Below are 55122 nucleotides of genomic sequence, written 5' to 3'. Positions count from 1 at the left end.
GACCGCCGTCGAACTCGCCGGGATCACCAAGCGCTTCCCCGGCGTCGTGGCCAACCACGACATCCACCTCAGCGTCCGCAAGGGCACCGTCCACGCCCTCGTCGGCGAGAACGGCGCCGGCAAGTCGACGCTGATGAAGATCCTCTACGGCATGCAGAAGCCGGACGAGGGCACCATCGCCGTCAACGGCGAGCAGGTCGCCTTCTCGTCGCCGGCCGACGCCATCGTCCGCGGCATCGGCATGGTCCACCAGCACTTCATGCTCGCCGACAACCTCACGGTCCTCGAGAACGTGGTGCTCGGCAGCGAGAAGCTCCACGGCATCGGCGCCAGGGCCCGCCGCAAGATCAAGGAGCTCTCCGAGCGCTACGGCCTCGGCGTCAAGCCCGACCTGCTGGTCGAGGAGCTCGGCGTCGCCGCCCGCCAGCGCGTGGAGATCCTCAAGGTCCTCTACCGCGGCGCGACCACGCTGATCCTCGACGAGCCCACGGCCGTCCTGGTGCCGCAGGAGGTCGACGCCCTCTTCGCCAACCTGCGCGAACTGAAGTCCGAGGGCCTGTCGGTCATCTTCATCTCGCACAAGCTCGGCGAGGTGCTCTCCGTCGCCGACGAGATCACCGTCATCCGCCGCGGCACCACCGTCGGCACGGCCGTCCCCGCCGAGACCACCCCGCGCCAGCTCGCCGAGATGATGGTGGGCAGCGAACTGCCCACGCCCGAGACGGCCGAGTCCACGGTCACCGACCGCCCGGTCATCACCGTCGACAAGCTCCGCCTGGAGGCCCCCGGCGGCAAGGCCCTGCTCGACGACATCACCCTCACCATCCACGCGGGCGAGGTCCTCGGCATCGCCGGTGTCGAGGGCAACGGCCAGACCGAACTGGTCGACGCGATCATCGGCCTGAAGCACGCCGACTCCGGCACGATCACCCTCGTCGAGGAGGAGATCACCGCCTGGCCCACCCGCAGGCGCCGCGAGCAGGGCATCGGCTACATCCCCGAGGACCGCCACCGCCACGGCCTGCTCCTGGAGGCTCCCCTCTGGGAGAACCGCATCCTCGGCCACGTCACCGAGAAGCCCCTCGCCAAGGGCGTCTGGCTGGACCCGAAGGCCGCCCAGGAGGACACCCGCCGGATCGTCACGGAGTACGACGTCCGCACCCCCGGCATCGACGTCACCGCCGCCTCCCTCTCCGGCGGCAACCAGCAAAAGCTCATCGTCGGCAGGGAGATGAGCCACAAGCCCCGCTTCCTCATCGCCGCCCACCCCACCCGGGGCGTGGACGTCGGCGCCCAGGCCGCCATCTGGGACCACATCCGCGAGGCCCGCCGCGAGGGCCTGGCCGTGCTGCTGATCTCCGCCGACCTGGACGAGCTGATCGGCCTGTCCGACACCCTGCGCGTGATCTACAACGGCCGGCTGGTCGCGGACGCCGACCCGGCCACCATCACCCCCGAGGAGCTCGGCTCGGCCATGACCGGTGCCGCGACCGGACACCTCGAGCACGAAGAGACCCCCGAGATCTCGAAGGCCGACGCCCCCGAGTCTCCGGAAGACGAGGCCCGCTGATGAAGAAGTTCGACAAGGAGCGCGTGCTCCTCGCGGTGGCCGGGCCGGTCATCGCGCTCGCCGTGGCCTTCGTCCTGATCGCGATCGTGCTGGTCGCGTCGGGCAAGAACCCGATCGAGCCGTTCGCCCTGATGTTTGAGCAGCTCGGCTTCTCCGACATCCAGGTGCTGATCATCAACCAGGCGTCGATGTACTACATCGCGGCGCTCGCGGTGGCCATCGGCTTCCGGATGAACCTGTTCAACATCGGTGTCGACGGCCAGTACCAGCTCGCCGCCATGATGGCCGCCATCGTCGGCGCCCACGCCAGCCTGCCGGCCCCCCTCCAGGTCCCGCTGCTGCTCCTGACCGCCGTCCTCACCGGCGCCTTCTGGTCCGGCATCGCCGGTGTCCTCAAGGTCACCCGCGGCGTCAGCGAGGTCGTCGCCACGATCATGCTCAACGCGATCGCCACCTCCGTGATCGCCTACCTGTGGCTGCCGGACGTCTTCGGCGTCAAGATCGGCAACAACAACACCACCGGCGAGATGCACGAGTCCGGCTGGATCCCCGGCATCGGCATGGGCGCGGCCGGCGAGATCTACGGTCTGGTCGTGCTCGCCGCACTGCTCGGCATCGGCTACTGGGTCGTCCTCAACCGCACCCGCTTCGGCTTCGACCTGCGCGCCTCCGGCGCCTCGTCGACCGCCGCCGCGGCCAGCGGTGTCGACCCCAAGCGCATGGTGCTGACCGCCATGCTGCTCTCCGGCGGCCTCGCGGGCCTGGCCGGTCTGCCGATCCTGCTCGGCGACACCCACACCTACAGCCTGAACTTCCCCACCGGCATCGGCTTCCTCGGCATCGGCATCGCCCTGCTCGGCCGCAACAGCCCCGTCGGCATCGCCTTCGCCGCCCTGCTGTGGGCCTGGCTCGACAAGGCCTCGCCCGAACTGGACTTCCACGGCTACGACAAGGAGATCGCGGTCATCATGCAGGGCCTGATCGTGCTCTCGGTCGTCGTCTCCTACGAGGCCGTCCGCGAATGGGGCCTGCGCCGCCAGCAGCGCCGGGTCGGCGCCGAACTGGCCGCCGGTCACGTCCTCGGCACCACCACCCACAACGCCACGAAGGAGGTGGCTGGCCGATGACCACCGTGACCGACCTCAACCAGCCCACGCTGCAGCCCGCGGCGCCCACCGGCCGCCGCCTGTCGTGGCCCGTCCTGCTGCTGGTCATCGCCGGCGGCCTGGCGCTGACCTCGATCGTCCGCATCATCACCGGCGCCGATGGCATCACCAACGTCAGCCAGATGTCCACCGCGCTCCAGCTCGCCGTGCCGATCGGCCTCGCCGGTCTCGGCGGCCTCTGGGCCGAGCGCGCGGGCGTCGTCAACATCGGCCTCGAGGGCATGATGATCCTCGGCACCTGGTTCGGCGCCTGGGCCGGATTCCAGTGGGGCCCGTGGACCGGTGTCCTGGTGGGCATCGCGGGCGGCGCGATCGGCGGCCTGCTGCACGCCTTCGTCACCGTCACCTTCAACGTCAACCACATCGTCTCCGGTGTGGCCATCAACATCCTCGCCCTCGGCGCCACCCGCTACCTCGCGCCCCTCGCCTTCGAGGGCCACACGGGCGGCTCCGCCAAGCAGTCCCCGGCGATCGACTCCCTCGGCAACTTCACGGTGCCGGGCCTCTCCGACGCCCTGCGCGACCTCAACGCCCACGGCTGGTTCCTGATCTCGGACATCGCCGGCCTGCTCGGCGGCCTGGTCACCAACGTCTCCTGGCTGACCCTGATCGCCATCGCGCTGATCCCCGCCACCTGGTGGATCCTGTGGCGCACCGCCTTCGGCCTGCGGCTGCGCTCCTGCGGCGAGAACCCGGTCGCCGCCGAGTCCCTCGGCGTCAACGTCTACAAGTACAAGTACATCGCCGTGATCATCTCCGGCGGTCTGGCCGGCCTCGGCGGTGCCTTCCTGTCCATCGTGGCCAACCCCTTCTACCTGGAGGGACAGGTCAGCGGGCGCGGCTACATCGGCCTCGCCGCGATGATCTTCGGCAACTGGATGCCCGGCGGCCTCGCCATCGGCGCGGGCCTGTTCGGCTACACCGACAGCCTCAACCTGCGCGGCGGCTCGGCCAACGTCCACGCCCTGCTGCTGCTCGGCGCGCTCCTGCTGCTCATCGGCGCCATCTGGCTGGTGGTCCGCAAGAAGTACGTCCACGCCGTGATCACCCTGGTCGTCGGCGGCCTGGTCTTCGCCTGGTACGCGACCACCGACGAGGTCCCGAACCAGGTCGTCTCCGCCACGCCGTACGTCATCACCCTGGTGGTGCTCGCCCTGTCCGCGCAGCGCCTTCGGATGCCGAAGGCGGACGGCATGCCGTACCGGAAGGGACAGGGCAAGTGACCGGCACCGGCCCGGCCGTCGACTGGGAGAGGCTGCGTGCGGTGGCCCGGGACGCCATGTCCCGGGCGTACGCCCCGTACTCCGGCTACCCGGTGGGCGTGGCCGCCCTGGTCGACGACGGCCGGATCATCTCCGGCTGCAACGTCGAGAACGCCTCGTACGGGCTCTCCCTGTGCGCCGAGTGCGGTCTGGTGTCGGAGCTGCACAACACCGGCGGCGGCCGGCTGACGCACTTCACCTGCGTCGACCGCGACGGCGACCCGCTCGTCCCGTGCGGCCGCTGCCGCCAGCTGCTGCACGAGTTCGGCGGCCCGGACCTGCTGCTGGAGACCCCGGAGGGCATCCTGCCGCTGTCGGCGATGCTGCCCCAGGCCTTCGGCCCCGGCCACCTCAGCAAGTAGTCATCTCCCGTACGGCCCCTCCGAGTCGCTCGCGCGACCGGCTCGGAGGGGCCGTACGGCTTCTGGAAATCCTCGGAAGGAAGCCCAAGCCATGGCCATGGACGCCATCTCCGTCATCCGCACCAAGCGGGACCGCGGCGAGCTCAGCGACGGACAGATCGACTGGGTCATCGACGCGTACACCCGCGGGGAGGTGGCCGACGAGCAGATGTCGGCCCTCGCGATGGCCATCCTGCTCAACGGCATGAACCGCCGTGAGATCGCCCGCTGGACCGCCGCGATGATCGCCTCCGGCGAGCGCATGGACTTCTCGTCCCTGTCCCGCCCGACGGCCGACAAGCACTCCACGGGCGGCGTCGGCGACAAGATCACGCTGCCGCTGGCCCCCCTGGTCGCCGCCTGCGGGGCCGCCGTACCCCAGCTCTCGGGCCGCGGCCTCGGCCACACCGGCGGCACGCTGGACAAGCTGGAGTCCATCCCCGGCTGGCGGGCCCTGCTCTCCAACGAGCAGATGCTGAACGTCCTCGACACCACCGGCGCGGTGATCTGCGCGGCGGGCGACGGCCTGGCCCCCGCGGACAAGAAGCTCTACGCCCTGCGCGACGTCACCGGCACGGTCGAGGCGATCCCGCTGATCGCCTCCTCGATCATGTCGAAGAAGATCGCCGAGGGCACGGGCTCGCTCGTCCTCGACGTCAAGGTCGGCACGGGCGCCTTCATGAAGACCATCGAGGACGCACGCGAACTGGCCTCCACGATGGTCGGCCTGGGCACGGACCACGGCGTGAAGACGGTCGCCCTCCTGACGGACATGTCGACCCCGCTGGGCCTGACGGCCGGCAACGCCCTGGAGGTCCGCGAGTCGGTGGAGGTCCTGGCGGGCGGCGGCCCCGCGGACGTCGTGGAACTGACCCTGGCCCTGGCCCGCGAGATGCTGGACGCGGCGGGCATCCGGGACGCCGACCCGGCGAAGGCCCTGGCCGACGGCTCCGCGATGGACGTCTGGCGCCGCATGATCGCGGCCCAGGGCGGCGACCCGGACGCGGAGCTGCCGGTGGCCCGCGAGCAGCACGTGATCAAGGCCCCGGCCTCGGGCGTCCTCACCCGCCTCGACGCCTACGACATCGGCGTCGCGGCCTGGCGCCTCGGCGCGGGGCGTGCCCGCAAGGAGGACCCGGTCCAGGCAGGCGCGGGCGTGGAACTCCACGCCAAGCCGGGCGACACGGTGAAGGAGGGCCAGCCCCTCCTCACCCTCCACACGGACACCCCCGAGCGCTTCGACTACGCACTCGAGTCGGTCGAGGGCTCCTACGACATCGCCGCGCCGGGGACTGACTTCACAGCGTCGCCGGTGGTGCTGGAACGAATCGCCTGAGCTGCGGTTTCCTCCTTCGGGTGAACGGGATCGGTGGACCCTCGCCGGTCCCGTTCGGCTTGTTGGATGACGCCATGAGCGTGCTGCACAGCGACTGCACCCCGACCGGTGACGAGTGGGACGAGCTGGTCCGGGTCCGGGAGGGGACGCGTGCCCCCAAGGACTGCAAGGTGGAGATCATCGAGGGAATCATCACTGTGGCGCCCCACTCCGCCGTCTCCCATCACCGCATCGCGGATCGCGTCCAGCGAAGCCTCTCCACAGTGATCCCCGAGCACTGGCTCATCTTCCAGTGGCTGGGCATGGCCGTTCCCGCCCGGCTCGGGTTGTATGTGCCCGACCTCGCCGTCGTCCCGGAGCTGCCGACCGAAGGCCACGACGACTTCTTGCCCGCTGCCGCCGCCCAGCTTGTCGTCGAGATCACCTCTGCGGCCACCGCCCGCTACGACCGCACGGCGAAGGCCGCGGGCTACGCCGAGGCGGGGGTGCCGCTCTATCTCCTGGTCGACGGCTGGGCGCCGGGCGGTCCGACGGTCACCCTGTACGGGGAGCCGAGGAAAGGCGTGTACCGCCACCTGCGCGCAGGCAAGTTCGGAGAACGCGTCTCGCTGCCGGAACCCTTCGGCCTCGAACTCGACACCGGCGAGTTCCCGGAGAGCCGAGTCACCCCAACAACGCCGCCACCACCACAAGCACCGGCACCGCCAGCACCGTAGACAGCAGAATCGCCTCCCTCGCCAGCACCTCGCCCACCCGGTAACTGCTCGCGTACGTGAACAGGTTCTGCGCGGCCGGCAGAGCGGACGTCACCACCACGTCGAGCAAGGACGCTCCGTGGAGGCCGAATACGCCCGCTGCCAGGGACCAGGCGATCAAGGGCTGGGCGATGGCCTTGAGGGCGACGGCGAGGAGGACGGGAGCCCGTTCCGCGCCGCGCAGCGGGAGCGTGCTGCCGCGCAGGGAGATACCGAAGGCGAGCAGGACGGCCGGGACCGACATGTTGCCGATCAGGGTGAGGGGATCCATCAGGGGACCGGGGACGTGGAGGCCGGCCGCCGATGCCGCCACCCCGGCCAGGGAGCCCAGCGCTATCGGGTTGCGGAGCGGGGTGAGCAGGCTCTGCCACAGGGGGCGCTTGTCCTCGTCCGAGACGGTCGCCAGGTCCAGGACCGTCAGCGCCACCGGTGTGACGGCGACCAGCTGGAACAGCAGCACCGGCGCGACCAGCGACGCGTCGCCCAGGACGTACACGGCGATCGGGATGCCGAGGTTCCCCGAGTTGACGTAACTGGAGCACAGGGCGCCGACCGTCGTCCGGCCCACACCCCACCCGCGCACGGCACCCACCGCCACGAAGACCCCCGCCGCGGCCGCCGTACTCATCGCCGTGACCAGCAGCCGGTCGGAGAAGATCACCGACAGGTCGGCCCGCGCGAGCGTCGTGAAGAGCAGCGCCGGGGACGCCACATGGAAGGCCAGCTTGGTCAGGACCTCGCGGCCCCCGTCCCCCAGGTAGCCGCGGCGGCCGATCAGATAGCCCACCCCGATGACCACGGCGATGACCGCGAACCCGCTCAGCACCCCCTGCACGACGCCCCCTCACCGGCGAAGAGAGCATCAGGCAGCGCGGGAGGGGCAGGTGCATGGGGCATACAGCCAACCCTCCGGGGAAGGCCATGTCCCGGTCAATGTGATCTTCGCAGCGCGCCGACAGGAAGGACCGTCGCGATGAGTTACGGCCGCCCGCCCGGTCTACCGATCGTGGACGCCATGACACCCCCCGTGCTCGTGCTGCCCGGCCCCGTCAACCGGGACGAGGTGAGAGGGCTGAGCGACGACGTACGGGCGCTGCTGCACACCAGCGGTGCCCGGGTCGTGGTGTGCGATGTCGCGGGCCTGGGGCCACCGGGCCTCGACGCCGTCGACCTGCTGGCGCGGCTCCAGCTCGCCGCCCGCCGGGCGGGAGGCCGGATCAGGCTCCGCGACCCCGACCCGGCCCTAGGCGCCCTGCTCGACCTGGTCGGTCTCGTCTTCGAGACGGAGGGGCAGGTCGAAGAGCGGGAACCAGCGCTCGGTGTCGAGGAAGCAGTGGAACCCGGTGATCCTGCCGTCTGAGATCTCCAGCACCTGGACCGCCCACGGCATGAAGCCGCCGCCCTCCGGGTCGGGCTTGTACTGGGCGAACCCCGGCAGCCCGTTGACCTCGACCGGCACCAGCCGGGAGCCCTCGCAGGGCGCGCCGAGCGTCGTCATGAAGCCGGTGATGTCGTCGGTGCCGGTCAGCCACAGGTCGAACGGCGGCATCGTCATGACCGCGTCCTCGTGCAGCAGGGCGGTCAGTGCCGTCATGTCGTAGCCCTCGAAGGCCGCCACATAGCGGTCCAGCAGCTTTTGCTGGTCCTCGTCCAGCGGGTCGGAGACGACCGCGTCGGCGCCCGGCTCCTGCCGCTCGGCCAGCGTGGCTCGGGCCCGCTGGAGGGCGCTGTTGACCGACGCCACCGAGGTGTCCAGCAGCTCGGCGACCTCGCTGGCCTTCCACGCCAGGACCTCGCGCAGGATCAGCACCACCCGCTGCTTGGCCGGCAACTGCTGCAGGGCGGCCATGAAGGCGAGCCGCACGGACTCCTTGGCGATCGCCGCCTCCGCCGGATCCTCGGTCGTGGGCAGCACGCGGGCGTCCGGCATGGGCTCCAGCCAGGTGTGGTCCGGGCGGGGGGAGAGGGCCGCCCGGGCGAGCGGGGTGGACTCGGTGAGGTCCATCGGCCGGGCGCGCTTGTTGCCCGCGGTCAGCATGTCCAGGCACACGTTCGTCGCGATGCGGTAGAGCCAGGAGCGGAGGCTGGAGCGGCCCTCGAATTTGTCGTAGCTGCGCCAGGCGCGGACCATCGTGTCCTGCACCGCGTCCTCGGCCTCGAAGGAGGAGCCGAGCATCCGGTAGCAGTACCCGGTCAGCTCGGTGCGGTGTGCCTCCAGTCTGGTGTCCAGGTCCGTCGGTGCCGCCGTGCCGTTCGTCATCGTCCACCCACCCCTGTGGAATGTCTGTCACGCGCCTTTGCGCCCAGTACTCCGGAAGCTACCGCAGCCCACTGACAACGGCCCCCCGAGCGCACGAATGCGCAGGTGGAAGGGGTCGTTTCACACGAGCTGCTTCACCGACATCAGCAGGTGCCGGTGCGATACGGCCTCCTCGCCCTCCGGCACCCCGTGCAGCAGCGCCCGCTGCCCCGCCCCCATCAGCTCCAGTCGTACCCGCGGGCTCTCGAACGACGTCAGCGCGTCCAGCAGATAGACCGGGTTGAAGGCCACCGCCACCTCGTCGGCGCCGCTCAGCGTGGCCGGCAGCCGCTGGGCCGCCACATCGTCCCCGAAGCCGGCGCGCAGCATGACGGACCCCTCGGGCGAGAAGTCCAGCCGCACCGGACTGTTCGCCTCCGCCACCACCGCGACCCGCCGCACGGCCTCCGCGAGCCCCTCGCACTCCACCTCGGCGACCGCGGCCCCCGCCATGTCGAACAGCGACTTGTACGCCGGCAGCCGTCCGTCCAGGAGCCGCAGCGCCGTCCGCGTCGGCCCGCCCTCGAAGCCGATCAGCCCGCCCCCACGGGCCGGGTCCCACCCGATCACCACGTCCCCGCAGCGCCCCAGCGTCCGCGCGACATCCAGCAGCCGCCGCGACGGCAGCAGAGCCTCCACGACCCCGTCGGCCGCCGCCCCCGGCTTCCACTCCAGCCGCCGCACCGCATACCGGTAGCGATCCGAGGCGGACAGTGTCATCTCCCCGCCGTCGAGGCGCAGTTGGACGCCCGTCAGCAGCGGCAGCGTGTCGTCCCGCCCGGCGGCGACCGCGACCTGCGCGACGGCGGTCGCGAACGCGGCCGCGTCCACCGTGCCGTACGGCGCGGGCGCCGCCGGCAGGGCCGGGTACTCGGCGAGCGGCAGCGTCGAAAGACCGAAGCGCGTACCGTCCGCCTCCACCGTGAACCGCGACGCCTCCAGCGCACAGCTCACCGGGCCGTCCGGCAGCACCCGGCACACCTCCAGCAGCCGCCGCCCCAGCACGAGCACCCGCCCGGGCACCGCGACCTCCGCTTCAGCCTCCACCCGTACCGCCGCCTCGAAGTCGAACCCCGTCACGGCCAGCCGTCCCGCGTCCGCCTCCAGCAGCAGTCCGCCCAGCACCGGCACCGGCGTCCGCGCGGGCAGCGCGCGTACCGACCGGCCCACGGCCTCCGCGAACGCCGTACGGTCGATGCGGAACTCCATGAAAAATCCCCCTGCTCGGTCCGGCGGTCAGCAGACGCGGACGTTATCCGCACCCACTGACAACCGGCCCCGACCAGGGGGATCGTCGCCAGGAATCAGGCAGCCGTGGCCAGTTGCCTCTGCTGCAGCCGAGCCGCCCGCGTCCCGAACACCGTGATCGTCACGACGCCGAGCACCGCCAGCAGTCCGACCCCGACCGTCCCGGCCCAGCCGCCCGCGTGGAAGGCGATCGCGCCGACCGTGCTGCCCGCGCTGGAGCCGATGTAGTAGGCGGACTGGTACAGCGCCGAGGCCTGCGCGCGGCCGGTCGTGGCCGTCTTGCTGACCGCCGAGGAGGCCACCGCATGGCCCGCGAAGAAGCCGCCGGTGATGAGGACCAGGCCCAGCAGGACCAGCGGCAGGGACCCGGCCAGGGACAGCAGCAGGCCCGCCGCCGTCGTACCGCCCGCCGCGTACAGCGCGCCCCGGCGGCCCATCCGGCCCACCAGCCGGCCCGCGGTCGACGCCGACACCGTACCGACCAGGTACACCAGGAAGATCGAGCCGATGATGCCCTGGGGCAGCGAGAACGGGGCCTCGGTCAGGCGGTAGCCGATGACCGTGTACACGCCGCCGAACACCGTCATGAACAGCGCGCCGATCGCGTACAGCCGGCACAGCAGCGGGTTGGACAGGTGGTCACGGACCGTGCGGGCCAGGACCCGCGGGCGCAGCGAGCCCGGCTTGAAGTGCTGGGGGGCGGGGAGCAGCGCCCGGAAGGCCACCGCGCAGGCCACGGCGATCACGCCGATGACACCGACGGCGACCCGCCAGCCCCACTCCTGCGCGACCCAGCCGGTGATGACCCGGCCGCTCATCCCGCCGACGCTGTTGCCCGCGACGAACAGGCCGATCGCGGTGACCAGCGCCTTGGGGCTGACCTCCTCCGCGAGGTACGCGGTCGCCGACGCGGGCAGCCCGGCCAGGGCCGCGCCCTGGAGCGCCCGCAGCACGACCAGCACGCCCAGTGACGGGGCGAGGGGCACCAGCAGTCCGATGGTGACGGCCACGGCCAGCGACGCCGTCATGACCGCACGCCGTCCGAAGCGCTCGGACAGGGCGCTCATCGGCAGCACGAACAGCGCCAGCCCGCCCGTCGCGGCGGCCACCGTCCAGCTCGCGTCGCTCGCCGCCACACCGAACTCGCCGGAGATCAGCGGGAGCAGAGCCTGGGTGGAGTACAGCAGCGCGAAGGTCGCGACACCCGCGAGGAAGAGGGCGAAACTCATCCGGCGGTAGCCGGGCCCGCCCGGCGACATACGGGAGTCGGAAGCAGGGACAGAGACATCGGCGCCCACGGTGGTGGACGCCCCGGTACTGGCGGGAGTCATGCCTCGAAATTACGTACGCACCCACTGATCCGTCCAATGCATGGAACGGCGATAATCGTTCCCATGGTGCATCAATCCAGTTCAGCGGCTCGCCTGTCACCATCCAGTGACACAGAAGACATGGCGGAGATGTCGAGGGTGCTGGCGCCCCGCCTCGCGTATTTCGCCGGCGTCGCCCGTACCGAGCACGTCACCCGCGCAGCGCAGGAGATGAACGTCCCGCAGTCGACCCTCTCCCGGTCCATGGCCCGCCTGGAGCAGGACCTGGGCGTCGACCTCTTCGCCCGCCACGGCCGTACGGTCTCCCTCACCCCGGCCGGCCGCACCTTCCTCACCTCCGTCGAGCGCGCCCTGGCCGAGGTCGAGCGCGCAGCCGAGGAGGTGCGGGCCGACGCCGACCCCTTCACCGGAAAGGTCGCCTTCGGCTTCCTGCACACCATGGGCGCCGAGACCGTCCCGGGCCTCCTCCAGGCCTTCCGCGCCGACCATCCCCGTGTCCGTTTCAGCCTGGTCCAGAACTACGGCGAGGCCATGCTCGAACGCCTCCGCGCCGGCGACCTCGACCTGTGCCTGACGTCCCCCGTCCCCGACGCCCCCGGCCTGGTGGCCCGCCGCCTCGACGAACAGAAACTCCGCCTGGTCGTCCCCGCCGACCACTCCCTCGCCACCCGCCGCCGCATCCGCCTCGCGGAAGCCGCCGACGAAACCTTCGTCACCCTCGAACCCGGCTACGGCCTGCGCCGCATCACCGACGACCTCTGCCAGGAGGCGGGCTTCAGGCCCCGCATCGCCTTCGAGGGAGAGGAGGCGGAAACCCTCCGAGGCCTCGTGGCAGCAGGCCTCGGAGTAGCCCTCCTGCCCCCACCGGCGGTCCCGCGCCCCGGAGTGGTCGAACTGACGGTGACGGCCCCCCGAGCGGTCCGAGAGATCGGCGTGGCCTGGCTGGAGGGCCACCCGGACACCCCGCCGGTAGCAGCCTTCAAAAGGTTCCTGCTCTCAAGAAGAGGCAGCTTGCTCCCCACCTAAGGGGCGCGGGGCTGTATCGATCTGCGGCTCCGCCGCGTGGGCGCGAGCAACCCACCACGACCCGCACCCCGAAACCCACAGCCACCCCAAACGGCGCTACCGCCGCAACGAAGAACCAAACCCCGCAGCCAACGGCATCCGCAACCCCAACGGCGGCGGCGCGGCGAACGCGTCCCGCACCGGCCGGGACACCGCCCGCCCGAACACCGCCCCCATCACGAAGTCCTCGGCCAGCGCCAGCACTTCATCCCGGTACTGATGCAACCCGTGCCCATCCGCGTGCACTTCGAACCGGCACACATCCCGATTCGCCTTCTTCACCCGCGCCGCCAGCCGGAACGACAACTCGGGATCCGTCCGCTCGTCGTTCGTGCCGTGCACGATCAGCACCTGCCGCCCCACCAGCTGCTTCACCGGTTCGGGTGGCGCCGCCACATCATCCTCCGGCAGCCAGGGGGCCAGCGCCAGCACGGAGTTGACGGCCTCGTGCCCACCCGACCGCAGCCCGGCCCGGCCGCCCATGCCGGTTCCCGCGAGGCAGACGGGAACGTCCCCGTAACGCCGTACGACCTCGTCCGCCGCCCAGGCGGCATCGGCCGCGAGATTGGCCTCGCCGCCGTTCCAGCCGCGGCAGCGGTAGTGCACCACGTGCGCGGCCAGACCCTCGTCCCGGCCCGCCCGGGCCAGCCGGCGCCCCAGGGCGCGTACGGAGGCGGTCGCCAGCATGGGCGACGGTCTGCGGCCGGAGTTCTCGTCCCCGTTGGGCAGCAGCAGCACCACGCCGCTCACCGCCGTCGGCTCCGGACCGAGTGTCCTGCCCAGCCGGGCCCTGCGAACCGGCGTCGCTTGGTGTGCCATGACAGAACAGTGTCAGAAGCGAGGGTGTATTCAACCCGTCCCCGGGGTCACCGTTACGTATCGACGAAAACGTAAAGGGGCCGAAGAGGCGCCATCTACGCGCGTAGGAGTTACAGTGCGGAAATGACGAGCCAGACCATCGCGAACACCCCGACACCGGACCAGATCCGCCGGGCGCCCAAGGTTCTGCTGCACGACCACCTCGACGGCGGCCTGCGCCCCGCCACGATCGTCGAACTCGCCCGCGAAACCGCCTACACCCAGCTCCCCGAGACCGACCCGGAGAAGCTCGGCATCTGGTTCCGCGAGGCCGCCGACTCCGGTTCCCTGGAGCGGTACCTGGAGACCTTCTCCCACACCGTCGGCGTCATGCAGACCCGCGAGGCCCTGGTCCGGGTCGCCGCCGAGTGCGCCGAGGACCTCGCCGAGGACGGCGTCGTCTACGCCGAGGTGCGCTACGCCCCCGAGCAGCACCTGGAGGGCGGGCTGAGCCTCGAAGAGGTGGTCGAGGCCGTCAACGAGGGCTTCCGGGAAGGGGAGCGGCGCGCCAGGGAGAACGGCCACCGCATCCGCGTCGGCGCCCTGCTCACCGCCATGCGGCACGCGGCCCGCGCCCTGGAGATCGCCGAACTCGCCAACCGCTACCGGGATCTGGGCGTCGCCGGGTTCGACATCGCGGGTGCCGAAGCCGGCTACCCGCCCACCCGGCACCTGGACGCCTTCGAGTACCTGAAGCGCGAGAACAACCACTTCACCATCCACGCCGGCGAGGCCTTCGGGCTCCCGTCCATCTGGCAGGCCCTCCAGTGGTGCGGCGCCGACCGGCTCGGGCACGGTGTGCGGATCATCGACGACATCCAGGTCCACGAGGACGGCCGGGTCGAACTCGGGCGGCTCGCCTCGTACGTCCGGGACAAGCGCATCCCGCTGGAGCTGTGCCCCAGCTCCAACCTCCAGACCGGGGCGGCGTCCTCGTACGCCGAACACCCCATCGGGCTGCTGCGCCGGCTGCATTTCCGCGCCACCGTAAATACGGACAATCGCCTCATGTCCTACACCAGCATGAGCCGGGAATTCGAGCACCTTGTCGAGGCGTTCGGTTACACGCTCGACGACATGCAGTGGTTCTCAGTCAATGCGATGAAATCAGCGTTCATTCCTTTCGATGAACGACTGGCCATGATCAATGACGTGATCAAGCCGGGATATGCCGAGCTGAAATCCGAATGGCTGTTCCGGCAGACCGCCTCCACCAGCGGCTCTGTGGATTCGGAGGGCTGATCCGGCGGGAAATGGCGCACAGGGAATGCGGGCGGTGTTCACAAGCCGTCCGCATTTCGATGTTTGCGGCGAGTGGTGCCGCGTGATTACGGTCGCCGCACCGCTCACACACCCCGTCATCCCATTGCGAGGACGCGTTTTCATGAAGCAGTCTGCTGCCAAGTCCCTCGGTGTCGCCGCTCTCGGTGCCGCCTTCGCCGCCACCGGTGCGGGTGCCGCGGGCGCCGCCCCGGCCGTTCCGGACGCCACCCAGGCGCTGGGGGGCGTCACCCAGGCGCTCCCGGCGGAGCAGCTCACCCAGACGCTGCCGGCGGGCTCGGGCGAGGCGGTGGGTCAGGGGCAGAGCCTGGCCGGTACCGGTCTCGCCGCCGCCCAGCCGGTCGCCGGGCAGTTGCTCGCCCAGGGCCCGAACGGCCCGGCCCCCAAGCTGATCGGCGGGCTCCCGGTGAACGGCATTCCGCTCGCCTGACCCTCCCGCCCGTGCGGACCCACACGCCGATGGGGCGCACCCCTGGATACAGGGTGCGCCCCATCGGCGTTTCCGCGGCGGGCGGTCACCAGGCCGTCTGGGCCTTGTTCCGCACCTTGTCCTCCGAGGGCAGCACGATCCACAGCGCGATGTACAGCAGGAACTGCGGGCCGGGCAGCAGACACGAGACCAGGAAGATCACCCGCATCGTCGTCGTGGAGGTGCCGAAGCGCCGGGCCAGCGCGGCGCACACTCCGCCGATCATGCGGCCGTGGGTGGGGCGGGCGAGGCGGGACATGTGCGGCTCCTTCAGCGTCGGTGTGCGAGGTCTCTCGTCCGAGTACCCCATCTGCACTCCACGCTACGGAGACGAGGGGGGCAAAGCGTCGCTCCACGGTGCGATCCCGACCCTGGGAATCGTCGGGGTCCGACCCTGAGCCTGCTCCTCCGGGAGGAGGGGCGCCCCGCCCAGGGGCGCGGTGGAGCGACGGCGCAGCCAGGAGCGGGCCGCGGGGACGAGCGCGAGGTGCGCGAGGCCCACGCCCGCGGTGTTCAGGAACAGCGAGTCGACATCCACGACCTGACCGGGCACACCGGTCTGCAACAGCTCGATGCCCATCGACAGCAGCGCACCGGCCGCGACGGCGCGCAGCAGGGACGCCAGCGGCGAGACGACCAGCCTGCCGCTCACCATCGGCAGCAGCACGCCCAGCGGGGCGAGCAGGGCCAGCTTCTCGCCGATGTGCCGGGCGGCCTCGGGCCAGCCCAGGGCGAGATCGGCCCGGATCCCGGCGAACGGCCGCAGATTGGCGGGCATCACCCAGGGCACCTCCAGGGGCCGCAGTGTGAACCAGGCGACGAACGCGAGGTGTGCGACGAGGAGGACACCTCCTGTCACACGGATGCGGAACTCGGCGCTGCCGCCGATGGGGCCTTGACGCTGCACGTCCCCCTAGACGCGGCCTCCGGCAGGATCGGTTCCGGGATGCCCCCCGGGAGGCGTGTGAGGCGTGCGCCACAGCCGGGCGGAGACCGCCCGCGGCCTCACTCGCCGGCCACGTCCTTGGACGGCGGTTCCGTGCTGCCCGGGCGGGCCCGCACCTCGTCGGTGCACTCGTAGCGGCGCGGGGACTCGGGGCCGGGACCGCCGAGGACCACGGAGCCGTCGCCCTCGGCGGCGGCGGAGTCGGAGAAGGTGCAGACGATCTGGGCCAGGGCGTACGAGGTGAGGCTGTCCGGTGCCGTGCTCAGCCGCAGCGCGTCCTCCGGGTCGCCCTTCAGGGGCCCGCCCACGGTGATGCCACCGCGTACGTCCGTGCTGTACCCGGCCTCCTTCTCGGCGGGCGACGGGGTCTCGGCCAGCTGGTCCAGCAGGCCCTGCGCCACCAGCATGCGCCGCTCGGAGTCGGCCGCGCCGTCCGGGACCCGTACGGTCCGGTCGACGGTAACCAGCGAGGACCCGCACAGCAGGAACACCTGCACCGGCAGCCCCCGCGCGGCCTGCGTCGACACATCCGGCTCAGCCAGCGAACACTGCACCCGCGAGGGCGCGGGCCCGAAGTTCGTCGGCACCTCCGTGGCCCGGATCCCGCAGCCCGCCAGCAGGACGGCGAGCACGGGCAGGCCGGCCAGCCGGGCCAGGGCGCGTGGACGTCGGGTGGTCATCAGGCATCCCCCTTCGAGTCCTCGGCTTGGCTCCGGCCGGCGTCCGGCCTGGGCTCCTCCTCGTCCCCGGCGGGCTGGTCCGCAGAGGCGGAGGTGCCGCGCGGGAGCCGCAGGGTGAACACCGCGCCCGAGTCGGCCGAGTTGGCCGCGGTGATCTCGCCACCGTGGATGTGGGCGTTCTCCAGGGCGATGGACAGGCCCAGGCCGCTGCCCTCGGAGCGCGGCCGGGAGGCGCTGGCCTTGTAGAACCGGTCGAAGACATGCGGCAGCACGTCCTCGGGGATCCCGGGCCCGTGGTCCCGCACCTCGATGACGAGCGAGTCGTCGTCCGCCCGGACGACGACCCGCACCGGGGAGCCACCGTGCTTGAGGGCGTTGCCGATGAGGTTGGCCAGGATGACGTCGAGGCGGCGCGGATCCAGGCGGGCGTGGATGCCGCGCTCGGCGTCCAGCTCGACCGCGTCCAGCCAGGCCCGGGCGTCGATGCACGCCGTGATCTGGTCGGCGATGTCGACGTCGTCCAGGACGAGCCGGGCGGTGCCCGCGTCGAAGCGGGTGACCTCCATCAGGTTCTCGACCAGGTCGTTCAGCCGCCGCGTCTCGCTGACCACCAGCCGGACGGCGGGCTCGATCATCGGGTCCATGCTCCCGGTCTCCGCCTCCAGCTCCTCCTCCAGGATCTCCGTCACGGCGGTGATCGCGGTGAGGGGAGTACGCAGCTCATGGCTCATGTCCGCGACGAACCGCCGGGACGCCTCGTCCCGCGCGGCCATGTCGGCGACCCGTTTCTCCAGCGCCTCGGCCGCGTGGTTGAACGTCCGGGACAGATCGGCGAGTTCGTCGGTGCCCGACACCCTGAGCCGGGTGTCCAGCTTGCCCTCACCGAGCCGCCGCGCGGCCGTCCCGAGCCGCTGCACGGGCTTCAGCACCGTCGTCGCGGCGGCCTGCGCGAGCAGCGCCGAGCCGATCAGCGCGAGCCCCGTGGCGATTCCCAGCGACCAGGCGAGCGAGTTCAGATCCTTCGCCTCCGGTTCCAGCGACTTGAGCATGTAGCCGGTCGGACCGCCGCCGATCACCCGCGTCCCGGCCACGAGATACGGCGTGTCGTGGTCTATGACCCGCTGCCAGTACAGGTGGTACGGGTGCTTGTTGGCCCCGTCGACCTTCTGCGTCTTGTTCACCGCCGTGCGCAGCGAGGCCGGCACGTCCCGCAGCGAGAAGCCGCTCAGTCCGCCGGAGCTGCCGTAGACGGTCCTGCCGTCGGCGTCGCCGGCGACCAGCAGCACGCTGAAGCGCTGGTCGCTGCCCGCCATCTGGCCCGCGGTGTGCTGCAACTCGTCCTGCGTCGGCCGCTCGGGCAGCGCGCCCGCCCGGTTCTGCATCTCCTGCTCGAAGTCGCGCAGCACGGCGTCCTGCGCACGGGTGAGGACCGCCTCGCGGTTGAGCCAGTACGCGATGGCGGACGCGGACACCGCGGCCGTCAGGGCCACCAGGCCGAAGACGACGACCAGCCTGAGGCGCAGGCTGGTGAAGCGCAGCCGCGACAGAACTCCCTTGCGTTCCGCGGTCCAGCCGCGGTTCCCCCCTTGGCGCGCCTGTGTCACTGAGGCGTGTCCAGCCGGTAGCCGACACCCCGCACGGTACGGATCAGCGTCGGGGACGAGGGCACGTCCTCGACCTTGGCGCGCAGCCGCTGGACACAGGCGTCCACGAGCCGCGAGTCACCCAGGTAGTCGTGCTCCCACACCAGCCGCAGCAGCTGCTGCCGGGACAGCGCCTGACCCGGCCGCCGGCTCAGCTCCAGCAGCAGGCGCAGCTCGGTCGGCGTGAGCTGGAGGTCCTCGCCGTTCTTGGTCACGGTCATCGCCGAGCGGTCGATGACGAGGCTGCCGAACGACGCCGCGTCGTTGGACTCCCGCTCGCCACGCCGCAGCACGGCCCGGATCCGGGCGTCGAGCACCCGCCCCTGCACCGGTTTGACGACATAGTCGTCGGCGCCGGACTCCAGCCCGACGACCACGTCGATGTCGTCATTGCGCGCGGTCAGCAGGATGATCGGCAACTGGTCCGTGCGCCGGATGCGCCGGCACACCTCGAACCCGTCGATGCCGGGCAGCATCACATCCAGCACGATCAGATCCGGCCGCTGCTCGCGCAGCAGCTTCAGACCGTCCTCACCACTGGCAGCGGTCGCCACGCGGTGACCCTGGCGCGTCAGTGAGAGCTCCAGGGCCGTCCGGATGGCGTCGTCGTCCTCGATCAGCAACAGGGAAGGCACGGGCTCATTCTGGCCCATGAGGGGGGCGTGGTTCGACCTGTGGGCCGAGATCGGCGCCGCGCCTACCGCCGACACCTGTGTACGAGCCGTGGCCGTCCTGTGGCCGACCCCTGTGACAGGCCTGTGACAGTCGGCGGACACGGCGATGAAAGTGCCGCGGCAAGCTTCTCGGCACAGGCAAGAAAGCCCGCCGGACCGGCGGGCCGCACACCGGAAGTCCACGACGGGGGGCGCGAGATGAACACGCTGCACGGCATCAGCACCAGCGCAGTGATCACGCGTCTGCACGACGTGCACCGGGGTTCCGAGAAGTCCGGTGCCGTGAGCGGGCGGGGGTGCGCTCGCGGCACCGGGCGTCAGCACACCGGGTTCATGACGGTGGTTGACACACCCACGGGGGAGATCAACAAGGGGGCTCACGGGGGAGCCGCGTACAGGGAGGACTCGGGGGAGCGCCGTTCGCTGTCGGAAGCGGAGTTCACCGCCTACGTCCAGGAGCGCCGCGCCTCCCTGTACGCCACCGCCTACCACCTCACCGGCGACCGCTTCGAGGCCGAGGACCTGCTGCAGAGCGCGCTGTTCTCGACCTACCGGGCGTGGGAGCGGATCAGTGACAAGGCGGCGGTCGGCGGATACCTCCGCCGCACCATGACCAACCTGCACATCAGCGCGTGGCGCCGCCGCAAGCTGAACGAGTACCCGACCGAGGAGCTGCCGGAGACCGCCGGTGACACGGACGCGATGCGCGGCACCGAGCTGCGCGCCGTCCTGTGGCAGGCGCTGGCCCGGCTGCCCGAACTCCAGCGCACCATGCTGGTCCTTCGTTACTACGAGGGCCGCACGGACCCGGAGATCGCGGAGATCCTCGACATCAGTGTCGGCACGGTGAAGTCCAGCATCTGGCGGTCGCTCCGCCGGCTGCGCGAGGACGAGGTCCTCAGCTTCGGCCGTGACGAGGAAGACGCCTTCGGCGAGCTCGTGGCCTGAAGGTTCGGGGGGGGAGCACCACAAGGGGGTCCCACGGGGGACTGCGGAGGCGCTGGGGGGCGTCTCCTCAGGAGAGTGGGGACACGGGGGGACACGGGGGAAACAAGGGGGAGGGAACGGGGGAGCACCACGGGGGAACACAAGAGCGGGACTGGAGGGCCGGGGGGTCCGTCCAGTCCCGCTTTTCCGTTCTCGCGTCCCGTGTCGTCCGTCTGACGTCGTCGCCGCTCAGGCCGCCGTACGGAGACCGGCGCACCGGCCCGCCGCGGCGGCCGCCAGCCGGCCCATCGCCTCGTCGCGGTCACAGGCGTACGCGCCCAGCGCGGTCTGGCGGTTCACGATCGAGCGCTCCTGCCGCATCAGGCGCCAGCCGCGGCGCAGCAGGAACGGCACCGACTTGCGGCCCTCCCTCAGATCCCGCAGGAAGCGGCGGCGGAACGTCTTCACCGGGCCGCGGCTCAGGCACAGCGCGTCGGCCAGGACGCCGAGTTCCCGGCAGCGCGTGACGATCTCCGCGGCGAAGATGCCCTCCGCGAGGAACAGCGGGGTCCGTCCGATCTCGACCGTCTCCTCGCCGGTGCGGGCGCTGAGCGAGAGGTCGTAGACGGGGACGGCCGTACGGCCCGTGCGGCACAGCTGGGTGATCGCGGTGACGGCCGTGTCGGCGTCCCAGGAGTCCGGATGGTCCCAGTCGATGTCCGAACTCCCCTCCACCGAGGGCAGGGTCGGGTCGTCGCCCTCCTTGTAGAAGTCGTCGAGCCGCAGCACCGGAAGGCCGGAGCGGGCCGCGAGGAGGGACTTGCCGGAGCCGGAAGGGCCGCAGAGCAGCACGACTCGCGTCGGTATGGGCAGAGGGGAACTCACGGGACACCAGTGTGAGGCATCCATCGGGGGCCGTACGACCCCGCGGGTCGCCTTTGATGCGCGCATCACATCTCAACTACCCTTCGTGTCGTTCCGATTACCCAGAGCGTCAAAAGGTGGCAGTGATGGCCCGACACGTCTCACCCAAGAAGCCGACCGTCCAGCGTGCCCTGGCCGTCCTCGCGACCGCGGGAGTGGCACTGGGGGCGGGTGCGGCGACGGCGTCGGCCGCGGCGGGCGCCGGCTCGGTCCTGGACGCGGCCCGCACCTCCCTGGGGAAGACCGACCTCCGGTCCGGCCTCCAGGCCGCCGGTGACACCCTCGCCTACACCACCGGCACGGTCACGGGCCTCAAGCCCAACCCCCTCGCCGGTACGGGAGTCGACCCGCTCGACAACGGCGTCGGCACCGAGGTCGCCGACTTCAAGCCGGTGGATTCCCAGGAGGTGACGGGCCCGGTGGCCCAGGCGCCTTCGGTCGGGGACGCCCTGGTGCTGGGCCAGGTCACCAGGCTGGTCTCGGGGTAGTTCACCGGCCGTGCAGCGGGACACCCCGACGGCATTGAGCAGCGGAGCTGATCCGGCCCGCGCACGGAGAAGCCCCGGGCCTCCTGGACGGAGGAGGGCCGGGGCTTCCGTACCGGAAGGGTGCGTCTAGTAGGAGGAACCCGACGCGCCCAGTGACCCCGTGGGGTGCCAGACCGTTTTGGTCTCCAGGAACGCCGTCATGCGGTCGGTTCCCGGGGTCTCCGTGTAATCCACAGGCTGTGGACGGAGGACGCGCTTGAGGTTGTCGGCCGCCGCGATCTCCAGTTCCTTCGCGAGGGCCTCGTCGGCGCCCGCGAGGTCGATCGCGTTGACGTCCTGGTGGGAGGCGAGCGGGGTCGCGATCTCCGCCGTGCGGCCCGAGAGGACGTTGACCACGCCGCCCGGGACGTCCGAGGTGGCCAGCACCTCGGCCAGGGACAGGGCGGGGAGAGGGGACTTCTCGCTGGCCACCACGACCGCCGTGTTGCCGGTGGCGATGACCGGGGCCACCACCGAGACCAGGCCCAGGAAGGACGACTCCTGGGGTGCCAGGACCGCGACGACGCCCGTCGGTTCGGGGGAGGACAGGTTGAAGAACGGGCCCGCCACCGGGTTGCCGCCGCCGATCACCTGGGCGATCTTGTCGGTCCAGCCCGCGTACCAGACCCAGCGGTCGATCGTCGCGTCCACGACCGCCGCCGCCTTGGACTTCGACAGGCCCTCCGCGTCGGCCACCTCACGCGTGAACTGGTCGCGGCGGCCTTCCAGCATCTCGGCGACGCGGTAGAGGACCTGGCCGCGGTTGTACGCCGTCGCGCCGGACCAGGCGCCGAACGCCTTGCGGGCCGCGACGACCGCGTCACGGGCGTCCTTGCGGGAGGAGAGGGGGGCGTTGGCCAGCCACTTGCCCTTTGAGTCCGTCACCTCGTACACCCGGCCGCTCTCGGAACGCGGGAACTTTCCGCCCACGTACAGCTTGTAGGTCTTGAGGACACTGAGTCGGTCAGACATCGAGGTACGCCTCCAGGCCGTGGCGGCCGCCCTCGCGGCCGAAGCCCGACTCCTTGTAGCCGCCGAAGGGCGAGGTGGGGTCGAACTTGTTGAACGTGTTGGACCAGACGACACCCGCACGGAGCTTGTTCGCGACCGCCAGGATGCGCGAGCCCTTCTCCGTCCAGATGCCGGCGGAGAGGCCGTACTGCGTGTTGTTGGCCTTGGCGACCGCCTCGTCCGGCGTGCGGAAGGTCAGGACCGACAGCACCGGGCCGAAGATCTCGTCGCGGGCGATCCGGTGCGCCTGGGTGACGTTCGTGAAGAGCGTCGGGGCGAACCAGTAGCCGCTCTCCGGAAGTTCGCAGGCCGGCGACCAGCGCTCGGCGCCCTCCGCCTCGCCCTGCTCGACGAGGGAGGTGATGCGCGTCAGCTGCTCCTCGGAGTTGATCGCTCCGATGTCGGTGTTCTTGTCGAGCGGGTCGCCGAGGCGGAGCGTCGACAGGCGGCGCTTGAGGGAGTCGAGCAGCTCGTCCTGGATCGACTCCTGGACCAGGAGACGGCTGCCGGCGCAGCAGACCTGGCCCTGGTTGAAGAAGATGCCGGTCACGATGCCCTCGACGGCCTGGTCGATCGGGGCGTCGTCGAAGACGATGTTGGCGCCCTTGCCGCCCAGTTCCAGCGTGAGCTTCTTGCGGGTGCCGGCGACCGTGCGCGCGATCTCCTTGCCGACGGCCGTGGAGCCGGTGAAGGCGACCTTGTTCACGTCCGGGTGGGCCACCAGCGCGGCGCCCGTGTCGCCGTAGCCGGGGAGGATGTTGACGACGCCCTTGGGCAGGCCCGCCTGGCGGCAGATGTCCGCGAAGAAGAGCGCCGAGAGGGGGGTCGTCTCGGCGGGCTTGAGGACGACCGTGTTGCCGGTCGCGAGGGCCGGGGCGATCTTCCACGCCAGCATCAGGAGCGGGAAGTTCCAGGGGATGACCTGGCCTGCCACGCCCAGGGGCTTCGGTGAAGTGCCGAAGCCCGCGTGGTCGAGCTTGTCGGCCCAGCCCGCGTAGTAGAAGAAGTGCGCGGCGACCAGGGGCAGGTCGGCGTCGCGCGTCTCCTTGATCGGCTTGCCGTTGTCGAGGGTCTCGAGGACGGCCAGCTCGCGGGAGCGCTCCTGGATGATGCGGGCGATGCGGAAGAGGTACTTCGCGCGCTCCGCGCCAGGGAGCGCCGACCACTTCTCGAAGGCCTTGCGGGCGGCCTGGACCGCGCGGTTCACGTCCGCCTCGCCCGCCTGGGCGATCTCGGAGAGGACCTCTTCGGAGGAGGGGCTGACCGTCTTGAAGACCTTGCCGTCGGCCGCCTCGGTGAACTCACCGTCGATGAACAGGCCGTAAGAGGGTGCGATGTCGACGACCGCGCGGGACTCGGGGGCCGGGGCGTAGTCGAATGCGCGTGGCACGTTTTCCATGGTCATGAGGTCTCAGTCCACCGTCACGTAGTCGGGGCCGGAGTAGCGGCCGGTGGCCAGCTTCTGGCGCTGCATCAGGAGGTCGTTCAGCAGCGAGGAGGCGCCGAAGCGGAACCAGTGGTTGTCCAGCCAGTCGTCGCCCGCGGTCTCGTTGACCAGGACGAGGAACTTGATGGCGTCCTTGGTGGTGCGGATGCCGCCGGCCGGCTTCACGCCGACCTGGATGCCGGTCTGGGCGCGGAAGTCGCGGACGGCCTCCAGCATGAGGAGGGTGTTCGCCGGGGTGGCGTTCACCGCGACCTTGCCGGTGGAGGTCTTGATGAAGTCCGCGCCCGCCAGCATCCCGAGCCAGCTCGCGCGGCGGATGTTGTCGTACGTGGACAGCTCGCCCGTCTCGAAGATGACCTTCAGGCGTACTGACGTGCCGCAGGCCTCGCGGACGGCGGTGATCTCGTCGTACACCTTCAGATACCGGCCCGCGAGGAACGCGCCGCGGTCGATGACCATGTCGATCTCGTCGGCACCCGCGGCGACGGCCTCGCGGACGTCGGCCAGCTTGATGGTGAGCGGGGCGCGGCCGGCCGGGAACGACGTGGCGACGGAGGCGACCTTCACGTCGGAGCCGGCGACGGCCTCCTTGGCCACGGCCACCATGTCGGGGTAGACGCAGACCGCGGCTGTGGCGGGCGTCGTACGGTCGGTCGGGTCGGGCTTGACCGCCTTGGCGCCGAGCGCCCGGACCTTGCCCGGGGTGTCCGCGCCTTCCAGCGTCGTCAGGTCGACCATCGAGATGGCGAGGTCGATGGCGTACGCCTTCGCGGTCGTCTTGATCGAGCGCGTACCGAGGGAGGCCGCACGTCCCTCGAGTCCGACCGCGTCGACGCCGGGGAGCCCGTGGAGGAAGCGGCGCAGCGCGCTGTCGGACGCGGCGACGTCCTTGAGGGGGTGAGCTGCGGTGAGTGCAGAACTGGGCATGGTCACCAGACGAGCATATCTACGCGCGTAGCGGCTGTACAGCCCCGGGGTTCTCTTGGGTGGAGGGTTTGGGCGGGGGCCGAGGCTTGAGCCGGGGTTGCCGGGGGTGGGGGTGTGGGCGTCCGGCAGAATCGAGACATGACGAACGAGTCCCAGTCGCCCGCGCCGCAGCCGGAGCCCGAGTTCAAGGACCGGGTCTACCGGTCGGTCCCGGGCATCGCCGGTGGTGTGCTGCTGCTCGCCATCGCCGGGTGGCTCGGCATCGACGCGCTCGTGTCGGGGGAGGGGCGCACGCAGTGGCTGGCGCTCGCGCTGCTGCTGTTCGGCGTGCCGCTCGTCGTCGCCTTCACCCTGCGGCCCGCCGTGTACGTGGGCGACGACCGGCTGCGGATCCGCAACCCCTTCCGCGTCATCGTGCTGCCCTGGGGGCGGGTGGCCGCACTGAAGTCTGCCTATTCGAACGAGGTCCTCACCGAGTCCGGCGCCAAGTACCAGCTGTGGGCCGTCCCCGTGTCGCTGCGCGCCCGCAAGAAGGCGGCACGGCATGAGATGCGGGCGACCGCGCAGGCGCGGCGGGCCATGGGGCGGGACGAGGGGCGTGGCAGTGCTCTCGGGATGCGTGCGGGACAGCGCCTCGGTGGTGGCGGTGGTCCGGAGTCCGAGGGGCCCGCGCGTGCGGAGACCGACCGGATCATGGATGAGCTGCGGGGGTTGCACGAGGCGCGGCACGGGGCGCAGACGGCGCAGGGTGAGGTGACCGTGCGGTGGGCCTATGAGGTGGTGGGGCCGGCGGTTGCCGGGGCGGTGCTTGTCGCGATTCTGCTGGCTGTGGGGTAGCGGGCCAGGGGTTTGTGCCGGGTCTGTGCCGGGTCTGTGCCGGGGTGCCCCTGGGGGCACCCCTTTTTCGTGTGGTCGGATGCCTGCTGGTTCAGATGCCTGCTGATTTCGACAGGTCGCGTTTGATCGACTCCAGGAGTGTCGTCGCCTTCGCGCGGGCCGTGGGGAGGTCGGCGTGTGACGCGACCGGGATCACGACCTCCAGGTAGCACTTCAGCTTCGGTTCCGTGCCGCTCGGGCGGACGATGACCCGGGCGCCGTCCAGCGTGTAGCGCAGGCCGTCGGTGGGCGGGAGGGTTTCCGTGCCCTGGGTGAGATCGTCGGTGCGGGTGATGGGGAGGCCGGCGAGTTCCGTCGGGGGCTGTTCGCGCAGGCGGGTCATCGCGGCGGCGATGAGGGAGAGGTCCTCTACGCGGACCGACAACTGGTCCGTGGCGTGCAGGCCGTGTTCCACGGCCAGGTCGTCGAGGAGGTCGAGGAGGGTGCGGCCTTCCGACTTGAGCCGCGAGGCCAGTTCCGTGATCAGGAGCGCGGCCGTGATGCCGTCCTTGTCGCGTACGCCGTCGGGGTCCACGCAGTAGCCGAGGGCCTCCTCGTAGCCGTAGCGCAGGCCCTCGGCGCGGGCGATCCACTTGAAGCCGGTGAGGGTCTCGACGTGGGGGAGGCCCGCCTTCTCGGCGATACGGCCCAGGAGGGAGGACGAGACGATCGACTCCGCGAAGGTGCCGGTTGCTCCGCGGTGGACCAGGTGGGCGGCCAGGAGGGCGCCTACCTCGTCGCCGCGGAGCATGCGCCAGTCGGTGTCGGCGCCGGTGTGGGCGGTGTCGTTTCCGTTGCCGTCTCGTACTGCGACGGCGCAGCGGTCCGCGTCCGGGTCGTTGGCGATGATCAGGTCGGGGGTGGTTTCGCGGGCCTTGGCGAACGCCAGGTCCATCGCGCCGGGTTCCTCCGGGTTGGGGAACGCGACGGTCGGGAAGTCCGGGTCGGGGTCGGCCTGTTCCGTGACGAGGGCCGGGGGCGGGAAGCCTGCGCGGGCGAAGGCCGCGAGGAGGACGTCCTTGCCTACGCCGTGCATCGCCGTGTACACCGTGCGGGCCGTGCGGGGGGAACCCTTGGCCAGGACGGCGTCGGTGCGGGTGAGGTAGGCGTCGAGGACGCTGTCGTCGAGGGTGTCCCAGCCGTGGGTGGGGCGGGGGACGGTGGTGAGGGACTGGATGGCGGCGATCTCTGCCGCGATGTCGATGTCGGCCGGGGGGACGATCTGGGAGCCGTCGCCCAGGTAGACCTTGTAGCCGTTGTCGCGGGGTGGGTTGTGGCTGGCGGTGACCTCCACTCCGGCGACCGCGCCGAGGTGCCGTATGGCGAAGGCGAGGACGGGGGTGGGGAGGGGGCGGGGGAGGACGGCGGCGCGGAGGCCGGCGCCGGTCATGACGGCGGCGGTGTCCTGGGCGAAGTCGTACGACTTGTGGCGGGCGTCGTAGCCGATGACGACCAGGCCGTTGTCGTGGCCCTGCTTCTTGAGGTACGCGGCGAGGCCCGCGGCGGCGCGGATGACGACCGAGCGGTTCATGCGCATGGCGCCGGCGCCGAGTTCGCCTCGGAGGCCGGCGGTGCCGAACTGGAGGGTGCCGGAGAAGCGGGCGGCGAGTTCGGTGTGGTCCTGGGCGTCGATGAGGCGGGCGAGCTCGGTGCGGGTGTCCGGGTCGGGGTCCTCGGTGAGCCACGCCTGGGCCTGTGCGATGAGTTCGTCGTGCACGGTCGGGTCTCAGCCTCTCGGTTGTCGGTGGGCGGCCTGTGGGGCTTTGGTGGGGGTGCGCGTCGCGCCTGGGGCTTCGTCGTGGGTCGGGGCCGCGTCGGGGGGTGTCCGTCCTCGGAACGTCGCGATGGGGTCGGGCGCCGACTGACTGTTCGTTGACGCGACAACCGCTGCGGGCGGACACCCCCCGACACGTCCCCTTCTCGCCGTGCGCGGGTGCGGGCGCGGCGTGGCCCACAGCCTCCGGCCTGCCGCTTGGCCGCGGGCTGTGTTGCCGTGGCTCGCGGGCTGCGGGCTGCGGGCTGCGAGTCGCGCTCGGCTTGGCTGCGGCCTGCCGCCGGGCGCCGGGCGGTGCAGGACCCCGCTTGGCTGCGGGCTTCCGCCGGCCGCCCCGGCTGCGGGCATGCGTGCCTCCCCGGTGCCTTATGGGCCTGGGACGTGCCCCGTTCCGCCGGGTTGCGGTCCCGGTCGGCTCTGGTACCGACGCCGGGTGTCCTAGAGGCGTCCCAGAACCTGTGCCAGCAGGGAGCCCATCCTCGTCGCCGAGTCGCGGCCCGCCTGCAGTACCTCTTCGTGGTTCAGCGGTTCTCCGGTCATGCCGGCCGCCAGGTTCGTCACGAGGGAGATGCCGAGAATCTCCGCACCCGCCTCCCGCGCGGCGATCGCCTCGAGGACCGTCGACATGCCCACCAGGTCCGCGCCGATGACGCGGGCCATGCGGATCTCGGCCGGAGTCTCGTAGTGCGGGCCGGGGAACTGGGCGTAGACGCCCTCCTCCAGGGTGGGGTCGATCTCCTTGCACAGGGCGCGCAGGCGCGGGGAGTAGAGGTCGGTGAGGTCGACGAAGTTGGCGCCGATGATGGGGGAGGTGGCCGTGAGGTTGATGTGGTCGCTGATCAGGACCGGCTGGCCGGGGCGCATGCCCTCGCGCAGGCCGCCGCAGCCGTTGGTGAGGACGATCGTCTTGCAGCCGGCCGCCACGGCGGTGCGGACACCGTGGGAGACGGCGGCCACGCCGCGGCCCTCGTAGTAGTGCGTGCGGCCGAGGAAGACCAGGGCGCGCTTGTCGCCGATCTTGTACGAGCGGATCTTGCCTCCGTGGCCCTCGACCGCCGGGGGCGGGAAGCCGGGCAGCTCGGTGACCTGGAACTCGGCGTCGGGGACGCCCAGGGCGTCCACGGCCGGGGCCCAGCCGGAGCCCATCACGAGGGCGACGTCGTGGGTCTCGGCGCCCGTGAGTTCGCGCAGGCGGGCGGCGGCGGCGTCGGCGGAGGCCCTGGGGTCGATCGGGGCGGCGCCCTGGATGTCGTCCGGAAGAAGAGATGCGTTCACGCCGACGAGGGTAGCCGGTGAATGCCTACGCGCGTAGATGGTGGAGCCGACGGGGTGGCGATCGTTGTCTTGTCGTTTCCGACGAGGTGGCTCAGCAGGGGCGCTTGCGGAGTTCCATCACGTAGTCGTGCGGGGCGCCCGCAGATTCGGCCGCGTCGGCGATCTCGCCCAGGTAGCGGGCGGAGGGCAGGCCGCCCTCGTAGGCGTCGAGGGCGTAGGACCAGGCCGGCTCGTCGCCCTCCAGGGTGTGCACCCGTACGCGTGTGCGCCGGTAGATCTCCAGGCCCACGCCCTCCCAGCGGTCCATCGAGTCCTCGTCCATGGGGGCGATGTCGTACAGGGAGACGAAGACCTGGGAGGTGGGGTCCTCGACGATCGTCGGCAGGGCGCCCTCCCAGCCCATGTGCTCGCCGCCGAAGGTCAGCCGCCACCCGTTCAGCCAGCCGGTGGCGCGCAGCGGCGAGTGCGGGGCGCGGCGGGACATCAGCCGCGCGTCGAGGTTGCCGGCGTACGCGGCGTAGAGCGACATGGGGGAAGGGTACGGCAGGCGGACTCGCGTCACTCGCGTAACGGAGCCGCATCGCGGCGGGCCCCCGGGCGGTGTCGTGTTGAGGGGTGCGGGACAATGGAGTACGTGACTCGGATCGTGATCATCGGTGGCGGACCCGGCGGATACGAAGCGGCGCTGGTGGCCGCTCAACTCGGCGCGGAGGTGACCGTCGTCGATTGCGACGGTCTGGGCGGGGCGTCGGTGCTCACCGACTGCGTACCGTCGAAGACTCTGATCGCGACGGCCGAGGTGATGACCACCTTCGACTCGTCGTACGAGGAGCTGGGGATCATCGTCGCCGACGACACCCCGCATGTGGAGCAGGCTGCCCGGGTGGTGGGTGTGGACCTGGGGAAGGTCAACCGGCGTGTGAAGCGGCTCGCGCTCGCCCAGTCGCACGACATCGCCGCCTCCGTGACACGTGCCGGGGCGCGTGTCATGCGCGGGCGCGGGCGGCTGGAGGGCATGCAGGCGCTCGACGGGTCGCGGAAGGTCGTGGTGCGCGCCGCTGACGGGAGTGAAGAGACCCTTACGGCGGATGCCGTGCTCATCGCCACCGGTGGGCATCCGCGTGAGCTGCCCGATGCCCTGCCCGATGGTGAGCGGATCCTGAACTGGACCCAGGTGTACGACCTGAACGAGCTCCCCGAGGAGCTGATCGTGGTCGGGTCGGGTGTGACCGGTGCCGAGTTCGCGGGTGCCTACCAGGCGCTGGGTTCGAGGGTGACGCTCGTGTCGTCGCGGGACCGTGTGCTGCCGGGCGAGGACCCGGACGCGGCCGCCGTGCTGGAGGACGTCTTCCGGCGGCGCGGCATGAACGTCATGGGGCGTACCCGGGCCCAGTCCGCCAAGCGGGTCGGGGACCGGGTCGAGGTGACCCTCAGCGACGGGCGTGTCATCACCGGGTCGCACTGTCTGATGGCCGTCGGCGCCGTGCCCAACAGCGCGGGCATGGGGCTGGAGGAAGCCGGGGTCAGGCTGCGCGAGTCCGGTCACATCTGGACCGACAAGGTGTCGCGTACGACCGCTCCGGGTGTGTATGCCGCCGGTGACGTGACCGGGGTGTTCGCCCTCGCGTCCGTGGCCGCCATGCAGGGGCGGATCGCGATGTACCACTTCCTCGGTGACGCCGTGGCCCCGCTGAACCTGAAGACCGTCTCGTCGAACGTCTTCACCGACCCGGAGATCGCCACCGTCGGCTACACCCAGGCCGACGTCGACGGCGGGAAGATCGACGCCCGGGTCGTGAAGCTGCCGCTGCTGCGCAACCCGCGCGCCAAGATGCAGGGCATCCGCGACGGTTTCGTCAAGATCTTCTGCCGTCCGGGTACCGGGATCGTCGTCGGTGGTGTCGTCGTGGCGCCGCGGGCCTCGGAGCTGATCCACCCGATCTCGATCGCGGTCGACAACAATCTGACCGTCGAGCAGATCGCGAACGCCTTCACTGTCTACCCCTCGCTGTCGGGCTCGATCGCCGAGGTGGCACGGCAGTTGCACACGCGCAAGGAGACCGGCGAGGGCTGAGGCCGAAACCGGCTCCTCCCTGGTCACGGGGAGTATTCGACCATGTGTGTGGCATAGGCGGCGCGACTAGGCTCTATACCACTTCCCGCTGGTCCGTGCGAACATCTTCTGCTATTCAGCGCAAACTGCTGAAAGCAGACGGTCGCTGGCGTTACTGTCAGTTTCGTGTTCGCTGCAGAACGTCGCCAATTGATCCTCGAAATGGTGCGAGCGAACGGGGCCGTGTCGCTCCGTGAGCTCGCCCGCGTCGTCCAGACCTCCGAAGTGACCGTACGGCGGGACGTGCGCGCGCTGGAGGCAGAAGGACTCCTCGACCGCCGGCACGGCGGTGCGGTACTGCCGGGCGGTTTCACGCGGGAGTCCGGCTTTCCGCAGAAATCCCATCTCGCGACCGCCGAGAAGACCGCCATCGCCGACCTCGCCGCGAACCTCGTGGAAGAGGGCGAGGCGATCGTGGTCGGGGCGGGTACGACGACCCAGGAGCTGGCGCGCCGGCTCGCCCGGGTGCCCGGACTGACCGTCGTCACCAACTCGCTGCTGGTGGCGCAGGCATTGGCCCACGCCAACCGGGTCGAGGTCGTGATGACCGGCGGTACGCTCCGCGGTTCGAACTACGCCCTGGTCGGCAGTGGTGCCGAGCAGTCCCTGCACGGGCTGCGGGTGTCTCGGGCCTTTCTGTCCGGGAGCGGTCTGACCGCCGAGCGTGGGCTGTCCACGTCCAACATGCTGTCGGCGTCCGTCGATCGGGCGTTGGTGCAGGCGGCCGCGGAGGTGGTGGTGCTCGCCGACCATACGAAGCTCGGGACGGACACGATGTTCCAGACCGTGCCCACGGATCTCATCACGCGCCTTGTGACCGATGAGCCGCCCGCGCATGACGATCGTGCGGGCACCGAGCTTCAGGCGCTTGCCGACCAGGGCGTGCAGATCGCTGTCGCCGGGGGGCAAGGGGGTTCCGCGGGGGCGGGCGCGGGTGGACCGGGGGGTGATTCCGTTCCGGCGCGTCAGCAGCGGCGGGATGTGCCGTTGCCTGGGCCTCGGCGTCAGGTGCCGGGGGCCGGGGGGCAGTTGCGCTCCGCTTCGATCCTGGGGGAGCAGGGGCCGGGGGCGGAGCGGGCTCGGGTGGCGGATCTGCGGCGGCGGTAGGAGCCGTCGTCGGGTGGGTCGGTCCCGTTGCGTGTGGCTGCCAGGTGCTCGGCGTTGCTGCTGGGGGCGGGTGGGTGCGCAGCTCGGCGCGGCGAGGTGCCGCTGCGCCCACCCGTGCCGCCCTTAGCGGCACGCATGCCCGCAGCTGGGCGGCACGCATGTCCGCAGCGGGGGCAGCCAAGCGAGGGGACATCCCACGGCGCGGCCCCGGGTCGGGGCCGCGCCGTGGGCGTGCGGGTGCTTAGCCGCCTCAGTCCTTGATTTCGCAGATCGCCGCGCCGGATGTGACCGACGCGCCGATTTCCGCGCTCAGGCCCTTGATCGTGCCCGATCGGTGGGCGTTGAGGGGCTGTTCCATCTTCATCGCCTCCAGGACGACGACCAGGTCGCCCTCCTTGACCTCCTGGCCCTCCTCGACGGCCACCTTGACGATGGTGCCCTGCATGGGAGAGGCGAGGGTGTCGCCGGAGGCGACGGGGCCCGACTTCTTCGCCGCGCGGCGCTTGGGCTTGGCGCCCGCCGCCAGGCCCGTGCGGGCCAGGGACATGCCCAGCGAGGCCGGGAGGGAGACCTCCAGGCGCTTGCCGCCTACCTCGACGACGACCGTCTCGCGGTCCAGCTCCTCCTCCGCCTCGGCGTCGGCCGGTGCGGCGAAGGGCTTGATCTCGTTGACGAACTCCGTCTCGATCCAGCGGGTGTGGACCGTGAACGGGTCGGACGAGCCGGTGAGCTCGGGAGCGAACGCCGGGTCCTTCACCACCGTGCGGTGGAACGGGATCGCCGTGGCCATGCCCTCGACCTGGAACTCCTCCAGCGCGCGGGAGGCCCGCTCCAGGGCCTCCTTGCGCGTGCGGCCGGTGACGATCAGCTTGGCCAGCAGGGAGTCCCACGCCGGGCCGATGACCGAGCCGGACTCCACGCCCGCGTCCAGGCGGATACCGGGGCCGGCCGGCGGGTCGAACTTCGTGACCGTGCCGGGAGCCGGGAGGAAGTTGCGGCCCGGGTCCTCGCCGTTGATGCGGAACTCGAAGGAGTGGCCGCGCAGCGCCGGGTCGTCGTAGCCGAGGACCTCGCCGTCGGCGATGCGGAACATCTCGCGGACGAGGTCGATGCCGGCGACCTCCTCGGTGACCGGGTGCTCCACCTGGAGACGGGTGTTGACCTCCAGGAAGGAGATCGTGCCGTCGAGACCGACGAGGAACTCGACCGTCCCGGCGCCGACGTAGCCGGCCTCCTTCAGGATCGCCTTGGAGGACGAGTACAGCTCCTCCACCTGCGCGTCGGACAGGAAGGGGGCGGGGGCCTCCTCCACCAGCTTCTGGTGCCGGCGCTGGAGCGAGCAGTCACGGGTGGAGACCACGACGACGTTGCCGTGCTGGTCGGCCAGGCACTGGGTCTCCACGTGCCGCGGCTTGTCCAGGTAGCGCTCGACGAAGCACTCGCCACGCCCGAAGGCCGCGACCGCCTCACGCACCGCCGAGTCGTACAGCTCGGGCACCTCTTCGAGCGTGCGCGCGACCTTCAGGCCGCGACCGCCGCCGCCGAAGGCCGCCTTGATGGCGATCGGCAGACCGTGCTGCTCGGCGAAGGCGACGACCTCGTCCGAACCGGAGACCGGGTCGGGCGTGCCCGCCACCAGCGGGGCGCCCGCGCGCTGCGCGATGTGCCGGGCTGCGACCTTGTCGCCGAGGTCGCGGATCGCCTGCGGGGGCGGGCCGATCCAGATCAGGTCCGCGTCCAGCACGGCCTGCGCGAAGTCCGCGTTCTCGGAGAGAAAGCCGTAGCCGGGGTGGATGGCGTCCGCGCCCGACTCCCGCGCGGCATTCAGCACCTTCTCGATGTCGAGGTAGCTGGTGCCCGGGGTGTCACCGCCCAGGGCGAACGCCTCATCCGCGGCGCGGACATGCAGAGCGTCCCGATCCGGGTCGGCGTAGACGGCCACGCTCGCGATGCCGGCATCCCGGCAGGCCCGGGCCACACGGACAGCGATTTCGCCACGGTTGGCGATGAGCACCTTGCGCACGATGAGGCTCCCTCCTTGAAACAAGCCGAGTTTAGGGACTGCCGACACGGCACTTCGACCCGTCCCCAGTGGTGAGCTTGCCCACACGGAGCGTGATGCGAGGCTCGCTCGACCCGCGAAATCCCTTGTCGCACCGCGGTACGCAGCACTCCTTCGGGAAACCCTAGCGGCCTCCTGTGGTCAAGGTCTCTGTCATCACGTGCTGCGGGCCACTCTGTTTCTTTGTGGAGTCCCTACGAATGGCCCAATGATTCTTTGCCCGCCGCAGAACCCTTGTCCCGGGGTTTACCTGTCAGTAGCGTTCACGATGTCTCGAACGGTCTAGCGGTAAGAGGTGGGCCCGGTGGTGCGCAGGCCGGTCGCGTGGGTCGTGGCGTTGGTGCTGTTCGGCGAGGCGTTCGGCATCGCCGCGCTGAACTGGTTCCTCGGGGTCGTCGTCGACCGGCAGGACATGTCCCTGGCCGGGCTCGATCCGCACATGATGTCGGTGTCGTCGAAGATCGGCGGGATCGCCTTCGGCCTCTACTTCGCGCTGTGCGGCCTGGTCGCCCTGCTCGTGGCGCTGCGGGACCGCCCGCCGGCGGGCCTCGGGCGGGTGCTGCTGATCAGCGCGGCGGTCGTGCACGGGCTGCTGGGCGCCTTCACCTGGGGGCTCGTCGGCTGGCCGGCGTTCCTGTTCATGATGCTGGGGCTGGGCCTGATCGTCCTGCTGCTGATGACGTACGACCGCCCGGCCGAGCCGGTCATTCCTCCGCCGGCGCCCACAACTCCGTGATGCCCACACCCAGGTCGGCGAGGAGCCGCCGGACCAGGGGCAGGCTGATGCCGATGACGTTGCCGTGGTCGCCGTCGATGCCGTTGATGAACGGGGCCGAGCGGCCGTCCAGGGTGAAGGCCCCGGCGACGTAGAGGGGTTCGCCGGAGGCTACGTAGGAGGCGATCTCCTCGTCCGTCGGGTCGCCGAAGTGGACGACGGTGGACGCCGTGGCGGAGACATAGCGGCCGGTGAGCGTGTCGTAGACGCAGTGGCCGGTCTGGAGGGTGCCGGCGCGGCCGCGCATCGACTTCCAGCGGGCCGTGGCCTCCTCGGCGTCCGCGGGCTTGCCGAGGGCCTGGCCGTCCAGGTCGAGCACCGAGTCGCAGCCGATCACCAGCGCGCCCTTGACCTCCGGCCGGGCCGCCACGACGGAGGCCTTCGCCTCGGCGAGCGCGAGCGCCAGCTCGGCGGGGGTGGGGGCGGTGACGGCGTCCTCGTCGACGCCGCTCACGATCACCTCGGGGGTGAGTCCGGCCTGGCGGAGCAGTCCGAGCCGGGCGGGGGACTGGGAGGCGAGGACGAGTCGCCTGCGGCGCTGAGCGGTCATGCGGTCAGGTTAGTCAATCGGGCGAGGCCCGATCACCTGAACGCTGCTCACCGCACGCCGATCACGAGCATGGCCACGAACATGGCCAACGCCATGAGAACGCCCAGCCGCCGAAGCATGTCCTGCATGTCGCGCAGTTCTTTCGGCGGTTCGTTCTCGGGGTCGGACCACAGCATGAGTCCAGCGTGCGACCCGGCGGAGCGGGGCGCCTGAGTAGGGGTACTCAAATCGGCGCCCCGCGTCCCTGAGGGCGAGAGCTCTAGCCCGGCCAGTACGTGCGGCCCCAGGCCGTCGGCCCCGGCTGGGGCAGGCGGTGGGCCGCGATGCGGGACGGGTCGGACCAGGAGTCGCGGGGGGCGGGTGCGCCGGGCGGGGTGTCTGCCGCCGCCGCGGCGCGGGCCCTGACCACCGCCAGTGCGGCGGCCAGCTCCTCCGGGGTCGGGTTGCCCCGTACGACCTTGATCGTCATGTGGGCCTCCTGGGCTCGCTGGGGGCTAGAGGGGGATGTTGCCGTGCTTCTTCGGAGGCAGGGATTCCCGCTTCGTACGCAGTTGACGCAGACCCCGTACGACATGGCAGCGGGTGTCGGACGGCATGATCACCGCGTCGACGTAGCCGCGCTCGGCCGCGACGTAGGGGTTGAGCAGGGCGTCCTCGTACTCCTGGATCAGCCGGGCCCGGACCATCTCCAGGTCCTCGCCGTTCGCCTCCGCCTCGGCGATCGTGCGGCGGTGCAGGATGTTGACCGCGCCCTGGGCGCCCATGACGGCGATCTGGGCGGTGGGCCAGGCGAGGTTGAGGTCGGCGCCCAGGTGCTTGGAGCCCATGACGTCGTAGGCGCCGCCGAAGGCCTTGCGCGTGATGATCGTGATGAGCGGGACCGTGGCCTCGGCGTAGGCGTAGATCAGCTTGGCGCCGCGGCGGATGATGCCGTCGTGCTCCTGGTCGACGCCGGGCAGGAAGCCGGGGACGTCGACGAAGGTGATGACCGGGACGTTGAAGGCGTCGCAGGTGCGCACGAAACGGGCCGCCTTCTCGGAGGCGGTGATGTCGAGGCAGCCGGCGAACTGCATCGGCTGGTTGGCGACGATGCCGACGGGGTGGCCCTCGACCCGGCCGAAGCCGGTGACGATGTTCGGCGCGTACAGCGGCTGCGTCTCGAAGAACTCGGCGTCGTCCAGGATGTGCTCGATCACCGCGTGCATGTCGTACGGCTGGTTCGCGCTGTCCGGGACGATGACGTCCAGCTCGCGGTCCTCGTCGGTGATCTCGAGGTCCGCCTCCTCCGCGAAGACCGGCGGCTCGGAGAGGTTGTTGGACGGCAGGTACGACAGCAGCTGCTTGACGTACTCGATGGCGTCCTTCTCGTCCCCGGCCATGTGGTGGGCCACGCCCGAGGTCGCGTTGTGGGTGCGGGCGCCGCCCAGCTCCTCGAAGCCGACGTCCTCGCCGGTGACCGTCTTGATGACGTCGGGCCCGGTGATGAACATGTGCGAGGTCTGGTCGACCATGACCGTGAAGTCGGTGATGGCCGGGGAGTACACGGCACCGCCGGCGCAGGGGCCCACGACGAGGCTGATCTGCGGGATGACACCCGAGGCGTGGGTGTTGCGGCGGAAGATCTCGCCGTACGCGCCGAGCGAGGCGACGCCCTCCTGGATCCTGGCCCCGCCGGAGTCGTTGATGCCGATGACCGGGCAGCCGGTCTTCAGGGCGAAGTCCATGACCTTGACGATCTTCTGGCCGTAGACCTCGCCGAGCGCCCCGCCGAAGACCGTGAAGTCCTGGGAGAAGACGGCGACGGGGCGGCCGTCGACGGTGCCGTACCCGGTGACGACGCCGTCGCCGTACGGGCGGTTCTGGTCCAGTCCGAAGTTGGTGGACCGGTGCCGGGCGAACTCGTCCAGCTCGACGAAGGAGGCTTCGTCCAGGAGGAGTTCGATCCGCTCACGGGCCGTCAGCTTGCCCTTGGCGTGCTGCTTCTCGACGGCGCGTGCGGAGCCGGCGTGCGTCGCTTCCTCGATACGGCGCTGGAGATCCGCGAGCTTGCCCGCGGTCGTATGGATGTCGGGCTGCTGCAGCTCTTCCGGCTCGGACATCGGGATGCGGCTCCCTGCCTGCTCAAAAGGGGGGACGGTTACTCATCCGTAGAGTAGTGCGGTGCCCTCGGGTCGGCAGTGCGGCGTTTACCACACCTAGGGTGGCTTGCATGACGCCGCGAGATGCAGCAGAGCCGCAAGAGCCGAACGGCAGCCGTTGGTCGGATCTGGACCGTCCGCCCCTCAATGTCACCGCCCTGCGCCGGGGGCTGGTGCGGGAGGGAGGGCTGTGGTCCGGGGTGGACGTGGTGCAGCGCACCGGCTCCACCAACTCCGACCTCGTGGCGCGGGCGGCGAAGGGTGAGGCCGCCGAGGGGGCGGTGCTCGTCGCCGAGGAGCAGACGGCCGGGCGCGGGCGCCTCGACCGGCAGTGGACGGCGCCGCCGCGGTCGGGCCTGTTCTTCTCCGTGCTGCTCACACCGGGCGAGGTGCCGGTGGCGCGGTGGGGGTGGCTGCCGCTGCTCACGGGCGTGGCGGTGGCGACGGGGCTGTCGCGGGCCGCGGGTGTCGACACGGCCCTGAAGTGGCCGAACGACGTGCTGGTCACGGTGCGGGGCGAGGAACGCAAGGCCGGGGGGATCCTCGCCGAGCGGGCCGGTGACGACGGGGTCGTGATCGGGGTCGGCATCAATGTCTCGCTGAAGGAGAACGAGCTGCCGGTGCCTACGGCGGGGTCGGTGGGGCTGGCCGGGGCGGTGAGTACGGATCGGGATCCGCTGTTGCGAGGAGTGCTGCGTTCCCTGGAGGAGTGGTACGGGAAGTGGCGTGCGGCGGGGGGTGACCCGGAGGTGAGCGGGTTGCAGAAGGCGTACGCGGCGTCGTGCGCGACGCTGGGCCGGACCGTGCGGGCCGAGTTGCCGGGGGATCGGGGCGTTGTGGGGGAGGCCGTGGCCGTGGATGGTGACGGGCGGTTGGTGCTGGCTACGGAGGAGGGGGTGCAGGAGCCGGTGGGGGCGGGGGACATCGTGCACCTGAGGCCCGCCTGAGGCTGGGGCGGGGTGGGTGCGCAGCTCGGCGCGACGAGGTGCCGCTGCGCCCACCCGTGCCGCCCCTAGCGGCACGCATGCCCGCAGCTGTGGCGGCAAGCATGCCGCAGCGGAGGCTCACGGAGTGAGCTGGCGCACACCTGCCGTAGAGTTGAGGCCGGTCGATACATGACCGTGACAGATCGGAAGGGCAGCACGCGTGACCGTCGAAGACCCGGATTCCGGCACGGACGCGCAGGGCGCCGACCCCGGCGAGGACCCGCTGGCCCTGCGCCTCGAAGGGCTCATTCTGGGGGCCGAGCGCCGGTACACCCCGTTTCAGGCGGCCCGTAGCGCCGGTGTCTCCATGGAACTGGCCTCCCGTTTCTGGCGGGCGATGGGCTTCGCGGACATCGGGCAGGCCAAGGCCCTCACCGAGGCGGACGTACTCGCCCTGCGGCGCCTCGCCGGTCTCGTCGAGGCGGGGCTGCTGAGCGAGGCGATGGCCGTACAGGTGGCCCGGTCCACCGGGCAGACCACCGCACGGCTCGCCGAGTGGCAGATCGACTCGTTCCTGGAGGGGCTGACCGAGCCGCCCGAGCCGGGCATGACCCGCACCGAGGTGACGTACCCGATCGTCGAGCTGCTCCTGCCCGAGCTGGAGGAGTTCCTCGTCTACGTCTGGCGGCGTCAGCTCGCCGCCTCGGCCGGACGGGTCGTGCAGGCCGCCGACGACGAGGAGATGGTCGACCGGCGCCTCGCCGTGGGCTTCGCGGACCTGGTCGGCTTCACCCGGCTCACCCGCCGCATGGAGGAGGAGGAGCTCGGCGAGCTGGTCGAGGCCTTCGAGACCACGGCCGCCGACCTGGTGGCGGCGAACGGCGGACGGCTGATCAAGACCCTCGGCGACGAGGTGCTGTACGCCGCCGACGACGCCGGCATCGCAGCCGAGATCGCCCTGCGGCTGATCGAGACCATGGCGCACGACGAGACGATGCCGGAGCTGCGCGTCGGCATGGCGTTCGGCACCGTGACCACCCGAATGGGCGATGTCTTCGGTACGACCGTGAACCTGGCCTCCCGGCTCACCTCGATAGCTCCGAAGGACGCCGTCCTCGTCGACACCGCCTTCGCCGAGGAGCTGATCCGTACACAGGACGCCCCGTCCTCCGAGGCGGAGGCGGTCGAGGAGGCCGTCGCGGCGGAGAAGGAGGGCGAGGAGCCTCCGGCGTACCGGTTCGCGTTGCAGCCGATGTGGCAGCGGCCCGTGCGTGGGCTGGGCGTCGTGGAGCCGTGGCTGCTCACGCGGCGGGACCCGGGCTGAGCTGACAGGGGCGGTCAACCGGGGCGGCCCGGCGTGTCCACGCACACGCCGACGACCGGCACGCAGAGGCCGGGGTCGTCCGGTTTCCTCGGCTGCTCGGGCTCGGGCTCGGGCGCCGGAGCGGGCGTGGTCCGGCCCGGAGGAGCGGGCGCGGCCGAGGTCGGGCGTGGGGCGTTGTCCTGGGTGGCCGGTGCCGGGGTGTTCGGCGTGTCGGGGATGGTCGTGGGCCGGTGAGCGGCGGCCGTGGTGGTGCCCCGGGTGTCGGTCGGGGCGGGCGGGGCCGGGCGTGCGCCCGGGCTGACCGGATTGGTGGCCGGGGACGGGGTCAGGCCGCCCAGGACCGTGGGTGACGAGGGGCTGATCCCGGGGGCGGCCGGGAAGGTCGGGGTGGGGTCGGTGGCCCGGTCCGTGCCGGTGGTGACCGGGTCCGGGCGGGGTCCGGCCTCGACGGTGCCAGCGCCGTCGGGGCTCGGGCCGGAGGCCAGGCGTACGAGGCTCAGGGCGCCGGCGGCCAGGGCGAGGCCGCCGGCGGCGAGCAGGGCCTTGGGAGTGCGGGGCTTGCGGTGGCGGCCTCGGACGCGGGGGGCGAAGAGGCCGGTTTCCGTCGCCCCGGTGTCCCGCTGTGGCCTCGTCGGCGTGTTGGTCCTCATCACGGTTCCTCCCCGATGCGCACGCGCCCCCTGTGCGCCGTTGGCGGACGCACGCTATGCGCTCCCTTGGGCGGTCGGGCCGGAATTGAGGTGATGTCACTCGAACGGGTGGGCGGGTGATCGCGCGGGAACCGGTCGCGTCCGCTCTTTCGTGCGGGGGGTACGGCTGCGATGATCGGGGCGGTGTTGTTAACCCGCGTTAACCGGAGGGTGTCATGAGCGAGGAACGGTTCGGGGAGTTCGTGCTGGTGCGGCGGCATGAGCAGGGGCGCGTCGCGGAGCTCGTCCTCGACCGGCCCAAGGCCATGAACGCCGTGTCGACCGGGATGGCGCGGTCCATCGCCGGGGCGTGTGCGGCGCTGGGGGAGGACCGGGACGTACGGGTGGTCGTGCTGACCTCGACGCATGAGCGGGCGTTCTGCGTGGGGGCCGATCTGAAGGAGCGGAACTCGTTCAGCGACGCGGATCTGGTGAGGCAGCGGCCCGTGACGCGTGGGGCCTACACCGGGGTGCTGGAGGTGCCGGTGCCGACGGTGGCGGCGGTGCACGGGTTCGCGCTGGGGGGCGGGTTCGAGCTGGCGCTCGCGTGTGACGTGATCGTGGCGGACCGTACGGCGGTGGTGGGGCTGCCGGAGGTGTCGGTGGGGGTGATTCCCGGGGGTGGGGGCACGCAGTTGCTGCCGCGTCGGGTGGGGGCGGCCCGGGCGGCTGAGCTGATCTTCTCGGCGCGGCGGGTGGAGGCCGTCGAGGCGGGCGAGTTGGGGCTGGTCGATCAGGTGGTGGAGGAGGGGCGGGACCGGGAGGTGGCGTTGGAGCTGGCCTCTCGGATCGCGGGGAACTCGCCGGTGGGGTTGCGGGCGGCGAAGCGGGCGTTGCGGTTGGGGCAGGGGCTGGATCTGCGGGCCGGGCTCGAGGTGGAGGACGCGGCGTGGAGGGCGGTGGCGTTTTCCGGGGACCGGGCGGAAGGGGTCGCGGCGTTCAATGAGAAGCGGAAGCCGGAGTGGCCGGGGGAGTGAGCTGGGGTTTCTTGTCCGGTGCTCGGTGTTGCCGCTGGGGACGCGCCCCGCGGTGAGTCCGCCCCGTTCGCGTCGTCAACTGAACGGATTGGCTGAAAAGTCCCTAGCCTGGAGTGATGGGTGAGGACAGACGGCTGGTGGCCGTCGTCGCGTTGGCTCAGGGGATGGCGGCCGCGCACGGGTCGCGTGAGGCGTGGCGTGCGGCGGCTGCCGGGGCATGCCGGGCGCTGGGCGGGAGTTTCGCCGCGCTGTCGGTGTGGGAGCGGGAGCTCGGGCGGCTGAAAGTCCTCGTGAACGTCGGTGCGCTGGCCGACGGCGAAGAGGAGTTCCCGGAGGACGAGGCCTATCCGGTGCACCAGTTCGCGGAGATCACCGAGTTCCTGCACGAGCGGTGGGCGGCGGGGGGCGGGGAGCCCGACGCGTGGGTGGAAACCGCCGAGGGGCCCGCCGCCGGGCGGCGCCCCGGGTACTGCCATCAGCGCGTCGCCGCCCTGCGCCGCCGGGGCCGGGGCTGCTGCGTCATCGCGCCGATCGTGCTGCACGGGCGGGCCTGGGGTGAGCTGTACGTCGCCCGGCCGGCCGGCGAGGCCGTCTTCGAGCGGGCCGACGCCGACTTCGCCACCGTCCTGGCCTCCGTCGTGGCCGCCGGCATCGCCCAGACCGAGCGGCTGGAGGAGGCCCGGCGCCTCGCGTTCACCGACGCGCTGACCGGGCTCGCCAACCGTCGCGCCGTGGACGTACGCCTGGAGCAGGCGATCGAGCGGCACCGCGGGGACGGCGCCGTCGTCAGCCTCGTCGTCTGCGATCTGAACGGGCTCAAGCAGGTCAACGACACCCATGGGCACGCCGTCGGCGACCGGCTCCTGGAGCGGTTCGGCTCGGTGCTGTCGCTGTGCGGGGCCATGCTGCCGGGGGCGCTCGCGGCACGGCTCGGCGGGGACGAGTTCTGTCTGCTCGCGGTCGGGCCGCCCGCCGACCAGGTCGTGAAGGCGGCCGGCGAACTGTGCCGCCGGGCGTCCGAGTTGGAGCTCGGGGACGGCGTGGCCTGCGGGGTCGCCTCCACCGAGGACCCGATCGGGCCCGTACGCTCCGCGCGGCGGCTGTTCCGGCTCGCGGACGCGGCCCAGTACCGGGCCAAGGCCGAGCGGGCCGCCCGGCCGGTGGTCGCGGGCCGGGCGGGGCCGGATGATCCCGTCATGCGGCTGGCGGACGAGCCGTCCACGGGGGCCGACGGGGAGCGCAGGAGGTTCCGCGGGCGGCACGCGCCTTAGGGAGTGGCCGTGTGACGTATCGGTAAGGGGTGAACCCCGCCCCCAGTGGTGACATCATCGAATTCACTGCGTACGCTCCTGAATATGGATATGCACACTGTGGTGGTGGGGACGGCCGGCGTGACCGCGTCCGACGTGCTCGCCGTGGCGCGTGCCGGTGCCCGCGTCGAGCTCTCCGGGGAGGCGGTGGCCGCCCTCGCCGCGGCCCGCGAGATCGTCGAGGCGCTGGCGGCCAAGCCGGACCCCGTGTACGGCGTGAGCACCGGCTTCGGGGCCCTGGCGACCCGGCACATCAGCCCCGAGCTGCGCGCACAGCTCCAGCGCAACATCGTCCGCTCGCACGCCGCGGGGATGGGGCCGAGGGTGGAGCGGGAGGTCGTCCGCGCCCTGATGTTCCTGCGGCTGAAGACCGTCTGCTCCGGGCGCACCGGCGTGCGGCCCGAGGTCGCGCAGACCATGGCCGACCTCCTCAACGCCGGTATCACCCCGGTCGTGCACGAGTACGGCTCCCTGGGCTGCTCCGGCGACCTCGCGCCGCTGTCCCACTGCGCGCTCGCGCTGATGGGGGAGGGCGACGCCGAGGGCCCCGACGGTGTCGTACGCCCGGCCGCCGAACTCCTCGCCGCGCACGGCATCCAGCCGGTCGAACTGCGCGAGAAGGAAGGCCTCGCCCTCCTCAACGGCACCGACGGCATGCTCGGCATGCTGGTCATGGCCCTGGCCGACCTGGACACGCTCTACCGGTCCGCCGACATCACGGCCGCTCTGTCGCTGGAGGCCCTGCTCGGCACCGACCGGGTCCTCGCCCCCGAGCTGCACGCCATCCGGCCGCACCCGGGGCAGGCCGCCAGCGCCGCCAACATGCTGGCCGTGCTGAAGGGTTCGGGCCTGACGGGGCATCACCAGGACGACGCCCCGCGCGTCCAGGACGCCTACTCGGTGCGCTGCGCCCCGCAGGTCGCCGGGGCCGGGCGGGACACCATGGCCCACGCCCGGCTGGTCGCCGACCGCGAGCTGGCGTCGGCGGTGGACAACCCGGTGGTGCTGCCCGACGGCCGGGTGGAGTCCAACGGCAACTTCCACGGGGCGCCCGTCGCCTACGTCCTGGACTTCCTCGCCATCGCCGCCGCCGACCTCGGCTCCATCGCCGAGCGGCGCACCGACCGGCTGCTCGACAAGAACCGCAGCCACGGCCTGCCGCCGTTCCTGGCCGACGACGCCGGTGTGGACTCGGGCCTGATGATCGCTCAGTACACGCAGGCCGCGCTCGTGAGCGAGCTGAAGCGGCTCGCCGTACCGGCGTCCGCCGACTCGATCCCGTCCTCCGCGATGCAGGAGGACCATGTCTCGATGGGCTGGTCGGCGGCGCGCAAGCTGCGCACGGCCGTCGACAACCTCACCCGCGTCCTGGCCGTCGAGCTGTACGCCGCCACCCGCGCCGTCGAACTGCGCGAGGGCCTGACGCCGGCACCCGCGACACGGGCGGTCATCGACGCCGTACGGGAAGCGGGAGTTCAGGGCCCCGGACCCGACCGGTTCCTGGCGCCCGACCTGGCCGCGGCGGACGCCTTCGTGCGCGACGGGCGGCTGCTCGCCGCGGTGGAGACGGTCACCGGGCCGCTCCGGTAGGACGACGAACGCGGCCGGGGTCCTGCCGTCCGGCGGGGCCCCGCGCCAAGTGCGCTCAGAAGCCGAGTCGTTCCCGGCGGACCGAGTAGGCGACGAAGCCCGCGCCCAGCATGAGGAACATCGTGCCGCCGGCCACGTAGGGCGTGCTGTCGAAGCTGCCGGTGTCGGCGAGCCGGGTGTCGGTGACGGAGTCGCCCGCGGTCGTGGCCGCGATCCGCGCCTGCTCTGTGACCTGCGGCGACGGGCTTACCGAGACCGCGTCTCTGACCGGGGAGTCCGACGTCGCGTTGGCGGACGGGACGAACCACAGGGCGCCCAGCAGGGTCGCTGCGGCGGTGGTGGTCAGCAACGGGCGGCGAGCGGATGACACGGAATATCGATCCCCTTGTGGCACTGGCGAATTGGCCGTGTGGGGTGATGTTAGTAAAAGGCGCGGGTCACGGGAAAGTCACGGGAGGTCCTGGACGTACGCTCGCGCCATGAGCACTCCTGAGACATCACGTTTTGTACGGGTTCGGGTGGAACTCGTTCTGGAGGTCGACGACGCGGACGCGGTCACGAAGACCGCGCTGCGCCGGATCGCCGACGACGCCGAGTTGCCGGCGTCGGAGCGGGTACACGCCGAGGGCGCTGTGACGGAAGACACCGCGGAGGCCCTCGCGTACCTGGTGGACCCGTTCGACCTGGTCAGCCAGGTCCCGGGGGTCGAACTCCAGCAGGCCTCCTGGAGCAGCGAGCGGATCGAGTACGACCCCGATTCGCCGGAGTGGGACTACGACGAGGATGATGATGAGGGCGAGTACGACCTGAACGACAGTGACAACGGAGACGGCGGAAGCCGGGCGCGCGCGGCCGGCTGAGGCGGCTCGGGGAAAACATGACCCCGGGTGGCAACCGCCGCCCGGGGTTTCTTCGTCTCAAGTGACGCACCGACCGCACCAGCACCATCCGCCCCGCGCGGACGTGGTGATCCCCACACCCGTGTCACATGGGGAACCTGACGGACCGGTCGTAGCGTTGAAGGTCTCGACGAGGACTCACGAGTCCTGACGGGGGCACTTGGTCTTGGACGGGGACACTCGGGATCTTGGGGAAATCGGCAACGATGGAGAAGCGTGTGATAACGGTCAGTAAGCGGCGCAAGGGCCTGGCGGTCGCGTCCGCACTGCTCGGTGGAGTGCTGGCGCTCTCGGCCTGTACCGGCGGCGATGACAACGCCTCCGGAAGCGACGGCGGTGACAGCTCCCAGTCGAAGGTCGACGAGGCCGCGGCCGAGAAGACCTCCGCGGCCCAGATCAAGATCACACCCGAGGACGGCTCCGACAACGCCTCCATCAACAACTCCGCCGCCGTCACCGTGAGCAAGGGCACGCTCACGGACGTCTCGATGACGACGTCCGACGGCACGGAGGTCAGCGGCGAGATATCCGCCGACAAGAAGAGCTGGAAGCCCAGCACCCAGCTCGAGCGTTCCACGAACTACAAGCTCGCCGCCGAGGCCAAGGACTCCGACGGCCGGGTCGCCCACGAGAACGCCTCGTTCACCACGGTCTCCCCGGCCAACAGCTTCATCGGCAACTTCACGCCGGACGACGGCTCCACCGTGGGCGTCGGCATGCCGGTCTCGATCAACTTCGACAAGGCGATCACCAACAAGGCCGCCGTCCAGAAGGGCATCAAGGTCAGCACGACCGGCGGCCAGGAGGTCGCCTGCCACTGGTTCAGCGCCAACCGCATGGACTGCCGCCCGGACGAGTACTGGAAGGAAGGCTCCACCGTCACGCTGAAGCTCGCGCTCGACGGTGTCGAGGGCGCCGAGGGTGTCTACGGGGTCCAGCAGAAGACGGTCACCTTCAAGATTGGCCGTAACCAGGTCTCGTACGTCGACGCGAAGACCAAGCAGATGAAGATCACGCAGGACGGCAAGACCGTGCGGACCATTCCGATCTCCGCCGGCTCGCCCGAGAACAAGACCTACGAGGGCATCATGGTGATGTCCGAGAAGTTCAAGGAAACGCGCATGAACGGCGCGACCGTGGGCTTCACGGACGACGACGGCAAGGGCGAGTACGACATCAAGGACGTGCCGCACGCCATTCGCCTCTCCGCCAGCGGCACCTTCCTCCACGGCAACTACTGGGGCGCGAAGTCCATCTTCGGTAGCGCGAACACCAGCCACGGCTGCGTCGGCCTCCAGGACGTGAAGGGCGCCGACGACCCGAAGACGCCGGGCGCGTGGTTCTACAACAACTCGATCCTCGGTGACGTGGTCGTCGTCCAGAACACCGGCGACAAGACGGTCGCGCCGGACAACGGCCTCAACGGCTGGAACATGAGCTGGGCCGACTGGAAGGCCGGTTCGGCGGCCTGACGGTGCGGTAGCCGCACGGACGGACCCAAGCCGCCGCCCACCCCGCGAAAAGGGGTGGGCGGCGGCTTCCGTACTGTCTGAGGCATTCGCGCCACGGAGGCGTAACCATGCGGCCCTGTAACGGAGTTCCGGCGGCCGTGTAACAGTCGGCCGACGGATCTCTTACCTGCTTCTCATCTATTGAGCACCTGATCACCCCTCGGCATACTGCGTATTCCGGGGGGTGTACGTCCATGCGTACGAGACCACCCCCGGCCGGGTGAACGGGGAATTCACCTGGTTCTTCTGCAAGGGGGAATCTTGCGCAGACAAGTGAAAAAGGCGTGCGCGGCCACGGTCGCCACAGCGGCGGCCGTGGCCCTGGCGGCGGGTATGACCAGCCCGGCGTCGGCGAACGGCGAGCAGGCGGCCGCAGCCTCCAAGCCCACCTCGCTCACCGCCAAGCACCGCGTCACGCTGATCACCGGCGACCGGGTCGTCCTGGACGCCAAGGGGCGCGTTGTCGGTCTGGAGCGGGCCAAGGGACGCGAGGGCATTCCCGTCCAGGTCCGCAAGCTCGACGGCCACACCCTCGTGATCCCCGCCGACGCGGCCCGCCTGGTCGCCACCGGCAAGCTCGACCAGCGCCTCTTCGACGTCACCGAGCTCAACAAGTCCGCGACCCGCAAGGCCCAGAAGAAGGGCCTGAAGGTCATCGTCGGCTACCAGGGCAGCGCCGCGGCGGCCAAGGCCGACGTCCGCGACGCGGGCACGCTGAGCCACGCGCTGAAGTCCGTGAACGCGGACGCGGTGCAGACGCCCAAGCAGGACACGCCCGACCTGTGGGACGCGGTCACCAACGGCGACAAGGCGGCCTCCGGCATCGCGCACGTCTGGCTCGACGGCGTCCGCAAGGCCAGCCTCGACAAGTCCGTCGCGCAGATCGGCGCCCCCAAGGCGTGGTCGGCCGGCTACGACGGCAAGGGCGTGAAGATCGCCGTCCTGGACACCGGTGTCGACGCCACCCACGCCGATCTCAAGGGCCAGGTGATCGGCGCCAAGAACTTCACCACCTCGCCCGACACGACCGACAAGGTCGGCCACGGCACGCACGTCGCCTCGATCGCGGCGGGCACCGGCGCGAAGTCCGGCGGCAAGTACAAGGGCGTCGCGCCCGGCGCGAAGATCCTCAACGGCAAGGTGCTCGACGACGGCGGATTCGGCAGCGACTCCGAGGTCCTCGCGGGCATCGAGTGGGCCGCCGCCGAGGGCGCCGACGTCGTCAACATGAGCCTGGGCGGTGGCGACACGCCCGCGATCGACCCGCTGGAAGCGGCGGTGAACAAGCTGTCCGAGGAGAAGGGCATCCTGTTCGCCATAGCCGCCGGCAACGAGGGCGAGTTCGGCGAGCAGACCATCGGCTCCCCGGGCAGCGCCGCCGCGGCCCTGACCGTCGGCGCGGTCGACGACAAGGACGTGCTGGCCGACTTCTCCAGCCGCGGCCCCGGCATGGACGGCGCCCTCAAGCCCGACGTGACCGCGCCCGGCGTGGACATCACCGCGGCCTCCGCCCCGGGCAACCAGATAGCCCAGGAGGTCGGCGAGAACCCGGCCGGCTACATGTCGATCTCCGGTACGTCGATGGCGACCCCGCATGTCGCGGGCGCGGCGGCGATCCTCAAGCAGCAGCACCCGACGTGGAAGCACGCCGAGCTGAAGGGCGCCCTCACCGGCTCCACCAAGGGCGGCAAGTACACCCCGTTCGAGCAGGGTTCGGGCCGCATCCAGGTCGACCAGGCCATCAAGCAGTCCGTGATGGGCGAGCCGGGCTCGGTGAGCTTCGGCGTCCAGCAGTGGCCGCACACCGACGACAAGCCGGTCACCAAGGAGCTGACGTACCGCAACCTCGGTACGAAGGACGTCACGCTGAAGCTGACGTCGACCGCCACCAACCCCAAGGGCCAGGCCGCCCCGGCCGGCTTCTTCAAGCTCGGCGCGACCTCGGTGACCGTCCCGGCCGGCGGCAAGGCCTCCGTCCCGTTCACCGTCAACACCAAGCTGGGCGGCACGGTCGACGGCGCGTACTCCTCGTACGTGACGGCGACCGGCGGCGGCCAGACCGTCCGCACGGCGGCGGCGGTGCAGCGCGAGGTCGAGTCGTACGACGTCACGCTGAAGTTCCTCGACCGTGACGGCAAGGCGGCGAAGAACTACAACGCCGACCTGACCGGCATAGCCGGCCTGGGCAAGGGCAAGGGGGCCGCGCCGTACGACGAGGACGGCACCGTCACCTCCCGTGTCCCCAAGGGCACCTACGTCCTCAACGCGAACCTCTACGCGGGCGACGACCCGGAGAAGTTCGAGGGCGCCGACTGGCTGGCCCAGCCCAAGCTGAACCTCGCCAAGAACACGACGATCACGCTGGACGCCCGCAAGGCGAAGCCGGTGGACATCACCGTGCCGGACGCCGCCGCCAAGTCGGAGTTCGCCTCGGCCGACTACACGGTGGAGGCGGGGGACTCCAGCTACGGCTTCGGCTGGTGGCTGGACTCCTACGACGGCTTCCGCAGCGCCCACGTCGGCCCGCAGATCACCGACGGTTCGGTGACCCAGCAGTGGGACGGTCACTGGAGCAAGGGCGGCAAGGAGCAGTACAGCGTTACGGGGGGTGGCCCGGTCAAGCAGCTCGCCACCGGCTACACCAAGCACTACAAGGCGAGTGAGCTCGCCACCGTGAAGGCGGGCCTCGGTGCCGCAGCGAGCGGCAAGAAGGGCTCGATCAACGCCGTGGGCTGGCTGCCGTGGAGCAGCGGCGCCTCCTCGGTCGGCTTCGAGCAGGCCCTGCCGGGCACGCGGACGCTGCACCTGTCCACCCTGGGCGGCGTGAAGTGGGACCTCGACTTCGCCCAGAGCGGCGGTGTCGACGCCGACGGCTTCCCGATCCACGAGGCCGGCTACTCGCTGGGCGGCCAGAAGTTCACCGGCGGCAAGAGCTACTCGAAGACGTTCAACACCGCCGTCTTCGGGCCGCGTGTCAACGCCGACTTCGGCCTGTTCCGTGAGGGCGACCAGATCCGCGGCTCGCTGCCGCTGTTCGCCGACAGCCAGGGCAACCCGGGCTCCTCGCTGTTCACCTCGGTGAACACGACCCTGTACCGCAACGGCACCAAGGTCGGCAGCAACGACGACCCGCTGTTCGGCGGTGAGGCGTTCAAGGTCCCGGCCGGTGACGCCGAGTACAAGCTGACGACGTCGGTCAAGCGCAGCGTCAAGGTCGCGGCGGCCTCCACCCGCATCGACGCCAGCTGGACGTTCCGCTCGAAGAAGACCACCGACCTCAAGCAGCTGCCCGCCTCCACCGCCCGCTTCAACGCGGTCACGGGCCTGGACAGCAAGGTCCCGGCCGGCACGACCGTCAAGATCCCGGTCACCGTCGAGGGCGCGGCCAAGGGCAGCAACCTGAAGTCGCTGTCGGTGTACGTGTCGTACGACTACGGCAAGACCTGGAAGAAGCTCACGGTCAAGGACGGCAAGGTCAGCGTCAAGAACCCGGAGAAGGGGAAGGCCATCTCCTTCCACGCCAAGATCGCCGACAAGAAGGGCAACAAGTCGACGGTCTCGATCTACAACGCGTACTACGGCAAGTGAGTACCCGTTAGCGAACGGCCCGTCGGAAGCCTCGGTTTCCGGCGGGCCGTTCGTGTGCCGGCGAGTGTTCTTCAGGCCGGTGGGGCCGTGCTCCCGGCCCCCGCCCGCGTCGCGTCCGCGCCCCAGCTCGCCAGCAGGCGCAGGGCCTGCGCCGACGAGGTGTCCGGTTCCGCGTGGTACGTGATCAGGGACTGCTCGGCGTCGTCGACCAGGCGGAACGTCTCGAAGGACAGGGTGAGGTCGCCGACCAGGGGGTGCCGCAGCCGCTTGACGCCGAAGCTCTTCTCCTTGACGTCGTGCGCGGCCCACAGCCGGCGGAACTCCTCGCTCTTCACGGAGAGCTCGCCCACCAGGGCGGACAGCCGCGGGTCGTCCGGGTGGCAGCCCGCGTCCATGCGCAGATAGCCGACCATGTCCTGCGCCTTCTGGTCCCACTCGACGAACAGGTCGCGGTACTCGGGCCGCAGGAACACCAGCCGCGCCCAGTTCCGCTCCGGCGCCGGCAGCTCCGCCCAGTCGCCGAAGAGGGCCGCGGCCATCCGGTTCCAGGCCAGGACGTCCGAGCGCCGCCCCACGATGTACGCCGGGACGGTGTCGATCGAGTCCAGCAGATGCCGCAGTGTCGGCCGCACCTGCTGGGTGCGCGCCACCGGCTTCTTCTTGTGCTGCTTCGGCTTCGCCAGGTGCGTCAGGTGGGCGTGCTCGGCGTCGCTCAGCCGCAGGGCGCGCGCGATCGCGTCCAGCACCTCCGCCGAGACGTTGCGCCCGTTGCCCTGCTCCAGCCGTGTGTAGTAGGCCACGGAGACCCCGGCCAGCTGCGCCAGCTCCTCGCGGCGCAGCCCGGGCACGCGCCGCCGCCCGAAGTCGGGCAGCCCCACGTCCTCCGGCTTCAGCCGGGCACGCCGGGTGCGCAGGAACTCACTGAGCTCGGCACGCCGGTCCAGGCCCCCGCCGGGCTGCACTGCGGGCTCCTGTACGGGTTCGGGCTGTTCGTCCATGCCGTCCAGTATTCATGGTCGTACGCACACGAGCCTGACCCCGCCAGTGGTACGCACCGTGTGCGTACGCAAAACCGTGGTCTGGGTAGACGCCCGCGTTTTCGGCACGCTGGTATGCGTGCCCGGTCAGAAGATCCAGAAGGCAGCCGGGCACACGACCCCCGCTAGGAGATCCCCGGCATGACCACTGTCGCCGCGTACGCCGCACCCGCCCCCAAGGCTCCGCTGGAGCGCACCACCATCGAGCGCCGTGAGGTCCGCGAGTTCGATGTCCTGATCGACATCAAGTTCGCCGGCATCTGCCACTCCGACATCCACCAGGCCCGTGAGGGCTGGGGCGAGGCCATCTTCCCGATGGTCCCCGGCCACGAGATCGCCGGTGTCGTCACCGAGGTCGGCCCGGGCGTGACGAAGTTCGCCGTCGGCGACCGCGTGGGCGTCGGCTGCATGGTCGACTCCTGCCGCGAGTGCGAGAACTGCAAGGCCGGGCGCGAGCAGTACTGCGTCGAGGGCAACATCCAGACGTACAACGCCGTCGGCAGGGACGGCGAGCCCACCTACGGCGGCTACTCGCAGAAGGTCGTCGTCGACGAGAACTTCGTCGTCCGCATCCCCGACGGCCTCTCCCTCGACGTCGCCGCGCCGCTGCTGTGCGCCGGCATCACCCTCTACTCCCCGCTCAAGCGCTTCGGCGCCGGCCCGGGCAAGAAGGTCGCGATCCTCGGTCTGGGCGGCCTCGGCCACATGGGCGTGAAGATCGCGCACGCCCTCGGCGCCGAGGTCACCGTGCTGTCGCAGTCCCTGCGCAAGCAGGAGGACGGCCTGCGGTTCGGCGCGGACCACTACTACGCCACCAGCGACCCGAAGACCTTCGAGGAGCTGAACGGCACCTTCGACCTGATCGTGTCCACGGTGTCGGCCCCGCTGGACTTCAACACCTACCTGGGGCTGCTGAAGCCCGAGGGCACGCTGGCCAACGTCGGCGCCCCCGAGGAGCCGATCTCCCTCAGCCTCTTCTCGGTGATCGCCGGCGGCAAGTCGCTCGCCGGTTCGATGATCGGCGGCCTCCCGGAGACCCAGGAGATGCTGGACTTCTGCGCCGAGCACGGCCTCGGTGCCGAGATCGAGCTGATCAGCGGTGACCAGATCAACGAGGCGTACGAGCGGGTGCAGAGCAGCGATGTGCGGTACCGGTTCGTGATCGACACGGCGACGATCTGAGACCGGACGGTCTGAGCATGAGGGCCCCGGCTGTGTGCCGGGGCCCTCAGCGTCGTCCGAGGAGCCACAGCAGGTACGGCCCGCCCACCAGCGAGGTGAGCGCGCCCACCGGGATCTCCAGCGGCGGCAGCAGCGTACGGGCCGCCAGATCGGCGCCGACCAGGATCACGGCACCCGTCAGAGCCGAGGAGAGCAGCGGCAGCTGAGGCGTGCGCGTCAGGCGCCTCGCCAGCTGCGGAGCGGTCAGCGCGACAAAGCCGATCGGGCCCGCCGCGCCGGTCGCCGTCGCCGCGAGCACCACACCCAGCACCGTCAGTCCCAGCCGGGCCCGGCCCACCCGTACGCCGAGCGAGGCCGCGGTCTCGGGCCCGAGCCCCAGCGGGCGCACCGCCCGGCTCGCCCACACCAGCCCCGGCAGACACAGCAGGCACACCACGGCCAGCGGCCCGGCCTGCTCCCAGCCCCGCCCGTTCAGACTCCCGGTCAGCCACAGCTTGACCTGCTCGGCGGCCTCCAGCTCGCTGTCCGCCAGATACAGCTGCACCACGGCGCCCAAGGCGACGCCGATCCCGACGCCGGTGAGCACGAACCGGCTCGGCTGCATGCCGTGCCGCCAGGCCAGCACATAGACCAGCGCGGCGGCGGCCAGCCCGCCCGCGACCGACACCGCGGGCAGCGCGCCCGGGGAGCTCACCGCCCCCGTCGCCAGCGCGAACACGGTCGCCGCGGCGGCCCCGTGCCCGACCCCGATCACATCCGGACTGGCCAGCGGATTGCGCGTCACGGCCTGCACCAGGGCCCCCGCCACGCCCAGCGCCCCGCCGACCAGCGCCCCCAGCACGATCCGGGGCACCCGCAACTCGCCCACGACGAGCTCGTGGGGCCCGCTCCCGGTACGCAGGGTGTGCCACACCTCGCCGGGCGGTACGTACGCCTGCCCGGCACAGGCGGAGACGAGCATGACGACGCCGAGCAGCAGGACGAGCCCCAGGGCGACGGCGGCGGAACGGCGGTGGAGGAGGAGGGAGACGCGAGGGTGCGGCCGTAGGACGGAGACCCGCGGGTGCGCAGGCCCGGCCGCGGGCGGTCGTACGGTACCGGTCACGCCACAGCCCCCCTGCGCCGTACCAGCACCACCAGCACCGGCACTCCCACCACCGCCGTCATGACCCCCGCCGGCACCTCCGCGGGAGCCCGCACCACCCGCCCCGCCACATCGGCCCCCACCAGCAAGCCCGCCCCGAGCAGTCCGGACAACGGCAGCACGACCCGATGTCCCCCGGACACCAGCCGCCGCGCAAGGTGCGGCACGGCCAGACCCACGAACGCGATCGGCCCGGCCGCGGCCACCGCGGCGGCGGTCAGCAGCGTCGCCCCCGCGGCCGCCGCACCCCGCACCAGCCCGACCCGATGCCCCAGGGCCCGTGCCGCGTCGTCACCGAGCGCCAGCGCGTCCAGCCCCCGGGCGCACGCCAGCACCGCCAGCAGCCCCACGCCGAGGAAGGGCAGCATCGCGCCGACCGTGTCCGCGTCCCGGCCGCTGAGCGCCCCGACCTGCCAGAACCGGAACTGGTCCAGCGTCGCCGAGTTGGCCGTGAGTACGACCGTCATGGCACCCGCCGTCATCGCCGACAGGGCCGTTCCGGCCAGCGCCAGCTTCACCGGCGAGGCTCCGCCCCGGCCGCGCGCGGCGATGCCGTACACCAGGCACGCGGCCACGACCGCGCCGGTGAAGGCGTACCAGACGTATCCGCCGAAGCCGGCGGCGAGCCCGGACGCGATGGCCACGACGACCCCGGCCGCGGCGCCCTGGCTCAGCCCGAGGATCCCCGGGTCGGCGAGCGGATTGCGGGTGACCGCCTGCAACGCGGCACCCGCGATGCCGAGCGCCGCCCCCGCGGCCAGTCCCACCGCGGTCCGCGGCACCCGCAGGGACCGTACGACGAGCGCGTCCGGGGAGCCGCCGCCGTGCAGCAGCGCGTCGAGCACGTGGTCCGGCGCCACCGGCCGGGTGCCGACGGCGAGCGAGAGGAGACCGGCGACGGCCACCACGAGCAGCGCGAGCGCCACCGCCACCGTCGGCCGGGTGATGCCCCGGCTCACCTGCCGAGGTGCTCGGCGAGCTGCCGTACGACGAGGCGGGCGGCGGTGGGACCGGCGTTGAGGTACCAGGGGTCGTCGTCGACCTGCACGGCGTGCCCGGCGTCGACGGCCTTCATCGACTTCCACAGCGGCCCGGCCAGCACGCTCCCGGCCTCCGTCTTCTCCGGGTCGCCCTGCACCGAGTAGAAGATCCAGTCACCGTCGGCGGCATCGATGCTCTCCGGCCCGACGTCCTCGGAGATCGCCGTGAACCGCTGGGACTCCGGCCGCTTCAGCCCCATGTCCACGGCGAGGGACCCGGTGAAGGAGGAGACGCCGAACATGCGCGTCCGGTCGGGCGTGAACCGCACCATGGAGACGGCCGGGTCGCCCTGCACGCCCTGCCCCCGCTCACGGGCGTCCGCGGCGATGCCGTCGAGCAGTCGCTGTGCCCCCTGGCCCTTGCCGACCGCCTCGCCGACGAGCAGCAGGTCGCGCTTCCAGTTGATGCCGTTGCCGGCGGTGATCACGGTCGGCGCGATCTTCGACAGCTTGGGGTAGAGCTCGCCGAGCGAGTCGTTGGCCAGGAT

The 55122-nt window shown here is 71.3% G+C and carries 53 protein-coding genes (2 of these 53 only partly in view); 25 read left to right on the top strand and 28 right to left on the bottom strand.

Annotated elements, in window-relative coordinates; genetic code table 11:
• The 6 genes from ACZ6I3_RS22075 to ACZ6I3_RS22050 form a co-directional block, all read left to right on the top strand.
• A protein-coding gene (locus tag ACZ6I3_RS22075) for an ABC transporter ATP-binding protein (protein WP_469416669.1) crosses the window boundary here: on the top strand, positions 1-1570 show its 3' portion. Its footprint begins 2 nt before the window's first position; only the last 1570 of its 1572 coding nucleotides appear in the window; its start codon straddles the left edge of the window (only 1 of its three bases is visible, at position 1); it ends in the stop codon at positions 1568-1570.
• On the top strand, positions 1570-2697 hold the full coding sequence (locus ACZ6I3_RS22070) for an ABC transporter permease (RefSeq protein ID WP_469416667.1): 1128 nt from the start codon (positions 1570-1572) through the stop codon (positions 2695-2697). The genes ACZ6I3_RS22075 and ACZ6I3_RS22070 overlap by 1 nt, the downstream gene beginning before the upstream one ends.
• The gene (locus ACZ6I3_RS22065) at positions 2694-3959 is read left to right on the top strand and encodes an ABC transporter permease (protein WP_469416665.1); all 1266 of its coding nucleotides are present in this window, start codon (positions 2694-2696) and stop codon (positions 3957-3959) included. Before ACZ6I3_RS22070 ends, ACZ6I3_RS22065 begins: the two co-directional genes overlap by 4 nt.
• On the top strand, positions 3956-4360 hold the full coding sequence (locus ACZ6I3_RS22060; RefSeq protein ID WP_469416664.1) for a cytidine deaminase: 405 nt from the start codon (positions 3956-3958) through the stop codon (positions 4358-4360). The genes ACZ6I3_RS22065 and ACZ6I3_RS22060 overlap by 4 nt, the downstream gene beginning before the upstream one ends.
• A gap of 97 nt (positions 4361-4457) precedes the next feature.
• Positions 4458-5735: a thymidine phosphorylase gene (locus ACZ6I3_RS22055; RefSeq protein ID WP_469416681.1), complete on the top strand. Its 1278-nt coding sequence runs from the start codon at positions 4458-4460 to the stop codon at positions 5733-5735.
• 74 nt (positions 5736-5809) lie between these two features.
• A complete protein-coding gene (locus ACZ6I3_RS22050) occupies positions 5810-6451 on the top strand; it encodes a Uma2 family endonuclease (protein ID WP_469416662.1) in 642 nt (213 codons plus the stop codon).
• Here the strand turns inward: ACZ6I3_RS22050 and ACZ6I3_RS22045 are convergent.
• On the bottom strand, positions 6399-7325 hold the full coding sequence (locus ACZ6I3_RS22045) for an AEC family transporter (RefSeq protein WP_469416661.1): 927 nt from the start codon (positions 7323-7325) through the stop codon (positions 6399-6401). The two genes, ACZ6I3_RS22050 and ACZ6I3_RS22045, sit on opposite strands and share 53 nt — an antisense overlap.
• 138 nt (positions 7326-7463) lie before the next feature.
• Here ACZ6I3_RS22045 and ACZ6I3_RS22040 point away from each other — a divergent pair, with 138 nt between their 5' ends.
• Entirely contained in the window at positions 7464-7850 is a 387-nt protein-coding gene (locus tag ACZ6I3_RS22040; RefSeq protein ID WP_469416659.1) for an STAS domain-containing protein, read from the top strand.
• Here ACZ6I3_RS22040 and ACZ6I3_RS22035 read toward each other — a convergent pair.
• The 3 genes from ACZ6I3_RS22035 to ACZ6I3_RS22025 all read right to left on the bottom strand — a co-directional run bounded on the left by ACZ6I3_RS22035 (position 7734) and on the right by ACZ6I3_RS22025 (position 11368).
• The gene (locus tag ACZ6I3_RS22035) at positions 7734-8750 is read right to left on the bottom strand and encodes a sigma-70 family RNA polymerase sigma factor (RefSeq protein WP_469416658.1); all 1017 of its coding nucleotides are present in this window, start codon (positions 8748-8750) and stop codon (positions 7734-7736) included. The two genes, ACZ6I3_RS22040 and ACZ6I3_RS22035, sit on opposite strands and share 117 nt — an antisense overlap.
• 120 nt (positions 8751-8870) lie before the next feature.
• Positions 8871-9998, bottom strand: coding sequence for a DNA polymerase III subunit beta (gene dnaN / locus ACZ6I3_RS22030; protein ID WP_469416656.1), 1128 nt, complete (start codon positions 9996-9998; stop codon positions 8871-8873).
• Between the two features lie 95 nt (positions 9999-10093).
• Positions 10094-11368, bottom strand: coding sequence for an MFS transporter (locus tag ACZ6I3_RS22025; protein ID WP_469416655.1), 1275 nt, complete (start codon positions 11366-11368; stop codon positions 10094-10096).
• A gap of 63 nt (positions 11369-11431) precedes the next feature.
• Between ACZ6I3_RS22025 and ACZ6I3_RS22020 the strand changes: the two genes are divergently transcribed.
• Positions 11432-12394 carry a LysR family transcriptional regulator gene (locus ACZ6I3_RS22020; RefSeq protein ID WP_469416653.1) on the top strand — a complete coding sequence of 321 codons (963 nt, stop codon included), beginning with the start codon at positions 11432-11434 and terminating at the stop codon, positions 12392-12394.
• A 96-nt stretch (positions 12395-12490) separates the two neighbouring features.
• Here the strand turns inward: ACZ6I3_RS22020 and ACZ6I3_RS22015 are convergent, their stop codons facing one another.
• Complete coding sequence (locus ACZ6I3_RS22015; RefSeq protein WP_469416651.1) at positions 12491-13252, bottom strand: alpha/beta hydrolase; 762 nt, start codon at positions 13250-13252, stop codon at positions 12491-12493.
• A gap of 123 nt (positions 13253-13375) precedes the next feature.
• On the opposite strand from ACZ6I3_RS22015, the gene ACZ6I3_RS22010 reads away from it, so the two are divergent.
• Both ACZ6I3_RS22010 and ACZ6I3_RS22005 read left to right on the top strand, forming a co-directional pair.
• Positions 13376-14533, top strand: coding sequence for an adenosine deaminase (locus ACZ6I3_RS22010; protein ID WP_469416650.1), 1158 nt, complete (start codon positions 13376-13378; stop codon positions 14531-14533).
• A 142-nt stretch (positions 14534-14675) separates the two neighbouring features.
• Entirely contained in the window at positions 14676-15002 is a 327-nt protein-coding gene (locus ACZ6I3_RS22005) for an ATP-binding protein (protein ID WP_469416648.1), read from the top strand.
• Positions 15003-15087: 85 nt separating this feature from the next.
• On the opposite strand, the gene ACZ6I3_RS22000 is transcribed toward ACZ6I3_RS22005, so the two are convergent.
• The 5 genes from ACZ6I3_RS22000 to afsQ1 form a co-directional block, all read right to left on the bottom strand.
• Entirely contained in the window at positions 15088-15300 is a 213-nt protein-coding gene (locus ACZ6I3_RS22000; RefSeq protein ID WP_184591126.1) for a PspC domain-containing protein, read from the bottom strand.
• A 63-nt stretch (positions 15301-15363) separates the two neighbouring features.
• Entirely contained in the window at positions 15364-15948 is a 585-nt protein-coding gene (locus tag ACZ6I3_RS21995) for a VanZ family protein (protein WP_469416646.1), read from the bottom strand.
• A 98-nt stretch (positions 15949-16046) separates the two neighbouring features.
• On the bottom strand, positions 16047-16667 hold the full coding sequence (locus ACZ6I3_RS21990; RefSeq protein WP_469416644.1) for a hypothetical protein: 621 nt from the start codon (positions 16665-16667) through the stop codon (positions 16047-16049).
• Positions 16667-18271 carry an ATP-binding protein gene (locus ACZ6I3_RS21985; protein WP_469416643.1) on the bottom strand — a complete coding sequence of 535 codons (1605 nt, stop codon included), beginning with the start codon at positions 18269-18271 and terminating at the stop codon, positions 16667-16669. The genes ACZ6I3_RS21990 and ACZ6I3_RS21985 overlap by 1 nt, the downstream gene beginning before the upstream one ends.
• A complete protein-coding gene (afsQ1, locus tag ACZ6I3_RS21980) occupies positions 18268-18945 on the bottom strand; it encodes a two-component system response regulator AfsQ1 (protein ID WP_432965551.1) in 678 nt (225 codons plus the stop codon). The genes ACZ6I3_RS21985 and afsQ1 overlap by 4 nt, the downstream gene beginning before the upstream one ends.
• Positions 18946-19182: 237 nt before the next feature.
• On the opposite strand from afsQ1, the gene ACZ6I3_RS21975 reads away from it, so the two are divergent.
• Positions 19183-19932 carry a SigE family RNA polymerase sigma factor gene (locus ACZ6I3_RS21975; RefSeq protein WP_469416641.1) on the top strand — a complete coding sequence of 250 codons (750 nt, stop codon included), beginning with the start codon at positions 19183-19185 and terminating at the stop codon, positions 19930-19932.
• 228 nt (positions 19933-20160) lie between these two features.
• Here ACZ6I3_RS21975 and ACZ6I3_RS21970 read toward each other — a convergent pair whose 3' ends face one another.
• Positions 20161-20820: a uridine kinase family protein gene (locus ACZ6I3_RS21970; protein WP_469416639.1), complete on the bottom strand. Its 660-nt coding sequence runs from the start codon at positions 20818-20820 to the stop codon at positions 20161-20163.
• A 101-nt stretch (positions 20821-20921) separates the two neighbouring features.
• On the opposite strand from ACZ6I3_RS21970, the gene ACZ6I3_RS21965 reads away from it, so the two are divergent.
• Positions 20922-21323 carry a hypothetical protein gene (locus tag ACZ6I3_RS21965; RefSeq protein WP_469416637.1) on the top strand — a complete coding sequence of 134 codons (402 nt, stop codon included), beginning with the start codon at positions 20922-20924 and terminating at the stop codon, positions 21321-21323.
• Positions 21324-21449: 126 nt separating this feature from the next.
• Here ACZ6I3_RS21965 and ACZ6I3_RS21960 read toward each other — a convergent pair whose 3' ends face one another.
• The 3 genes from ACZ6I3_RS21960 to deoC are packed head-to-tail and all read right to left on the bottom strand — an operon-like array spanning position 21450 to position 24747.
• Positions 21450-22334: an aldehyde dehydrogenase family protein gene (locus ACZ6I3_RS21960; RefSeq protein WP_469416635.1), complete on the bottom strand. Its 885-nt coding sequence runs from the start codon at positions 22332-22334 to the stop codon at positions 21450-21452.
• On the bottom strand, positions 22327-23763 hold the full coding sequence (locus ACZ6I3_RS21955) for an aldehyde dehydrogenase family protein (protein ID WP_469416634.1): 1437 nt from the start codon (positions 23761-23763) through the stop codon (positions 22327-22329). The genes ACZ6I3_RS21960 and ACZ6I3_RS21955 overlap by 8 nt, the downstream gene beginning before the upstream one ends.
• A 21-nt stretch (positions 23764-23784) precedes the next feature.
• Positions 23785-24747 (bottom strand): deoxyribose-phosphate aldolase, encoded by a 963-nt coding sequence (deoC, locus tag ACZ6I3_RS21950; RefSeq protein WP_469416632.1) that lies wholly within the window; start codon positions 24745-24747, stop codon positions 23785-23787.
• A gap of 138 nt (positions 24748-24885) precedes the next feature.
• On the opposite strand from deoC, the gene ACZ6I3_RS21945 reads away from it, so the two are divergent.
• A complete protein-coding gene (locus ACZ6I3_RS21945) occupies positions 24886-25584 on the top strand; it encodes a PH domain-containing protein (RefSeq protein WP_469416631.1) in 699 nt (232 codons plus the stop codon).
• A 91-nt stretch (positions 25585-25675) separates the two neighbouring features.
• Here ACZ6I3_RS21945 and ACZ6I3_RS21940 read toward each other — a convergent pair whose 3' ends face one another.
• From ACZ6I3_RS21940 to ACZ6I3_RS21930, 3 genes are all read right to left on the bottom strand, one after another.
• Positions 25676-27340: a phospho-sugar mutase gene (locus ACZ6I3_RS21940; RefSeq protein ID WP_469416630.1), complete on the bottom strand. Its 1665-nt coding sequence runs from the start codon at positions 27338-27340 to the stop codon at positions 25676-25678.
• A 495-nt stretch (positions 27341-27835) separates the two neighbouring features.
• The gene (locus ACZ6I3_RS21935; protein WP_469416629.1) at positions 27836-28672 is read right to left on the bottom strand and encodes a purine-nucleoside phosphorylase; all 837 of its coding nucleotides are present in this window, start codon (positions 28670-28672) and stop codon (positions 27836-27838) included.
• 91 nt (positions 28673-28763) lie between these two features.
• Complete coding sequence (locus tag ACZ6I3_RS21930) at positions 28764-29201, bottom strand: gamma-glutamylcyclotransferase family protein (protein ID WP_469416627.1); 438 nt, start codon at positions 29199-29201, stop codon at positions 28764-28766.
• Positions 29202-29297: 96 nt separating this feature from the next.
• Between ACZ6I3_RS21930 and ACZ6I3_RS21925 the strand changes: the two genes are divergently transcribed.
• Both ACZ6I3_RS21925 and ACZ6I3_RS21920 read left to right on the top strand, forming a co-directional pair.
• Complete coding sequence (locus ACZ6I3_RS21925) at positions 29298-30746, top strand: NAD(P)H-quinone dehydrogenase (protein ID WP_469416626.1); 1449 nt, start codon at positions 29298-29300, stop codon at positions 30744-30746.
• A gap of 165 nt (positions 30747-30911) precedes the next feature.
• Positions 30912-31892, top strand: a complete 981-nt coding sequence (locus ACZ6I3_RS21920; protein WP_469416625.1) for a DeoR/GlpR family DNA-binding transcription regulator — start codon at positions 30912-30914, stop codon at positions 31890-31892.
• 250 nt (positions 31893-32142) lie between these two features.
• On the opposite strand, the gene ACZ6I3_RS21915 is transcribed toward ACZ6I3_RS21920, so the two are convergent.
• Complete coding sequence (locus ACZ6I3_RS21915) at positions 32143-33915, bottom strand: acetyl/propionyl/methylcrotonyl-CoA carboxylase subunit alpha (RefSeq protein WP_469416624.1); 1773 nt, start codon at positions 33913-33915, stop codon at positions 32143-32145.
• A 343-nt stretch (positions 33916-34258) separates the two neighbouring features.
• Here ACZ6I3_RS21915 and ACZ6I3_RS21910 point away from each other — a divergent pair, with 343 nt between their 5' ends.
• Complete coding sequence (locus ACZ6I3_RS21910; protein ID WP_469416622.1) at positions 34259-34690, top strand: hypothetical protein; 432 nt, start codon at positions 34259-34261, stop codon at positions 34688-34690.
• On the opposite strand, the gene ACZ6I3_RS21905 is transcribed toward ACZ6I3_RS21910, so the two are convergent.
• From ACZ6I3_RS21905 to ACZ6I3_RS21890, 4 genes are all read right to left on the bottom strand, one after another.
• Positions 34659-35279 carry a Maf family protein gene (locus ACZ6I3_RS21905; RefSeq protein WP_469416621.1) on the bottom strand — a complete coding sequence of 207 codons (621 nt, stop codon included), beginning with the start codon at positions 35277-35279 and terminating at the stop codon, positions 34659-34661. The genes ACZ6I3_RS21910 and ACZ6I3_RS21905 overlap by 32 nt on opposite strands.
• A gap of 47 nt (positions 35280-35326) precedes the next feature.
• On the bottom strand, positions 35327-35455 hold the full coding sequence (mmpB, locus tag ACZ6I3_RS21900; protein WP_255961279.1) for a morphogenic membrane protein MmpB: 129 nt from the start codon (positions 35453-35455) through the stop codon (positions 35327-35329).
• An 83-nt stretch (positions 35456-35538) separates the two neighbouring features.
• Complete coding sequence (locus ACZ6I3_RS21895; RefSeq protein WP_432965610.1) at positions 35539-35748, bottom strand: acyl-CoA carboxylase epsilon subunit; 210 nt, start codon at positions 35746-35748, stop codon at positions 35539-35541.
• Positions 35749-35773: 25 nt separating this feature from the next.
• On the bottom strand, positions 35774-37378 hold the full coding sequence (locus tag ACZ6I3_RS21890; RefSeq protein ID WP_469416618.1) for an acyl-CoA carboxylase subunit beta: 1605 nt from the start codon (positions 37376-37378) through the stop codon (positions 35774-35776).
• A gap of 110 nt (positions 37379-37488) precedes the next feature.
• On the opposite strand from ACZ6I3_RS21890, the gene ACZ6I3_RS21885 reads away from it, so the two are divergent.
• Together ACZ6I3_RS21885 and ACZ6I3_RS21880 are read left to right on the top strand one after the other, a co-directional pair.
• Positions 37489-38364, top strand: a complete 876-nt coding sequence (locus ACZ6I3_RS21885) for a biotin--[acetyl-CoA-carboxylase] ligase (protein WP_469416617.1) — start codon at positions 37489-37491, stop codon at positions 38362-38364.
• A gap of 199 nt (positions 38365-38563) precedes the next feature.
• Complete coding sequence (locus ACZ6I3_RS21880) at positions 38564-39667, top strand: adenylate/guanylate cyclase domain-containing protein (RefSeq protein WP_469416616.1); 1104 nt, start codon at positions 38564-38566, stop codon at positions 39665-39667.
• 14 nt (positions 39668-39681) lie between these two features.
• Here ACZ6I3_RS21880 and ACZ6I3_RS21875 read toward each other — a convergent pair whose 3' ends face one another.
• Entirely contained in the window at positions 39682-40317 is a 636-nt protein-coding gene (locus tag ACZ6I3_RS21875; RefSeq protein ID WP_469416615.1) for a hypothetical protein, read from the bottom strand.
• A 215-nt stretch (positions 40318-40532) separates the two neighbouring features.
• Between ACZ6I3_RS21875 and ACZ6I3_RS21870 the strand changes: the two genes are divergently transcribed.
• The 3 genes from ACZ6I3_RS21870 (at position 40533) to hutH (ending at position 44233) form a co-directional block, all read left to right on the top strand.
• Positions 40533-41333, top strand: coding sequence for an enoyl-CoA hydratase/isomerase family protein (locus ACZ6I3_RS21870; RefSeq protein ID WP_469416614.1), 801 nt, complete (start codon positions 40533-40535; stop codon positions 41331-41333).
• Between the two features lie 116 nt (positions 41334-41449).
• Positions 41450-42604 (top strand): GGDEF domain-containing protein, encoded by a 1155-nt coding sequence (locus ACZ6I3_RS21865; protein WP_469416612.1) that lies wholly within the window; start codon positions 41450-41452, stop codon positions 42602-42604.
• 90 nt (positions 42605-42694) lie between these two features.
• Complete coding sequence (hutH, locus tag ACZ6I3_RS21860) at positions 42695-44233, top strand: histidine ammonia-lyase (protein WP_469416679.1); 1539 nt, start codon at positions 42695-42697, stop codon at positions 44231-44233.
• 55 nt (positions 44234-44288) lie between these two features.
• Here hutH and ACZ6I3_RS21855 read toward each other — a convergent pair whose 3' ends face one another.
• Entirely contained in the window at positions 44289-44603 is a 315-nt protein-coding gene (locus tag ACZ6I3_RS21855) for a hypothetical protein (RefSeq protein ID WP_469416611.1), read from the bottom strand.
• Positions 44604-44712: 109 nt separating this feature from the next.
• Between ACZ6I3_RS21855 and ACZ6I3_RS21850 the strand changes: the two genes are divergently transcribed.
• From ACZ6I3_RS21850 to ACZ6I3_RS21840, 3 genes are all read left to right on the top strand, one after another.
• Complete coding sequence (locus ACZ6I3_RS21850) at positions 44713-45093, top strand: hypothetical protein (protein ID WP_469416609.1); 381 nt, start codon at positions 44713-44715, stop codon at positions 45091-45093.
• A 245-nt stretch (positions 45094-45338) separates the two neighbouring features.
• Positions 45339-46604 (top strand): L,D-transpeptidase, encoded by a 1266-nt coding sequence (locus tag ACZ6I3_RS21845; protein ID WP_469416607.1) that lies wholly within the window; start codon positions 45339-45341, stop codon positions 46602-46604.
• Between the two features lie 312 nt (positions 46605-46916).
• Positions 46917-50231: a S8 family peptidase gene (locus ACZ6I3_RS21840; protein WP_469416678.1), complete on the top strand. Its 3315-nt coding sequence runs from the start codon at positions 46917-46919 to the stop codon at positions 50229-50231.
• Positions 50232-50302: 71 nt separating this feature from the next.
• Here ACZ6I3_RS21840 and ACZ6I3_RS21835 read toward each other — a convergent pair whose 3' ends face one another.
• Entirely contained in the window at positions 50303-51229 is a 927-nt protein-coding gene (locus ACZ6I3_RS21835; protein WP_469416605.1) for a helix-turn-helix domain-containing protein, read from the bottom strand.
• A gap of 180 nt (positions 51230-51409) precedes the next feature.
• Between ACZ6I3_RS21835 and ACZ6I3_RS21830 the strand changes: the two genes are divergently transcribed.
• Positions 51410-52450 (top strand): NAD(P)-dependent alcohol dehydrogenase, encoded by a 1041-nt coding sequence (locus ACZ6I3_RS21830; RefSeq protein ID WP_469416604.1) that lies wholly within the window; start codon positions 51410-51412, stop codon positions 52448-52450.
• Between the two features lie 46 nt (positions 52451-52496).
• Here the strand turns inward: ACZ6I3_RS21830 and ACZ6I3_RS21825 are convergent, their stop codons facing one another.
• The 3 genes in view from ACZ6I3_RS21825 to ACZ6I3_RS21815 are tightly spaced (each overlapping or abutting the next) and all read right to left on the bottom strand, a layout consistent with a single transcriptional unit that may run on beyond the window.
• Complete coding sequence (locus tag ACZ6I3_RS21825; protein ID WP_469416602.1) at positions 52497-53555, bottom strand: FecCD family ABC transporter permease; 1059 nt, start codon at positions 53553-53555, stop codon at positions 52497-52499.
• Positions 53552-54553, bottom strand: a complete 1002-nt coding sequence (locus tag ACZ6I3_RS21820; RefSeq protein WP_469416600.1) for a FecCD family ABC transporter permease — start codon at positions 54551-54553, stop codon at positions 53552-53554. Before ACZ6I3_RS21820 ends, ACZ6I3_RS21825 begins: the two co-directional genes overlap by 4 nt.
• A protein-coding gene (locus ACZ6I3_RS21815) for an ABC transporter substrate-binding protein (RefSeq protein WP_469416598.1) crosses the window boundary here: on the bottom strand, positions 54550-55122 show its 3' portion. The gene runs 486 nt beyond the window's last position; the window shows 573 of its 1059 coding nt (coding positions 487-1059); its start codon lies off the right edge, out of view; the stop codon is at positions 54550-54552. Before ACZ6I3_RS21815 ends, ACZ6I3_RS21820 begins: the two co-directional genes overlap by 4 nt.

It is taken from the genome of Streptomyces sp. NPDC041940 (genome assembly GCF_055589465.1).
Note: the sequence above shows the minus strand (reverse complement) of the source record. Positions and strands in the feature narration are given on the sequence as shown.

Excerpts from the sequence above, each read along its gene's own strand:
- ACZ6I3_RS22070 (WP_469416667.1), top strand. The coding sequence starts at position 1,570 with ATGAAGAAGTTCGACAAGGAGCGCGTGCTCCTCGCGGTGGCCGGGCCG.
- ACZ6I3_RS22065 (WP_469416665.1), top strand. The coding sequence starts at position 2,694 with ATGACCACCGTGACCGACCTCAACCAGCCCACGCTGCAGCCCGCGGCG.
- ACZ6I3_RS22055 (WP_469416681.1), top strand. The coding sequence starts at position 4,458 with ATGGACGCCATCTCCGTCATCCGCACCAAGCGGGACCGCGGCGAGCTC.
- ACZ6I3_RS22050 (WP_469416662.1), top strand. The coding sequence starts at position 5,810 with ATGAGCGTGCTGCACAGCGACTGCACCCCGACCGGTGACGAGTGGGAC.
- ACZ6I3_RS22040 (WP_469416659.1), top strand. The coding sequence starts at position 7,464 with ATGAGTTACGGCCGCCCGCCCGGTCTACCGATCGTGGACGCCATGACA.
- ACZ6I3_RS22035 (WP_469416658.1), bottom strand. The coding sequence starts at position 8,750 with ATGACGAACGGCACGGCGGCACCGACGGACCTGGACACCAGACTGGAG.
- dnaN (WP_469416656.1), bottom strand. The coding sequence starts at position 9,998 with ATGGAGTTCCGCATCGACCGTACGGCGTTCGCGGAGGCCGTGGGCCGG.
- ACZ6I3_RS22025 (WP_469416655.1), bottom strand. The coding sequence starts at position 11,368 with ATGACTCCCGCCAGTACCGGGGCGTCCACCACCGTGGGCGCCGATGTC.
- ACZ6I3_RS22020 (WP_469416653.1), top strand. The coding sequence starts at position 11,432 with ATGGTGCATCAATCCAGTTCAGCGGCTCGCCTGTCACCATCCAGTGAC.
- ACZ6I3_RS22015 (WP_469416651.1), bottom strand. The coding sequence starts at position 13,252 with ATGGCACACCAAGCGACGCCGGTTCGCAGGGCCCGGCTGGGCAGGACA.
- ACZ6I3_RS22010 (WP_469416650.1), top strand. The coding sequence starts at position 13,376 with ATGACGAGCCAGACCATCGCGAACACCCCGACACCGGACCAGATCCGC.
- ACZ6I3_RS22005 (WP_469416648.1), top strand. The coding sequence starts at position 14,676 with ATGAAGCAGTCTGCTGCCAAGTCCCTCGGTGTCGCCGCTCTCGGTGCC.
- ACZ6I3_RS22000 (WP_184591126.1), bottom strand. The coding sequence starts at position 15,300 with ATGTCCCGCCTCGCCCGCCCCACCCACGGCCGCATGATCGGCGGAGTG.
- ACZ6I3_RS21990 (WP_469416644.1), bottom strand. The coding sequence starts at position 16,667 with ATGACCACCCGACGTCCACGCGCCCTGGCCCGGCTGGCCGGCCTGCCC.
- ACZ6I3_RS21975 (WP_469416641.1), top strand. The coding sequence starts at position 19,183 with ATGAACACGCTGCACGGCATCAGCACCAGCGCAGTGATCACGCGTCTG.
- ACZ6I3_RS21970 (WP_469416639.1), bottom strand. The coding sequence starts at position 20,820 with ATGGATGCCTCACACTGGTGTCCCGTGAGTTCCCCTCTGCCCATACCG.
- ACZ6I3_RS21965 (WP_469416637.1), top strand. The coding sequence starts at position 20,922 with ATGGCCCGACACGTCTCACCCAAGAAGCCGACCGTCCAGCGTGCCCTG.
- ACZ6I3_RS21960 (WP_469416635.1), bottom strand. The coding sequence starts at position 22,334 with ATGTCTGACCGACTCAGTGTCCTCAAGACCTACAAGCTGTACGTGGGC.
- deoC (WP_469416632.1), bottom strand. The coding sequence starts at position 24,747 with ATGCCCAGTTCTGCACTCACCGCAGCTCACCCCCTCAAGGACGTCGCC.
- ACZ6I3_RS21945 (WP_469416631.1), top strand. The coding sequence starts at position 24,886 with ATGACGAACGAGTCCCAGTCGCCCGCGCCGCAGCCGGAGCCCGAGTTC.
- ACZ6I3_RS21930 (WP_469416627.1), bottom strand. The coding sequence starts at position 29,201 with ATGTCGCTCTACGCCGCGTACGCCGGCAACCTCGACGCGCGGCTGATG.
- ACZ6I3_RS21925 (WP_469416626.1), top strand. The coding sequence starts at position 29,298 with ATGGAGTACGTGACTCGGATCGTGATCATCGGTGGCGGACCCGGCGGA.
- ACZ6I3_RS21905 (WP_469416621.1), bottom strand. The coding sequence starts at position 35,279 with ATGACCGCTCAGCGCCGCAGGCGACTCGTCCTCGCCTCCCAGTCCCCC.
- mmpB (WP_255961279.1), bottom strand. The coding sequence starts at position 35,455 with ATGCTGTGGTCCGACCCCGAGAACGAACCGCCGAAAGAACTGCGCGAC.
- ACZ6I3_RS21895 (WP_432965610.1), bottom strand. The coding sequence starts at position 35,748 with ATGACGATCAAGGTCGTACGGGGCAACCCGACCCCGGAGGAGCTGGCC.
- ACZ6I3_RS21890 (WP_469416618.1), bottom strand. The coding sequence starts at position 37,378 with ATGTCCGAGCCGGAAGAGCTGCAGCAGCCCGACATCCATACGACCGCG.
- ACZ6I3_RS21885 (WP_469416617.1), top strand. The coding sequence starts at position 37,489 with ATGACGCCGCGAGATGCAGCAGAGCCGCAAGAGCCGAACGGCAGCCGT.
- ACZ6I3_RS21875 (WP_469416615.1), bottom strand. The coding sequence starts at position 40,317 with ATGAGGACCAACACGCCGACGAGGCCACAGCGGGACACCGGGGCGACG.
- ACZ6I3_RS21870 (WP_469416614.1), top strand. The coding sequence starts at position 40,533 with ATGAGCGAGGAACGGTTCGGGGAGTTCGTGCTGGTGCGGCGGCATGAG.
- ACZ6I3_RS21865 (WP_469416612.1), top strand. The coding sequence starts at position 41,450 with ATGGGTGAGGACAGACGGCTGGTGGCCGTCGTCGCGTTGGCTCAGGGG.
- hutH (WP_469416679.1), top strand. The coding sequence starts at position 42,695 with ATGCACACTGTGGTGGTGGGGACGGCCGGCGTGACCGCGTCCGACGTG.
- ACZ6I3_RS21850 (WP_469416609.1), top strand. The coding sequence starts at position 44,713 with ATGAGCACTCCTGAGACATCACGTTTTGTACGGGTTCGGGTGGAACTC.
- ACZ6I3_RS21845 (WP_469416607.1), top strand. The coding sequence starts at position 45,339 with ATGGAGAAGCGTGTGATAACGGTCAGTAAGCGGCGCAAGGGCCTGGCG.
- ACZ6I3_RS21835 (WP_469416605.1), bottom strand. The coding sequence starts at position 51,229 with ATGGACGAACAGCCCGAACCCGTACAGGAGCCCGCAGTGCAGCCCGGC.
- ACZ6I3_RS21830 (WP_469416604.1), top strand. The coding sequence starts at position 51,410 with ATGACCACTGTCGCCGCGTACGCCGCACCCGCCCCCAAGGCTCCGCTG.